Origin of the sequence: Burkholderia sp. D-99 (assembly GCF_011605345.1) — a bacterium.
Lineage (GTDB): Bacteria > Pseudomonadota > Gammaproteobacteria > Burkholderiales > Burkholderiaceae > Burkholderia.
In genome coordinates this window covers 57,672-112,110 of sequence record NZ_JAAOXM010000020.1, presented here as the reverse complement: position 1 = coordinate 112,110, position 54,439 = coordinate 57,672, and the positions used below count along the sequence as shown (strand labels likewise).

At 66.5% G+C, this 54,439-nt stretch carries 43 protein-coding genes and 1 riboswitch (1 of these 44 running past the window's edge); of the genes, 24 read left to right on the top strand and 19 right to left on the bottom strand.

From position 1 onward, the window contains the following. Positions 1-503: 503 nt before the first annotated feature. Entirely contained in the window at positions 504-1,928 is a 1,425-nt protein-coding gene (locus tag HAV18_RS38290) for a DHA2 family efflux MFS transporter permease subunit (protein ID WP_166966029.1), read from the top strand. Between the two features lie 488 nt (positions 1,929-2,416). On the opposite strand, the gene HAV18_RS38285 is transcribed toward HAV18_RS38290, so the two are convergent. From HAV18_RS38285 to HAV18_RS38275, 3 genes are all read right to left on the bottom strand, one after another. Further along, positions 2,417-3,160 (bottom strand): 2OG-Fe(II) oxygenase, encoded by a 744-nt coding sequence (locus HAV18_RS38285; protein WP_166966019.1) that lies wholly within the window; start codon positions 3,158-3,160, stop codon positions 2,417-2,419. 388 nt (positions 3,161-3,548) lie between these two features. After that, complete coding sequence (locus tag HAV18_RS38280) at positions 3,549-5,141, bottom strand: inorganic phosphate transporter (protein ID WP_166966017.1); 1,593 nt, start codon at positions 5,139-5,141, stop codon at positions 3,549-3,551. A 185-nt stretch (positions 5,142-5,326) separates the two neighbouring features. Then, complete coding sequence (locus HAV18_RS38275) at positions 5,327-5,914, bottom strand: histidine phosphatase family protein (protein WP_166966015.1); 588 nt, start codon at positions 5,912-5,914, stop codon at positions 5,327-5,329. Positions 5,915-5,960: 46 nt separating this feature from the next. Further along, a riboswitch (cobalamin riboswitch) is annotated at positions 5,961-6,104 on the top strand. A 32-nt stretch (positions 6,105-6,136) separates the two neighbouring features. Here HAV18_RS38275 and HAV18_RS38270 point away from each other — a divergent pair. Beyond that, positions 6,137-6,346 carry a CbtB-domain containing protein gene (locus tag HAV18_RS38270; RefSeq protein WP_006488502.1) on the top strand — a complete coding sequence of 70 codons (210 nt, stop codon included), beginning with the start codon at positions 6,137-6,139 and terminating at the stop codon, positions 6,344-6,346. 13 nt (positions 6,347-6,359) lie between these two features. After that, a complete protein-coding gene (locus HAV18_RS38265; protein WP_166966013.1) occupies positions 6,360-7,082 on the top strand; it encodes a CbtA family protein in 723 nt (240 codons plus the stop codon). 22 nt (positions 7,083-7,104) lie between these two features. Here HAV18_RS38265 and HAV18_RS38260 read toward each other — a convergent pair whose 3' ends face one another. Continuing rightward, complete coding sequence (locus HAV18_RS38260) at positions 7,105-8,013, bottom strand: LysR family transcriptional regulator (RefSeq protein WP_166966012.1); 909 nt, start codon at positions 8,011-8,013, stop codon at positions 7,105-7,107. Between the two features lie 125 nt (positions 8,014-8,138). Between HAV18_RS38260 and metE the strand changes: the two genes are divergently transcribed. Further along, positions 8,139-10,433 (top strand): 5-methyltetrahydropteroyltriglutamate--homocysteine S-methyltransferase, encoded by a 2,295-nt coding sequence (gene metE / locus HAV18_RS38255; RefSeq protein WP_166966010.1) that lies wholly within the window; start codon positions 8,139-8,141, stop codon positions 10,431-10,433. A 161-nt stretch (positions 10,434-10,594) separates the two neighbouring features. On the opposite strand, the gene HAV18_RS38250 is transcribed toward metE, so the two are convergent. Continuing rightward, positions 10,595-11,920, bottom strand: coding sequence for an MFS transporter (locus HAV18_RS38250; protein WP_166966008.1), 1,326 nt, complete (start codon positions 11,918-11,920; stop codon positions 10,595-10,597). Between the two features lie 53 nt (positions 11,921-11,973). After that, positions 11,974-12,930, bottom strand: coding sequence for an agmatinase (gene speB / locus HAV18_RS38245; RefSeq protein WP_011353980.1), 957 nt, complete (start codon positions 12,928-12,930; stop codon positions 11,974-11,976). A gap of 133 nt (positions 12,931-13,063) precedes the next feature. Between speB and HAV18_RS38240 the strand changes: the two genes are divergently transcribed. After that, on the top strand, positions 13,064-13,981 hold the full coding sequence (locus HAV18_RS38240; RefSeq protein WP_208102285.1) for a LysR family transcriptional regulator: 918 nt from the start codon (positions 13,064-13,066) through the stop codon (positions 13,979-13,981). 127 nt (positions 13,982-14,108) lie between these two features. Here HAV18_RS38240 and HAV18_RS38235 read toward each other — a convergent pair whose 3' ends face one another. Then, positions 14,109-14,573: an Lrp/AsnC family transcriptional regulator gene (locus tag HAV18_RS38235; protein ID WP_011353982.1), complete on the bottom strand. Its 465-nt coding sequence runs from the start codon at positions 14,571-14,573 to the stop codon at positions 14,109-14,111. Between the two features lie 134 nt (positions 14,574-14,707). Between HAV18_RS38235 and HAV18_RS38230 the strand changes: the two genes are divergently transcribed. The 3 genes from HAV18_RS38230 (at position 14,708) to HAV18_RS38220 (ending at position 18,940) form a co-directional block, all read left to right on the top strand. Beyond that, positions 14,708-15,334, top strand: coding sequence for a LysE family translocator (locus tag HAV18_RS38230; protein ID WP_166966006.1), 627 nt, complete (start codon positions 14,708-14,710; stop codon positions 15,332-15,334). A 249-nt stretch (positions 15,335-15,583) separates the two neighbouring features. After that, the gene (locus tag HAV18_RS38225; RefSeq protein ID WP_166966004.1) at positions 15,584-17,188 is read left to right on the top strand and encodes a protease pro-enzyme activation domain-containing protein; all 1,605 of its coding nucleotides are present in this window, start codon (positions 15,584-15,586) and stop codon (positions 17,186-17,188) included. A gap of 75 nt (positions 17,189-17,263) precedes the next feature. After that, positions 17,264-18,940, top strand: a complete 1,677-nt coding sequence (locus HAV18_RS38220; protein ID WP_166966002.1) for a S10 family peptidase — start codon at positions 17,264-17,266, stop codon at positions 18,938-18,940. A 122-nt stretch (positions 18,941-19,062) separates the two neighbouring features. On the opposite strand, the gene nadE is transcribed toward HAV18_RS38220, so the two are convergent. The 3 genes from nadE to HAV18_RS38205 form a co-directional block, all read right to left on the bottom strand. Beyond that, positions 19,063-19,911, bottom strand: coding sequence for an ammonia-dependent NAD(+) synthetase (nadE, locus tag HAV18_RS38215; protein WP_166966000.1), 849 nt, complete (start codon positions 19,909-19,911; stop codon positions 19,063-19,065). Positions 19,912-20,122: 211 nt separating this feature from the next. Next, a complete protein-coding gene (locus HAV18_RS38210) occupies positions 20,123-20,992 on the bottom strand; it encodes a DMT family transporter (RefSeq protein ID WP_166966025.1) in 870 nt (289 codons plus the stop codon). 286 nt (positions 20,993-21,278) lie between these two features. Beyond that, positions 21,279-21,464 (bottom strand): hypothetical protein, encoded by a 186-nt coding sequence (locus HAV18_RS38205; protein WP_006480515.1) that lies wholly within the window; start codon positions 21,462-21,464, stop codon positions 21,279-21,281. 208 nt (positions 21,465-21,672) lie between these two features. Here HAV18_RS38205 and HAV18_RS38200 point away from each other — a divergent pair, with 208 nt between their 5' ends. Beyond that, the gene (locus HAV18_RS38200; protein ID WP_039339705.1) at positions 21,673-22,431 is read left to right on the top strand and encodes a DeoR/GlpR family DNA-binding transcription regulator; all 759 of its coding nucleotides are present in this window, start codon (positions 21,673-21,675) and stop codon (positions 22,429-22,431) included. A 105-nt stretch (positions 22,432-22,536) separates the two neighbouring features. Continuing rightward, positions 22,537-24,336 (top strand): phospholipase D-like domain-containing protein, encoded by a 1,800-nt coding sequence (locus HAV18_RS38195; protein WP_166965998.1) that lies wholly within the window; start codon positions 22,537-22,539, stop codon positions 24,334-24,336. 72 nt (positions 24,337-24,408) lie between these two features. Here the strand turns inward: HAV18_RS38195 and HAV18_RS38190 are convergent, their stop codons facing one another. The 3 genes from HAV18_RS38190 to HAV18_RS38180 all read right to left on the bottom strand — a co-directional run bounded on the left by HAV18_RS38190 (position 24,409) and on the right by HAV18_RS38180 (position 28,203). Beyond that, positions 24,409-25,083: a TetR family transcriptional regulator gene (locus HAV18_RS38190; RefSeq protein WP_166965996.1), complete on the bottom strand. Its 675-nt coding sequence runs from the start codon at positions 25,081-25,083 to the stop codon at positions 24,409-24,411. Positions 25,084-25,199: 116 nt separating this feature from the next. Further along, a complete protein-coding gene (locus tag HAV18_RS38185; protein WP_166965994.1) occupies positions 25,200-26,468 on the bottom strand; it encodes an FAD-binding oxidoreductase in 1,269 nt (422 codons plus the stop codon). 154 nt (positions 26,469-26,622) lie between these two features. Then, the gene (locus tag HAV18_RS38180; protein ID WP_166965992.1) at positions 26,623-28,203 is read right to left on the bottom strand and encodes an amino acid permease; all 1,581 of its coding nucleotides are present in this window, start codon (positions 28,201-28,203) and stop codon (positions 26,623-26,625) included. Between the two features lie 634 nt (positions 28,204-28,837). Between HAV18_RS38180 and HAV18_RS38175 the strand changes: the two genes are divergently transcribed. From HAV18_RS38175 to HAV18_RS38165, 3 genes are all read left to right on the top strand, one after another. Then, complete coding sequence (locus HAV18_RS38175) at positions 28,838-30,349, top strand: aldehyde dehydrogenase family protein (RefSeq protein WP_166965990.1); 1,512 nt, start codon at positions 28,838-28,840, stop codon at positions 30,347-30,349. Between the two features lie 192 nt (positions 30,350-30,541). Continuing rightward, positions 30,542-30,964 (top strand): hypothetical protein, encoded by a 423-nt coding sequence (locus HAV18_RS38170; protein ID WP_208102284.1) that lies wholly within the window; start codon positions 30,542-30,544, stop codon positions 30,962-30,964. A gap of 180 nt (positions 30,965-31,144) precedes the next feature. Then, entirely contained in the window at positions 31,145-31,588 is a 444-nt protein-coding gene (locus tag HAV18_RS38165) for a hypothetical protein (RefSeq protein WP_166965988.1), read from the top strand. 6 nt (positions 31,589-31,594) lie between these two features. On the opposite strand, the gene HAV18_RS38160 is transcribed toward HAV18_RS38165, so the two are convergent. Continuing rightward, a complete protein-coding gene (locus tag HAV18_RS38160) occupies positions 31,595-34,042 on the bottom strand; it encodes a DUF3772 domain-containing protein (RefSeq protein WP_166965986.1) in 2,448 nt (815 codons plus the stop codon). 686 nt (positions 34,043-34,728) lie between these two features. On the opposite strand from HAV18_RS38160, the gene HAV18_RS38155 reads away from it, so the two are divergent. From HAV18_RS38155 to HAV18_RS38130, 6 genes are all read left to right on the top strand, one after another. Further along, positions 34,729-35,112, top strand: a complete 384-nt coding sequence (locus HAV18_RS38155; protein ID WP_166965984.1) for a DUF2750 domain-containing protein — start codon at positions 34,729-34,731, stop codon at positions 35,110-35,112. A 212-nt stretch (positions 35,113-35,324) separates the two neighbouring features. Further along, on the top strand, positions 35,325-35,900 hold the full coding sequence (locus tag HAV18_RS38150; RefSeq protein ID WP_166965982.1) for an imm11 family protein: 576 nt from the start codon (positions 35,325-35,327) through the stop codon (positions 35,898-35,900). Between the two features lie 403 nt (positions 35,901-36,303). After that, a complete protein-coding gene (locus HAV18_RS38145) occupies positions 36,304-37,731 on the top strand; it encodes an MFS transporter (protein WP_166965980.1) in 1,428 nt (475 codons plus the stop codon). 394 nt (positions 37,732-38,125) lie between these two features. Beyond that, positions 38,126-39,463 carry a hypothetical protein gene (locus tag HAV18_RS38140; RefSeq protein WP_166965979.1) on the top strand — a complete coding sequence of 446 codons (1,338 nt, stop codon included), beginning with the start codon at positions 38,126-38,128 and terminating at the stop codon, positions 39,461-39,463. Between the two features lie 161 nt (positions 39,464-39,624). Next, positions 39,625-40,737 carry a porin gene (locus tag HAV18_RS38135; RefSeq protein WP_166965977.1) on the top strand — a complete coding sequence of 371 codons (1,113 nt, stop codon included), beginning with the start codon at positions 39,625-39,627 and terminating at the stop codon, positions 40,735-40,737. Positions 40,738-40,747: 10 nt separating this feature from the next. Next, the gene (locus HAV18_RS38130; protein ID WP_166965975.1) at positions 40,748-41,800 is read left to right on the top strand and encodes a nucleoside hydrolase; all 1,053 of its coding nucleotides are present in this window, start codon (positions 40,748-40,750) and stop codon (positions 41,798-41,800) included. Between the two features lie 69 nt (positions 41,801-41,869). Here the strand turns inward: HAV18_RS38130 and HAV18_RS38125 are convergent, their stop codons facing one another. After that, positions 41,870-42,781 carry a LysR family transcriptional regulator gene (locus tag HAV18_RS38125; protein ID WP_166965973.1) on the bottom strand — a complete coding sequence of 304 codons (912 nt, stop codon included), beginning with the start codon at positions 42,779-42,781 and terminating at the stop codon, positions 41,870-41,872. Between the two features lie 94 nt (positions 42,782-42,875). Between HAV18_RS38125 and HAV18_RS38120 the strand changes: the two genes are divergently transcribed. Then, positions 42,876-44,225, top strand: coding sequence for an NCS2 family permease (locus HAV18_RS38120; RefSeq protein WP_166965971.1), 1,350 nt, complete (start codon positions 42,876-42,878; stop codon positions 44,223-44,225). Positions 44,226-44,271: 46 nt separating this feature from the next. Then, positions 44,272-45,372, top strand: a complete 1,101-nt coding sequence (gene add, locus HAV18_RS38115) for an adenosine deaminase (protein ID WP_166965969.1) — start codon at positions 44,272-44,274, stop codon at positions 45,370-45,372. Positions 45,373-45,402: 30 nt separating this feature from the next. On the opposite strand, the gene HAV18_RS38110 is transcribed toward add, so the two are convergent. Further along, a complete protein-coding gene (locus tag HAV18_RS38110; protein ID WP_166965967.1) occupies positions 45,403-45,855 on the bottom strand; it encodes a nuclear transport factor 2 family protein in 453 nt (150 codons plus the stop codon). Positions 45,856-46,133: 278 nt separating this feature from the next. On the opposite strand from HAV18_RS38110, the gene HAV18_RS40120 reads away from it, so the two are divergent. Beyond that, the gene (locus tag HAV18_RS40120; protein WP_243771845.1) at positions 46,134-47,396 is read left to right on the top strand and encodes a hypothetical protein; all 1,263 of its coding nucleotides are present in this window, start codon (positions 46,134-46,136) and stop codon (positions 47,394-47,396) included. Positions 47,397-47,456: 60 nt separating this feature from the next. Beyond that, on the top strand, positions 47,457-49,343 hold the full coding sequence (locus HAV18_RS38100; protein ID WP_166965965.1) for a WG repeat-containing protein: 1,887 nt from the start codon (positions 47,457-47,459) through the stop codon (positions 49,341-49,343). A 34-nt stretch (positions 49,344-49,377) separates the two neighbouring features. On the opposite strand, the gene HAV18_RS38095 is transcribed toward HAV18_RS38100, so the two are convergent. Together HAV18_RS38095 and HAV18_RS38090 are read right to left on the bottom strand one after the other, a co-directional pair. After that, positions 49,378-51,609, bottom strand: coding sequence for a penicillin-binding protein 1A (locus tag HAV18_RS38095; RefSeq protein ID WP_166965963.1), 2,232 nt, complete (start codon positions 51,607-51,609; stop codon positions 49,378-49,380). 466 nt (positions 51,610-52,075) lie between these two features. Further along, positions 52,076-52,927, bottom strand: a complete 852-nt coding sequence (locus HAV18_RS38090; RefSeq protein WP_166965961.1) for a DMT family transporter — start codon at positions 52,925-52,927, stop codon at positions 52,076-52,078. Positions 52,928-53,299: 372 nt separating this feature from the next. On the opposite strand from HAV18_RS38090, the gene HAV18_RS38085 reads away from it, so the two are divergent. Next, complete coding sequence (locus HAV18_RS38085; RefSeq protein WP_166965959.1) at positions 53,300-54,196, top strand: LysR family transcriptional regulator; 897 nt, start codon at positions 53,300-53,302, stop codon at positions 54,194-54,196. On the opposite strand, the gene HAV18_RS38080 is transcribed toward HAV18_RS38085, so the two are convergent. Next, positions 54,197-54,439, bottom strand: partial view of a PLP-dependent aminotransferase family protein gene (locus tag HAV18_RS38080; protein ID WP_166965956.1) — the final stretch only. 1,251 nt of this gene lie beyond the right edge of the window; only the last 243 of its 1,494 coding nucleotides appear in the window; its start codon lies beyond the right edge, outside the window; the stop codon is at positions 54,197-54,199.

Sequence of the window (54,439 nt, the reverse complement as noted above, 5' to 3'; positions counted from 1 at the left end):
CCATCTACTGGATGGCGCAAAAGGTGGTCGGCCCGATCGGCCTGGCCGCGCACCGCTAGCCGGCGTGGGCCGAGACCACCATTCAAACATCCAGCCACCCGCTGTCCACGACAATGGTGATCAGGTCAAGCGGCGGCCCCAGCACATACCTGACTCCTTCAGTTGGCGCCCAGCCAATATCGTTCTGTCTACAAGTGAAGTTGTAATGACGGACGATGCACGACGTTCGTCGAAAATGCGCAACGAATGGTGCGCATTGGCGAAGGGCTGCTTGAGCCATCCATCTTTCGACGCGCTGCGTCGACCCGATCGCAGGCGACACTCGGCGAGCACGGACTGAATTCCTCATGGAAATCTATGCGCATAAAGTCCATTCGCGCAACATGCCCGACAGAGCGGGGTGCAAGCCCTTCGGGGTAATATCGCCATTCGTCCCGATTCGCGGCGCTTGTCCACATCTGCCGGCGATCGGTGTCTTTCGCATTCCGTCTCCTGCATCGTTCATGACTGACAGCCCTGCCCAAGGTGGTCGGACGACCGACTTCTTGCCGTATCTCGTCGCCGCAACGTTCTTCATGGAGTACCTCGACACGACCGTGATCGCGACTGCGCTGCCGCAAATGGCGCGCTCGTTCGGCGTCGGGCCGAACGCGCTGAGCTTGGGGATGACGGCCTACATGCTGGCGCTGGCGGTGTTCATCCCGATCAGCGGCTGGATCGCGGACCGCTATGGATCGCGCACGGTATTCGCGAGTGCGATCGTCGTCTTTACCGGTGCGTCGGTGCTGTGCGGGCTGTCCGAGGGCGTCATGACGTTCACGGCTGCGCGCCTGCTGCAAGGCGTGGGCGGGGCAATGATGGTGCCGGTCGGACGGATGATCGTCGTGCGCAGCACCGAAAAGGCCAAGCTGATGCGAGCGATCGCGACGATCACGTGGCCGGGCATCGTCGCGCCTGTCGTCGGGCCGCCGATCGGCGGCTTCATCACAACTTATGCGTCATGGCGCTGGATCTTCCTGCTGAACGTCCCGTTCGGTATTGCCGCGCTCGTCTGTACCTGGCTGATCGTCCGGAACACGCGGGCCGACGAGCAACGGCCGCTCGACTGGGTTGGATTCGTGCTGGCCGGTGGCGCATTGACTTGTCTGTTGATCGGTACCGAAGCGGCCGGCCAGCAGGATGTCGACTTCACGCGCGCGGGCGTCCTGGTGGGTGCGAGCGTGCTGTTCGGCGCGGCAGCATGGTTGCATGCGCGACGCTGCGCGCATCCGCTGCTCGACTTCACCACGCTGAAGGTGCCGACCTTCTCGGTGACGGTGATCACCGGTTCGATCACGCGGATGGCGATCAACGCCGTGCCGTACCTGCTGCCGCTGTTGTTCCAGATCGGCTTCGGGCTGTCGCCGTTCCAGTCCGGCCTGTTGCTGCTCGCGAGCGCGCTCGGCAATCTGGGGATGAAGGCGGGAACGTCTTGGATTCTCGACCGATACGGCTTCCGGCGCGTTGCACTCGTCGACGTGACAATTGTCGGCATCTTCACGATTGCGTGCGGCTGGCTGACCGCGTCGACGCCGCTGACGATCACGCTGCTCGTCGTATTCGTCTACGGACTCACGCGGTCGATGCAGTTCACGACGCTCGCGACACTCGCCTATGCGGATATCCCTGCTCATCAGACGAGTGCAGCCAGCACGCTGTGGAGTGCCGCACAGCAAATGACGATCGGGATGGGGATCGCGTTCGGTGCGTTGTCGCTGCGGCTCGCGGCGTTGGTGCGCGGCGATGCGGCCGGCATGCACTACGTGCTTGACGACTTCCGCTGGGCGTTCGTCGCGGCGGGCGTGCTCGCGCTGCTGACGTTGCCGGGCTATGCACGGCTCGCCTCCGATGCGGGCGACAGATTGCGGGCTAATGTAGCGCGCGGATAGGCTGATTTTCTGCCGACTTTGTGCTGCGACAGGTGCGTGTTTGGGCTCCTTGTCGCTCACTTCCCGATTCGGGAGACAGACTGCAGGCTAATGTAGCGTGCGGATAGGCTGATTTTCCGCCGACTTTGTGCTGCGACAGGTGCGTGTTTGGGCTCCTTGTCGCTCACTTCCCGATTCGGGAGACAGACTGCGGGTTAATGTAGCGCGAGGATAGGCCGATTTTCCGCCGACTTTGTGCTGCGACAAGTGAGTGCCTGGGCTCACTGTCGCTCACTCGGAACGTCGATCTATCGTGTCGTGAAGGTATCGCGGGAAGCGAAAGCGGTCATCCACCACAGCGGATGAATGAGCTGATCGCGCGGTGATACCCGTTCGCTAAGAACCCTGATCGATCACGCGCGATTGGCATGTCAGATGCGCGGCATTTCCCGCGCGGATCCGCGCGTGTGATGGACGACATGGCAGCGTCGTGCTTATCCCGATCGCCGTCACTGCGCGTCATGAAAGATGATGCCGACCGTGTGACGGTGGCCGCTGCGGATCCGGCTCACGCCGTGGCGCAGGTTGACGCGATAGACGCCGCGCGTCCCCTGCACGGGTCTGCCGTGCACGGCGAAGATCACCGCGTCGCCTTGCATCAGCGGCACCACTTCCGCCCGTGATTGCATGCGTGGCCGCTGTTCCGTCAACATGAATTCCCCGCCCGTGAAATCGCGGCCGGGCGCCGACAGCAGGATCGCAACCTGCAGCGGAAACACGTGCTCGCCATAGAGATCCTGATGGAGGCAGTTGTAGTCGTCGGGACCGTATTGCAGGATCAGCGGTGTCGGTCGCGTCTGCCCCGACGCATGGCAGCGATCGAGGAATGTCGTGTGGTCTTTCGGATATCGGACGTCGATCCCGAGCGCCTGGTTCCAGCGATTCGCGATGGGTGCGAGATGCGGGTAGATCGTCGCGCGCAGCTCGGCAATGACCGCGGGCAGCGGGTACGCGAAATACTTGTATTCGCCGCGGCCGAATCCGTGCCGCGCCATCACGACGCGTGAACGATAGAGCGCATCGCGCGGATAGAGCGATGCGAGCGCTGCGCACTCGCTTGCCGAGATCAGGCTCGGCACGCGCGCGCATCCGTAGCGATCGAGATCGGCGTCGACGGTCGTCCAGTCGATCGCGTCGACGCGTTGCGCGATATCCGGCGATTCGACGGCAGGATGCAGGGCGGCAATGTTCACGGGCGTACCTCGGTTCGTCGGCAATGTGGCGCTGCGCGGAATGCTGTTGAAGCGTTGCGCACGGTTGAATCCACGATGAGCGTTGATGAGCCGAGTCTAGCGACGTCAGTGTGTCGGCGCGCTCCAGATCTTGCGCTTCAATTCGGGAAGTGAAGGGGAAAGCTTGCGACGGAGCACGGCCGCGCCTGACGCGGCGACGGACCGAAGCGGAGAAGCGGAGAAGCGGAGAAGCGGAGAAGCGGAGAAGCGGAGAAGCGGAGAAGCGGAGAAGCGGAGAAGCGGAGAAGCGGAGAAGCGGAGAAGCGGAGAAGCGGAGAAGCGGAGAAGCGAGCGGCGAATCTTCCACGACAGGCGGCCGGCTCACACCGGCCACCCGTCGCAACGCGAATCAGGCCACCGACCGGAACAGCCAATAGAGCCCGCCGGCAAGCACGATCGACGCCGGCAGCGTCAGCACCCACGCCAGCACGAGGCTGCGCACCGTGCTCCATTGCAGCCCGGAGCCGTTCGCCGCCATCGTGCCCGCGACGCCTGACGACAGCACGTGAGTCGTCGACACGGGCAATCCGTAAACGTCGGCCGCGCCGATCGTCAGCATCGCGACGAGTTCGGCCGACGCGCCCTGTCCGTACGTCAGATGCTGCTTGCCGATTTTCTCGCCGACGGTCACGACGATCCGCTTCCAGCCGACCATCGTGCCGAGGCCCAGTGCGATCGCGACCGCAACCTTCACCCACGTCGGAATGAATTTGGTCGCGTGGTCGAGCTGCTTGCGATAGTTGTCGATCGCGAGCTTGTCGTCGGCGGCGAACGCGGGCTGCCCCGACTTCTCGATCAGGCGGATTGCTTCGGACACCAGATACATCGTGTTGCGCACGTTGTCGATGTCGTGTTGCGGCACGGCCGCCATCGAGCCCGACGCGCCAACCGCGGTCGCGAGCGACGTGGACAACTGCTGAACGGCGGGGATCACGGCCGGCGTCAGTTCGCGATGCTGTACGTAAAGCTCGACGTCGGCGCGCGGGTTCGCAGACGGTGCGACGCCGTTCGTGTACTTCCCGAACGTCGCGGCTGCCTGGTTTGCAACCGCAACGAAGGTCTGCGTCTCGGCCGGCGTGACGGCCTTGTTCAGTGCATAGGCAGTCGGCACCGTGCCGATCAGGATCAGCATGATGAGGCCCATCCCTTTCTGCCCGTCGTTCGAACCGTGCGCGAACGACACGCCCGTGCAGGTCAGGATCAGCAGGCAGCGAATCCAGAACGGCGGCGGCTGATCCTTCGGCGGTTCCTTGTACAACTCCGGAACCCGCACGAGGGCTTTCAGCACGAGCAGCAACAGCGCGGCGCACAGGAAGCCGACGATCGGCGAGAACAGCAGCGACTTGCCGACGCCGAGCGCCTGGCCCCAGTCGACGCCGCTCGTGCCGGACGGCCCGTGCATCAGCTGGTTCATCAGCCCGACGCCGATGATCGACCCGATCAGCGTATGCGAGCTAGACGAAGGCAACCCGAAATACCAGGTCGCGAGGTTCCACACGATCGCGGCGATGAGCAACGCGAACACCATCGCGAAGCCCGCGCCGCTGCCGACCTGCAGGATCAGCTCGACCGGCAGCAACTGCAGGATGCCGAACGCGACGGCGCCGCTCGAGACCATCACGCCGAGGAAGTTCCACATGCCGGACCAGATCACCGCGACGTTCGGCGTGAGCGAGTGCGTATAGATCACGGTGGCCACCGCGTTTGCGGTGTCGTGGAAACCGTTGACGAATTCGAAGCCGAGCGCGATCAGCAGCGCGGCGCCGAGCATCAGGTACGGGAACAGCGACCCTTCACGCACCGGCGACAGATCGTCGATCAGGTGCGTGGCGATATAGATCGCGCCGATCGCGAGCACCAGCAGGAAGACGGCATAGCCGAGCTGTCTGGTGCGTTCGACGGAACCCGGCGAGTTCGGGGCAGACGAAGCAGGTTGATTCATGACGGTATCTCGTAAGGGAACCGCGACTGATCCTAGCTTCGGCTAGCAGTCAGTTTGATGACAGCAGGGATGGCGAACGGTATGTCTTACGGCGACGTAAGGTGATCGTCGCCATGCGATTGCGATACGACGCGGCACGTCGGCTTGCGTCGTGCGCGATATCGCGAACGCAACACGGCAGGAGGCTAGGTGGCAGTGTCGCGCCGATCGTCGTCGGCGATCAACCTCCATCCGTGTGGCGACGCAGCGAAGGTCGTGCACGACAGCGGCGCAACGTCGATTCGGGTCGCCGCGTCGGGATTCAACCGCAGCGCATGCGCGACGGCCGCACGAACGATCGGCGCATGCGTGATGGCGACGATGTCGCGGCCGTGTTGCAGCGCGTTCATCCATGCGCCGACGCGGCGCATGGCTGCGTCGAACGATTCGCCTCCGTGCGGCGACGCGGACGGATCGCCGATCCACGCGCTCAATTCGTCAGGCAGGTCGCGCGCGAGGTCGTGCAGCCGCTTGCCGCGCCAGTTCCGGTAGTCGACGTCGCGCAGTGCGTCGTCGATGTCGGCGCGCAGTCCGAGTGCATCGGCGGTCTGCACCGCACAGCGGGCCGGGCTGCACAGCACGAGCGAGCCGGCGACGTCCGTCCAGCGGTTGCGCAGTGCCGCGGCTTCGGCGAGCCCGTGCGCGTCGAGCGGATCGTCGTCGGGAAACGTGCCGGTGCGCATCGCCCGGGTCGATGCGTGTGCGATCAGGCGCAGCGAGGCATGCATGTTCATGTCGGTTTTCGAGGGCTCCGGGGCGGGACGCGATCGCCACCGTGCGATCACTTCAATACGCGAACGTTCGCGCGTACAATTCGCCCGATACGAAACGCGGAAGCCGGTGCAATTCCGGCGCGGTCGCGCCACTGTAACCGGGGAATCCATGATCCCGGAAGCCAGACCTGCCTTCGTACCCATTCAACATTTGCCGGGGCGCGATTCCCCTGAGGTGCATCCATGAGCGAAGCAGTGCTGAAGCCGGCAGTCGTGCCGGCACCCATCCCCGTCCGTGAACTGTTGCCGTGGGCCGTGTTCGTCGGCCTGATCCTGTTGCTCGCCCTTTATTTCGTGGGCGCGGAACAAGGTGCGACGTCACTCGTGCCGGGCATGTACGTCCACGAATTCGTCCACGACGGCCGCCATCTGCTCGGCTTCCCCTGCCACTGACGCGGAGTTCATGATGGTCGGAAAGCTGCTCATGCGCGGGATGCTCGCAGGCATCGCCGCAGGCCTTCTCACGTTCGGTTTCGCGAGAGTCGTCGGCGAACCGCAAGTCGATCAGGCAATCTCCTTTGAAGAAAAAGCCGACGCCGCCAAGGGCGACGCACCGGAGCCCGAGCTGGTCAGCCGCCACACGCAGGCCGGCCTCGGTCTGCTGACGGGCGTCGTGACCTACGGCGCGGCATTCGGCGGGCTGTTCTCGCTGGTCTTCGCGTATGCCTACGGGCGAGGCAGCCGCCTCCGGGCACGGCCGCTGGCCGCCTGGCTCGCACTGGCGTCATTCGTCGCGCTCGTGATCGTGCCGAACCTCAAGTACCCGGCCAATCCGCCGTCGGTCGGCGATCCCGACACGATCGGCTATCGCACGGGCCTGTTCTTCCTGATGATCGCGATCTCGGTCGCGACGATGGTGTTCTCGGTCAGCGTGCGCCGCCATTTGCTGGCGAAGCTCGGCCAGTGGAACGCGTCGATCGTCGCCGGGCTCGTGTTTGTCGCGATCATCGCGGCCGTGCAGATCGGGCTGCCGTCGATCAGCGAGTTACCGGCCGATTTCCCGGCGGCCTTGCTGTGGAAGTTCCGCGTTGCGGCGATCGGCATGCAGGTGATCATGTGGACGACGATCGGCCTGCTGTTCGGCGCATGGGTCGAGCGCGGCGAACGCACCGGCCTGCGCGCCGCCTGACGCGGATTGCAACGGGGCGCGCCTAGCGCAGCATGCGCGGCGCGCTCCCGGTCGATTCGCGCGCCAGCGCGACGAACGCGGCCAGATAGTCGATCGACGCATCCGCCTCGCGGATGCCGAGGAAGATCTGCTTCGCGATTCCCTTCTTGCCGAGCTTGACCGGCACGACCGGCATCCGGTCGGCGTATTCGTCGGCCAGCCATCTCGGCAGCGCGGCCACGCCGCGCTCGCTCGCCACCATCTGCAGCATGATGTCGGTGGTCTCGATTGACTTGTGCCGCCTCGGCACGATGCCGGCCGGCGTCAGGAACTGGTTGTAGATGTCGAGCCGGTCGGTCTCGACCGGGTAGGTGATCAGGATCTCGTCGGTCAGCTGTTCGGGCGTCACGTAGTCGGCGTTCGCGAACCGGTGTGAGTCGGCGACCACCAGCACCTGCTCGTAGTCGAACACCGGGTCGAAGCGCAGGCCCGGCTTGTTCAGCGGATCGGGCGTCACGAGCACGTCGATGTCATAGCCGAACAGGGCGCCGATGCCGCCGAACTGGAAGCGCTGCTTCACGTCCACGTCGACGTCGGGCCAGCGCGACAGGTACGGCGACACGACCTTCAGCAGCCACTGGTAGCACGGGTGGCACTCCATCCCGATGCGCAGCGTGCCGCGCTCGCCCTTCGCGTACTGCTTCATCCGCTCCTCGGCGAGCTCGAACTGCGGCAGCAGCCGGTTTGCCAGCTTCAGCAGATACTGCCCGCCCTGGGTAAGCCGCAGGCCGCGACCCTCCCGATCCCAGATCGGCGTGCCGAGCTGCTGCTCGATTTTCCGGACGGTATGGCTGAGTGCCGATTGCGTGAGGTGCAGCATATTGGCGGCCGCGGTCAGCGAGCCCTGACGCTCGACCTCACGAATGACGACGAGATGGAATCGTTCCAGCATGGATATCGCTCGCGTAACAGATGCATGAACAATTTTAATGGATGAATGAAATAATGCCATTTTATTTCATGGTTTGAAATCCCTATGATGGCTGCCGGATCTTCACTTCTTCTGGACGGCAGCTCATGGTCACGACACACAACCTCGGTTTCCCGCGCATCGGTGCGAAGCGCGAACTCAAGTTCGGTCTCGAACGCTACTGGAAGGGCGAATCGTCGCGCGACGAGCTGAAGGCGCTCGGCGCCGAGTTGCGGCAGCGTCACTGGAACGACCAGCGCGACCTGGACCTGGCCCCGATCGGTGACTTCGCGTTCTACGATCAGGTGCTCGACATGAGCTTCACGCTCGGTAACCTGCCGAAGCGCGTGCAGGATTTCCACGGCGATGCGCTCGACAACTATTTCCGCGTCGCGCGCGGCCGTTCGGCGCAGTCGGCGGAAGAGCATGCGGCGTGCTGCGGTGGCGTCGCGGCCGGCGAAATGACGAAGTGGTTCGATACGAACTACCACTACATCGTGCCGGAATTCCACGCGGACACGAACTTCTCGCTCGACCCGTCGCGCCTGTTGCAGCAACTGGCTGAAGCGAAGGCGCAGGGCGTGAACGCGAAGCCGGTGATCATCGGCCCCGTCACGTACCTGTGGCTCGGCAAAGCGAAGGACGATTCCGACCGCCTCGCGCTGCTGCCGAAGCTGCTGCCCGTGTACGGCGCGCTGCTCGACACGCTGACCGCACAGGGCGTCGAATGGGTGCAGATCGACGAGCCGATTCTCGTCACCGAACTCGACGCCGAGTGGCGTCAGGCATTGCGCACCGCCTATGAGGCGCTGGAAACGCGCCGCATCAAGCTGCTGCTCGCCACCTACTTCGGCCAGCTTCAGGACAACCTGACGCTCGCGGCTTCGCTGCCGGTCGACGGCCTGCATGTCGATGCCATCAACGCACGCGACGAGGTCGACGCGCTGGTGCGTGAACTGCCGGCCGGGCGCGTGCTGTCGGTTGGCGCGATCAATGGCCGCAACATCTGGAAGACGGACCTGAACGCGACGCTCGACTGGCTCGAACCGCTCGCGAAGCAGCTGGGCGAGCGCCTGTGGGTCGCACCGTCGTGCTCGCTGCTGCACGTGCCGGTCGATCTCGCGAGCGAGGAGAAGCTCGATGCGGAAATCCGCTCGTGGCTCGCGTTCGCGCTGCAGAAGCTCGACGAGCTGAAGGTGCTCGCGACCGCGCTGAACGAAGGCCGCGACAAGGTGGCCGATGCGCTGGCCGCGAACGCTGCCGCGATCCATTCGCGCCGCCACTCGCCGCGCGTGAACAACCCGGCGGTGAAGGCCGCGATCGCACGGATCGACGCGCAGCTCGGCAACCGCGTGAGCCCCTATACGCAGCGTGCGCCGAAGCAGTCGGCGCGACTGAACCTGCCGGCGTTCCCGACGACGACGATCGGCTCGTTCCCGCAGACCGGCGAAATCCGTCACGCGCGCAGCCAGTTCAAGGCCGGCGCGCTGGACGATGCGGGCTACCGGGCCGCGATGCAGGCTGAAATCGAACGCAGCGTGCGCGAGCAGGAAGCACTGGAACTCGACGTGCTGGTGCACGGCGAAGCCGAGCGCAACGACATGGTCGAATACTTCGGCGAACAGCTCGACGGCTACGCGTTCAGCCAGTTCGGCTGGGTGCAGTCGTACGGTTCGCGCTGCGTGAAGCCGCCGATCCTGTTCGGCGATATCAGCCGCCCGAAGGCGATGACGGTCGAATGGATCACGTATGCGCAGTCGCTGACGAACAAGCCGATGAAGGGCATGCTGACCGGCCCGGTGACGATCCTGAACTGGTCGTTCGTGCGCGACGACCAGCCGCGCTCGGTGTCGTGCTACCAGCTTGCGCTGGCGATCCGCGAGGAGGTGCTCGATCTCGAGAAGGCCGGTGTGCGCGTGATCCAGATCGACGAGGCCGCGCTGCGCGAAGGGCTGCCGCTGCGCCGCGCGCAATGGGGCGAGTACCTGCGCTGGGCGGTCGAATCGTTCCGCATCACCGCGAACGGTGTGCAGGACGATACGCAGATCCACACGCACATGTGCTATTCGGAGTTCAACGACATCATCGCGTCGATCGCCGACATGGACGCGGACGTGATCACGATCGAGACGTCGCGCTCGGACATGGAGCTGCTCGACGCGTTCGACAACTTCAAGTATCCGAACGAAATCGGGCCGGGCGTGTACGACATCCATTCGCCGAACATCCCGACGCAGGCGCACATCGTCGGCCTGATGAAGAAGGCGGCCGAACGGATTCCGGCGGAGCGCCTGTGGGTGAACCCGGATTGCGGCCTGAAGACGCGCCAGTGGGCGGAAGTGATCCCGGCGCTGACGAACATGGTCGCCGCCGCGAAGACGCTGCGCAGCCAGGTGCAATAACGCGGGCCTGTCGTATTGCGCGCTCGGCGGCACGCGCAACGCGATGCCTGCCTTGCACGCGGACTTCCGTACGGGCAAATGAAAAAGGGCAGCGCGGTGCGCTGCCCTTGCTTGCGATGACCGGGCAGGCGGGTGAAGCTGCCTGCGCCGGTGTGCGGGTCTTACACGGTGCGCGCGCCGCGCGGTAGCGCGTCGTCCTGCTTGCGGGGCGCACCGGCATCGTCGATGCTGACGCGGCGCGAGATCAGCCACACGCACAGCGACGACAGCACGGCGGCACTCGTGTACTGGATCGCGAGCGGCCACCATTGCGGCGCGGTGTTCTGCGCGATGATGGTCGCCACCAGCGGCGTGAGGCCGCCGGCGAGCGCGCCGCACACCTGGTACGCGATCGAGATCGCCGTGTAGCGGATGCGTGCGACGAAGATGCCGCTGACGAAGCCCGCGACCACCGAGTAATAGCCCGATTCCGCGAGTGTCGCGAGGCCGACGCCGACCGTGATCGACAGCGGCGTGCCCATGTGCACGAGCGGCAACATGACGAACGGGACGATCGCGGCCCAAGCGCCGGTGATCAGCAGCACGCGCGTGGTGCCGAAGCGCTGCGCGAGGAACGCGGCCGCGAGCTGTACGACGAACTGCAGCACGGCGACGATCGTCATGCAATGCAGCACCATCGACCGGTCGAGCGACAGGAATTGCGTCGCGTAGCTGATCATGAAGATGTTGCTGAAATACACGCCGGCGATGCCATACACGTTCGCGCCGATCGCGAGCAGCAGCAGCGGCCAGTACCTGAGCGCTTCACGCAGCGGCTTTTGCGCGATGTTGCCGCTCTTCTTGATTTCCTCGAACTCGGGCGACTCGGAAACGCTCGCGCGGATCACGAAGCCGACGATCAGCAGTACGGAACTCGCGAGGAACGGCACGCGCCAGCCCCAGCTCATCATGTCTTCCTTCGACAGCGTGCTGATCGCGCCGAACGCGAGCATCGACAGGATCAGTCCGCTCGCGCTGCCGAGCTGCGCGAACGATGCGAAGAAGGTGCGCTTGCCTTCCGGCGCATGCTCGCCGGCGAGCAGCACCGCGCCGCCCCATTCGCCACCGACCGCGATGCCTTGCAGCACCCGCATCAGCACGAGCAGGATCGGTGCGATCACGCCGGCTTGCGCATGGGTCGGCAGCAGGCCGATCGCGACCGTCGACACGGCCATCAGCATCAGCGTCGCGAGCAGCGAGCGCTTGCGGCCGAAGCGGTCGCCGAGATAGCCGAACATCACGCCGCCGAGCGGCCGCGCGAAGAAGCCGACCGCGAACGAGCCGAACGATGCGAGCAGGCTGATGAAGCGGTTTTCTCCGGGAAAGAACAGCGGCCCGAACACGATGGCGGCGGCGGTCGCATAGCTATAGAAGTCGTACCACTCGATCGTGGTGCCGACGAACGACGCGAGCGCCGCCCGCTTGGGTTGCTTGACGGAAGTCCCCATCTTTATGTGTGCTCCTCTGGAATCCTTTGATTTGGAATAGTGGTGGGCCGGGATCAGTCGCGGTACGCGACGCCCGGCAGCACGCACAGCAGCTCGTACGCGAGGTTCGCGCCGAGCAGCGCCGTGGTGCCGAACGGGTCGTACGGCGGCGCGACTTCGACGAGATCGCAGCCGACGATGTTCAACCCCTTCGCGCCGCGGATGATTTCGAGTGCCTGCGGCACCGTGAGGCCCGCGATTTCCGGCGTGCCGGTGCCCGGCGCGTAGGCCGGGTCGATGCCGTCGATGTCGAAGCTGATGTAGACGGGCGTGTCACCGACGCGTGCGCGCACTTCTTCCATCAGCGGCGCAAGCGACTTGTTCCAGCATTCCTCGGCCTGGACGACGCGGAAGCCCTGCTCGCGGCACCAGTCGAAATCCTCGGCGGCGTAACCCGTGCCGCGCAGGCCGATCTGCGTGACCTTGTCGCCGTGCAGCAGGCCTTCCTCGACCGCGCGGCGGAACGGCGTGCCGTGCGCGATCTTTTCACCCATCATCGTGTCGTTCACGTCGGCGTGTGCATCGACGTGGATCAATGCAACCTTGCCGTGCTTGCGGTGGATCGCGCGCAGGATCGGCAGCGCGATCGTATGGTCGCCGCCGAGCGTGATCGGCTTGCAGTCGTGTTCGAGGATCGCGTCGTACGCGGCTTCGATGCGCGCGATGGAATCGTGCAGGTTGTACGGATTGATCGCGACGTCGCCGATGTCGGCGATCTGCAGCGAATCGAATGGCGCGGCGCGCGTCGCCATGTTGTACGGGCGCAGCAGCACGGATTCGGTGCGGATCTGGCGCGGGCCGAAGCGCGCGCCGGTGCGGTTGGAGGTGCCGAGATCGAACGGCACGCCGACGAAACAGGCGTCGAGGCCTTCGGCGCTCGCCACGTGCGGCAGGCGCATCATCGTCGCGATGCCGCCGCAGCGCGGCATTTCATTGCCGCCGAGCGGCTGGAAATGGGTGTGGTCGTTCATGGGCTGTCTCTTCCGATGTGGGGTTGCCGTATCATCCGACGCGGCTTGGCGCACAGTTTTACGCGCTCAGCCGGGAAAGAAGAATGCGAAGATATCGACGTAAACATCGATTTTCATCGATGTATGGAAGGGGATGAACGTGCTGGGAAATCTGTCGACCCTCGATCTGCGGTTGATCCGCGTGTTTCTCGCGGTCACGGACGCGGGCGGCGTGTCGGCCGCGCAGGCCGTGCTGAACGTCGGGCAGTCGACGATCAGCGCGCAGCTTTCGTCGCTCGAAACGCGGCTCGGCTACCGGCTCTGCGAGCGCGGCCGCAGCGGTTTCCGGCTCACGCCGAAGGGCGAGCGGTTCCACGCGATGAGCCGCAAGCTGCTCGCGGCGCTCGACGAATTCGGGATGGCCGCGCGGCACATGGACCGCCAGCTGGTCGGCACGCTGCACATCGGCCTGATCGGTCATACGCCGGTGAGCCAGAACGCGCGGATCGCCGAGGCGATCGCCGCCTTCCGCACGCGCGACGAGGCCGTGCGTTTCTCGATCTCCGTGCGCGCGCCGGGCGATCTCGAAGAGAAACTGCTGAGCGACGAGATCCAGATCGCGGTCGGCTACTTCTGGCACCGGGTGCCGTCGCTGCACTACACGCCGCTGTTCATCGAGCGCCAGGTCGCTTACTGCGGGCGTGGCCATCCGCTGTTCGACGGCGCTGGCGCGCTGACGCCGGCCGACGTCGCGGGCTTCGAATGGGCGTGGCGCTCGTATCCGTTGCCCGAAGCGCAGATGTCGACGACGCCCGACCGCGTGACCGCGACGGCCGACAACATGGAGGCCGTCGCGCTGCTGATCCTGTCCGGCCACCACCTCGGCTATCTGCCGCAGCACTTCGCGGCGCCTTACGTCGCGCAGGGGCTGCTCACGCCGCTCAATCCGGAGCAACTGCGCTACGACGTCACGTTCCACATGGTCGTCGCGCGCAACGGGCGCGGCAATCCGCTCGTGGAAGCGTTTCTCGAGGATCTCGAACGCGCACACCAACCGTCCGACATCGCGTAGGCCCGCCGGCATCAACAATGTCAGCGAGTGTTGCAGCGGCGCGGCCCGATGCGGCCCACATCGATCGGCGTCGAAGTGACGAACCGGGCGCTAGGGTCGGCTCGCGTGTGCCGTCGACCCACCGGCATCACGGCACCGGCAGCCCCGCGTCGTGCTTGACCTCGCGCAGCGACAGTGCCGATTCGATCGACGTCACACCCGGCAGCATCCGCAGCGATTCGCGCAGGAACGTGCCGTAATCGTCGAGATCGCGCGCCACGACCTGCAGCAGATAGTCGGCGGTGCCCGCCACGTTGTGGCACGCCAGGATCCGCTCGATGCCGAGCACTTCCCGCTCGAAGCGATCGGCGGTCTTGCGGTCGTGCGTCGCGAACCGCACGAGCACGAATGCAACGACGCCGAAGCCGAGCGCCTGGCGCGACAACTGCGCGCGGTAGCGCTCGATGTAGCCGTCGTTTTCGAGGCGCTTCAGGCGGCGCGCGCAAGGGGTCTCGGAGAGGCCCACGGTGTCGGCGAGGCGGGCGATCGGCAGGCGGCCGTCGCGCTGCACCGCGGCAAGGATGGCGCGGTCGGTTTTGTCGAGTTCGGTCATGGTGGCGGATTCCTGGTGCGGATTCGACGATTGTGGCGGATTCCCCTACGAATCGCCAATCCTGAACCAAAGATGGCCAATAATCCCTCGCACTCTGGCGGCAACATATCGCCGTAAGAGGACAGGGGCAGACCATGATTTCCACGCATTTGCTGTTGATTTATCTCGCCGCGCTGGCGGCCATCTACGCGGTGCCGGGGCCGGACATGGCGCTCGTGCTGCAGACCAGCATCGGCCGCGGCGTGCGGCCGGGGATGGCGGCGGCCGCCGGCCTGTCGCTCGCCCGCACCGCGCACGTGACGCTGTCCGCCTGCGGCGTCGCGGCGCTGATCCGCAGCGCGCCGTGGCTGTACGAAGTGATCCGCTACGGCGGCGCGCTTTATCTCGCCTACGTCGCGATCCAGGTGTTCCGTTCGCCCGTGTTCGCGCTCGGCGACGGCGAAGCGGCGGCCACGGCGGGCGAGTTGCGCCAGTCGTTCGTGAAGGGCCTGCTCACCAACCTGCTGAACCCGAAGGCGCTGTTGTTCTGCTCGGTGCTGCTGCCGCAGTTCGTGCGCCCCGAGGCCGGGCCGGTCGTGTTGCAGATGTTCGAGCTGGGCGCGCTGCTGGTGGCCGCCGGCGTGTGCTTCGATCTCGCGTGCGTGTTCGGCGCGTCGCGGATCGCCGCGTGGATGCGTGCGCATCCGCTCGCGCAGACGGTGCAGCGCTGGACATTTTCTGCGGCGCTGATCGGCTTCGCGCTGCGCCTGTCGATGGACTGAGTGCCGCTGCGGCGTCGCGCCCGCGCAGGTCGCGCGGCGTGTCGCCGCAGCGGATGAGGGCCGCGCGCAACGCCGGCCCGCGCGTGCGCCCCGTCGCAGAAGGACGTGCGCGCAAATCGTCTGACTGTTCTAAACTCCCTGTTACTTCGCGCTGTCGCGAACCCGACCGACCGAACGGAACCGTCTCCCGCCGGCCCTGTCCGATTTCCTGGCTGTTCCGTGCAACGCGGTACCAAGGAGGGTCTGAACATGGCAAGGCATCTTCACGCCGACCGTGAACCCCGAATCGTCGCCGAGTCCAAGTGCCTCGGTCCGTGCGATCCGGCAGAACGCATCCACGTCACGATCATGTTGCGGCGGCAGGAAGAAGGGCAACTCGATACGCTGCTTCACCAGCTCGCCACCGGCGACGCGCAAGCGAAACCGGTGTCGCGCGAAACCTTCGCGCAACGTTTTTCCGCCAATCCCGACGACATTCGCAAGGCCGAGGACTTCGCGCGTCGCCACCAGCTGACGGTCGATCGCGTCGATCCGGTCGAAAGCGTCGTCGTGCTGTCCGGCACGATCCAGCAGTTCGAAGCCGCGTTCGGTGTCAAGCTCGAGCGCTTCGAGCATCAGTCGATCGGCCAGTATCGCGGCCGCTCCGGCCCGATCGCGCTGCCCGACGATCTCGGCGACGCCGTCACGGCCGTGCTCGGCCTCGACAGCCGTCCGCAGGCGCGGCCGCACTTCCGGCTGCGACCACCGTTCAAGCCTGCGCGCGGCGGCGCGGCGGGCGTCACGTTCACCCCGATCCAGCTGGCATCGCTGTACGGCTTTCCGGCCGGCGACGGCGCCGGGCAGTGCATCGCGATCATCGAGCTCGGCGGCGGTTACCGCGCGGCGGACATCCAGCAGTATTTCCGCGGGCTCGGCATCACGACGCCGCCGACGCTCGTCGACGTCAACGTCGGCACCGGCCGCAACACGCCGACCGGCGACCCGAGCGGCCCGGACGGTGAAGTCGCGCTCGACATCGAGATCGCCGGCGCAATCGCGCCGGCCGCGAAGATCGCCGTCTATTTCGCGGCGAACAGCGACGCGGGCTTCATCCAGGCCGTCAACGCGGCCGTCAGCGACACGACCAACAAGCCGTCGGTGATCTCGATCAGTTGGGGCGGCCCGGAGGCGATCTGGCAGACACAGTCCGCGCAGGCGTTCAACCGCGTGCTGCAGGCGGCGGCCGCGCAGGGCATCACGGTGTGCGCGGCATCCGGCGATAGCGGCTCGGGTGACGGGCTGCAGGACGGCGCCGATCATGTCGACTTCCCCGCATCGAGCCCGTACGTGCTCGGCTGCGGCGGCACGCAGCTCGACGCGCTGCCCGGGCAGGGCATCCGCAGCGAGGTCACGTGGAACGACGAGGCGGCCGGCGGCGGCGCGGGCGGGGGCGGCGTCAGCACGCTGTTCGACCTGCCGGCCTGGCAGCAGGGGCTGACCGTCACGCGCGCCGATGGCAGCAGCGCACCGCTCGCGAAGCGCGGCGTGCCGGACGTCGCAGGCGATGCGTCGCCGCAGACGGGCTACGAAGTGTCGATCGCGGGCACGGCCACGGTGATGGGCGGCACGAGTGCGGTCGCGCCGTTGTGGGCCGCGCTGATCGCGCGGATCAATGCGGCGGCGAGCGCGGCGGGCGGTGCGGCCGCCGGCTGGGTCAATCCGGTGCTGTACAAGAATCCGGGTGCGCTGCGCGACATCACGCAGGGCTCGAACGGTACGTACGCGGCCGCGCAGGGCTGGGATGCCTGCACGGGCCTCGGCAGCCCGAACGGCGCGCAGCTCGCCGCGATCCTTGTGCGCAAGCCGTCGAGCTGACGGCCGCGGTACACGGCTTTCCGTATGGCGCGGGCTGCCTGCCCGCGCCTTTTTCTCACCTCCAGGAGCAGCACGATGGGCATCGATTCCGCATCTTCCGGCGGCGTGTATCCGCTGCATCACGGCGACCACAATTCGCATGGCGTGTCGCCGACCGTCAATCCGGTCGCGTTGGCCCACGGCCGCGACCAGCCGTTCTTCGATCCGGTCGCGTACGGCAACGGCCCCGACGACTCGGTGACCGACACGACCGAGGCGGCCGCGATCACGCATCACACGATCCTGATCGACGGCAAGCGCATTGCCTACACGGCGACGGCCGGCCATCTCGTGACGGTCGACCCGAGCAGTTCGCAGCCGGCCGCGAAGCTCTTCTACGTCGCGTTCACGGCCGACGGCGCGAAGGAAGAAACGCGGCCCGTGACGTTCTTCTATAACGGCGGGCCCGGCTCGTCGTCGGTGTTCGTGCTGTTGGGCTCGTTCGCGCCGAAGCGCATCAAGACGTCGATGCCGGGGTTCACGCCGCCCGCGCCGTACCAGATGGAAGACAACCCGGACAGCATGATCGACCACAGCGACCTGGTGTTCATCAACCCGGTCGGCACCGGCTATTCGGCGGCCGTCGCGCCGAACAAGAACCGCAACTTCTGGGGCGTCGACCAGGATGCGGATTCGCTGAAGCAGTTCATCAAGCGCTACCTGACGAAGAACAACCGCTGGAATTCGCCGAAATACCTGTTCGGCGAATCGTACGGCACCGCGCGCAGCTGCGTGCTCGCGTACAAGCTGCACGAGGACGGTGTCGACCTGAACGGCGTCACGCTGCAATCGTCGATCCTCGACTACCGGCAGGCCGGCAACCCGGTCGGCGCGCTGCCGACTGCGGCCGCCGATGCGTGGTATCACAAGAAACTCGGCGTCACGCCGGCACCGACGGATCTCGGCGCGTTCGTCGAGGAAGTCGCGCAGTTCTCGCGCACCGACTACCTGAACGCGCTGCGCGCGGTCCCGCATGCGGACCCGGCCGCCGTGCAGAAACTGTCGCAATACACTGGCATCGATACCGCGACGCTGCAATCGTGGAGCCTCAATATCGCCGGCTACGACGCACGCGGCAATTCGCTGTTCCTGACGACGCTGCTGCATGCGCAGGGGCTCGCGCTCGGCTCGTACGACGGCCGCGTGACCGGGATCTCGTCGGGCATCGCCGGCAAGATCGACCCGAACTCGGGCGGCAACGATCCGACGATGACGGCCGTGACGGGCGTCTACACGGCGATGTGGAACAGCTACCTGAACGAGCAGCTGAAGTTCACGTCGAATTCCGCGTTCACGGACCTGAACGACCAGGCTTTCCAGAACTGGGATTTCAGCCACATCGACCCGACCGGCGCGCAGCAGGGCATCGATGCGCAGGGGAACGTGATCCTCTATACGGCCGGCGATCTCGCCGCGGTGATGGCGTTGAACGTCGACCTGAAGGTACTGTCGGCGAACGGCTTCTACGATTTCGTCACGCCGTTCTACCAGACCGTGATCGACCTGCAGCAGATGCCGCTCGAGGACCAGAAGGTGCGGCAGAACCTGTCCGCGCGTTTCTATCCGTCGGGGCACATGGTGTATCTCGACGGCGGCTCGCGTACCGCGCTCAAGCGCGATCTCGCGACGATGTACGACGCGACGGTCAGCGACACGGGTGCGCGGATGCGGATTCGCGCGCTGCAGGCGACGAAGACGGGCGGGCACGCGTAGCGGTGCCCTGCCGCGTGTGGCCGTCACGGCCGCGCGCGGCGGATGGGCCACGACGCCGCCGGCCGGTTGCCAGGCCGCAGCGCCGGATTGCGACGCTGCGGTCGTTCCGCCGCGCTAGCCGCTTAGGCGGTCGGCCAGTCGAACGGCGTGTACGGCAGCGCGCGCTTGTGGCGCGAACCTTCGTGGAAGCGCAGCACCGTCTCGTACACATGGTCGCTGACCGGCTTGCCTTCGAGGAAATCGTCGATCTCGTCGTAGCTCACGCCGTACGCGTGCTCGTCGGGGCGCAGCGGGCGCAGTTCCTCGAGGTCGGCCGTCGGCACCTTCATCACGATCAGTTCCTCGCCGCCGAGCGCACGGGCCACCGCGCGCACGCGACGCTTGTTCAGTCCCGCGAGCGGCAGGATGTCCGCGCCGCCGTCACCGAACTTCGTGAAGAAACCCATCAGCGACTCCGCCGCGTGATCGGTGCCGATCACGATGCCGCGTCGCGCACCAGCCACCGCGTACTGCGCGATCATGCGCTCGCGCGCCTTGATGTTGCCGTGCACGAAGTCCTGCTGCGCCGGCGTCTCGAAGGCATGGCCGGACGCGGCCAGTGCGCCGAGCATTGCATCGGCGGCCGGCTTCACGTTGACGGTCAGCTCCTCGTCCGCGCGGATGAACGCGAGTGCGCGCTGCGCATCGGCTTCGTCGTTCTGCACGCCGTTCGGCAAGCGCATGGCAATGAAGCGTGCATCGTAGCCGTCGGCGCGCAGGCGCTCGACCGACAGTTGCGCGAGCCGGCCGGCCGTCGACGAATCGACGCCGCCGCTGATGCCGAGTACGTAGGTCCGCAGGCCGGTCGAACGAAGATATTGCGCGAGGAATTCGACGCGGCGGGCGATCTCGGCCTCGGCGTCGAAGTGCGGGGCGACGTTCAGTTCGGCAATGATCGCGCGTTGGCGGCTGGCGTAATCGGCGGATGTCATGAAGGGAGTTCCGGAACGAAATGCAAGGCGCCCATCATAAGCGCAATCGTGGCGCGGCGCCGCGCCGGGCGTGCGTTCCGGCGGTTTCGCGTTGCTTCGGCGAGACGCGCTGCATCGCCGTGGTGCACGGTGCGCCGGGGGAGTGCAGGATGCCGCGCGATGGGCCTCCTTTCGCACGACTCCGATGCGGGTATCGGCCCGGCGGTGTGCGTCAGCGCCGCGCGAGCACGACGCCCACCAGCGCGAGCGCGAAGCCGGCGAGCTGGATGGCCGCGAGCGTTTCGCCGAACAGCCAGTAGCCCTGCAGCGCGGCAAGCGGCGGTGCGAGGAACAGCAGCGACGTCGCGCGCGCGGCGTTGCCGCGCCGCAGCATCCACATCAGCATCGTGACCGCGCCGCCGGACAGGAACACGACACCCCATACGAGCGAGACCCACAGCGCCGGCGCGCCGATCCAGCGCGTCTCGTGCAGCAGCGCGACGAAGACGGCCGCGACGATTGCCGCACCGAAGTTCTGGACGGCAACCGCCGTGCGCAGGTCGCTTTTCGCGAGCTTGCCTTTCTGGTACAGCGAGCCGGCGGTGATCGACCCGACCGCAAGCACCGAGACGGCGACGACGAGCCAGGCAGGCGCGGCGCCCGGCGGCGTCGCGACACCGCCCGTGACCTTCGGCGCCAGCACGAGCGCGACGCCGGTGAGCCCGAGCGCCATCCCGAACCAGCCGCGCGCGGGCAGGCGCTCGTTGAACAGCGGAACGGCGAGCACGGCGGTGGCGAGCGGCTGCAGCGCGCCGAGCAGCGCCATGACGCCCGCGTTCAGCCCTTGCGCGACGGCCCAGTAGCTCGCGCCGAGATAGACGCCCTGCAGCAGCGCGCCCGCGATCAGGTGACGCGGCCATTCGCGCCGGGCCGGCCACGGCGCGCGCGCGACGAGCGCCACCACGCCGAACAGCGCGGCCGTGCCCGCAAAACGCGCGAGCAGGAACAGGTTGGGATCGGCGTAGGGCTTGATTGCCCGCGCAACGATGAAGCCGGTGGACCAGAGTGCGACGAAAGCGGCGGCGACGATCGAGGTAAGCATGCGTGACGGGCCGCGATGCGGCCGGACAGAATCGTGAAGTCGGCCAGTATCGGGGGAAGCGATGCTGGCGTCTTGTCGGATCCTGCACTCATGCTGCGTGCCGAACGTGCCGAACGTGCCGAACGTGCCGAACGTGCCGAACGTGCCGAATGTGCCGAATGTGCCGAACGCGTCGAACGCGTCGAATGTGTCGCACATGCGGCCGTCGGTGTGGGCCGGGCGATGCCGCGGGAAGGAGAGGGGCGCCGCCCGGCATGCGGAGCGGGCGAGCGTGAAGCAGCGAAGATCAGTCGATCGAGAACGTGTCGAGCGGCTGGTTGGCGCGTGCGTCGGTCGCGAAGCGCGCGGCGAGCTGTTCGTAGAGCCGGCGGGCCTCGTCGAGCGTCAGGTCGATCCAGTACGGATCGCCGGCCGCATCGTTGAGACGTTCGGGCGGAAACTGGATTTCGATCACACTGCCTTTGCGATACATGGCGCGAGCCCCTTTGCTTGGTCTGTCATTCGGCGAAGCGCAAAGTGTAGCAACCGGCGCCGCGCCGATTCGCGCGCGTCAGGCAATACAGAATTTCGGTTTCGGGAAACGCGGCCTGCCCGGTTTCCCGCCGCAGTCAAATGCCGGTCAAACGGCCGTAATACAATGGTCGGCTTACCCATTACCAGTCGCCTCGGGCGCACACGCGATGCTGGCGGAACAACGTCATCAATTCATCCTGTCGGAGCTCGGACGGTCGGGCGCATTGTCGGTCGCGGAACTCGTCCGCTCGCTCGACGTGTCGCGCGAGACCGTGCGGCGCGACCTGAACGCACTGGCCGCACGCGGCCTGCTCGTGATGACGCACGGCGGTGCGCTGGCCGCGGATCGCCGCGAGCCGAGCCTGTCGGAGCGCGAAGCCGCGAACGCGGAAGCGAAGCGCACGATCGGGCGGCGCGCGGCCGAATTCGTGCCCGACGATGCATCGGTGCTGATCGATTCGGGCAGCACGCCGCATGCGGTTGCGCTCGCGCTTGCCGACCGGCACCGGCTGTCGATCTACACGAACGACTGGCGCACCGCGTTCGTGCTCGCGCGGCGCAACGGCAATCGCGTGACGCTGCTCGGCGGCGAGCTGTCCGACGACGAGGACGCCACCTTCGGGCTCGACACGATCCAGCAGCTTGCGCAGTACCACGTCGATTTCGCGTTCGTCGGCGCCGGCGGCATCACGCCCGACGGCGAATGCACCGACTACTCGCGGCTCGCGGCCGAGGTGCGCAGCCGGATGATCGCGGCGGCCGGCACCGCGATGATCGTCGCCGACCATTCGAAATTCGGCCGCGTGACGCCGGTGCGGATCAACGGCACGGCCGCTGCCCGCTATCTCGTGACCGAACGCGCGCCCGACAAGGCCGTGCGCCGCGCGCTGACCGCGCGCGGGATCGAACTGCTCGTGTGCGACTGACGCGCGTCCGACATACAAGGTTCATCGAACCGTCATTGCGCGGGAAGAACCGCCGTCAAGACTGACCCATTCATCTCGACCGGCCGCAAGGCCAGGGAGCAACGAATGACCGTCAGTGTGCGCAGCTATCTTTCCCCCACCCTGGTCCTGCTGGCCTTCGACTGGCCCGATGCGGCGTCGCGTGCCGATTTCCTCGGCTTCGCGATCCGGCGCACGCCGGGCTTCTGGTCGGCCGACGGCAAGACGCGCGCGCCGGACAGCTGGCTGCCGAACCGCCTGACGTTCGACGGCCCGGCCGCGCACACGCAGGGCGACGCGCCGACCGACCAGGCGCCGATCCAGAAATTCATGTGGTGGGACGCGCGCATCGATCCGCAGGATCGCGGTGCGTCGTTCCGCTACGACGTCTATCCGGTCGTCGGCACGCCGGCGAACCTGCAGGTACTCGACGCGCAAGCCGGCGTGTGCAACGTCGTGCTGCCCGCGCATGTCGAGGACGGCATCGGCACGTGGTTCAACCGCGCGGTGGTCAGCTCGCAGGCATTCGCGAAGCAGGTGGCGGCGCTGGGCCTCGCGCCGAATGCGGCACCGAGCGACGCGCAGGCGCTGAAGCTGCGCACGTGGCTCGCGAACGACATGGAGCAGGTGTTCGCGGAGATGCTCGACCCCGCGTCGCGCGCGGCGTCGGCCGTCTATCACCTGACCGACACGCTGTGGGCGCTGCCCGCATTCGAAGCATTCGGGCGCCAGCACGGCGAAGCGTCGCTCGCGATCGTCTACGACGCGCACACGACGGCGCGCAAGGGCAAGCCGCCGCTGCCGTCGCCGAACCAGCCGGCCGTCGACGCGCTGCAGGGGCTCGCGACGCTCGCGCCGCGCGACAAGACGCACATCATGCACGACAAGTTCATCGTGACCGATGCGGCGTCGAACGCGGTGCCCTCACGCGTGCTGACCGGCTCCGCGAACTTCACGACCGAGGGGCTCACGGAACAGGCGAACGTGCTGCACGCGTTCGATTCGCCCGCGCTTGCCGCGCTGTACAACGATCGCGCGCAGGCGCTGGCCGGGAATCCGTCGATCGCGGAGACGGCGAAGCTGTCGCCGGGCTGGTCGGAGCCGATGACGATCGGCAGTGCACAGGTGCGGCTCGCGTTTTCGCCGGAGCCGGCGGGGCAGCGCACCGAGATCGACACGATCGTCGCCGCGATCGCGGCCGCGAAGCATTCGGTCTCGTTCTGCCTGTTCATGCCGACCGACGCGGCGCTGCGCGATGCGTGCTTCGCGGCCGGCGACCGCGGGCTGATGATGTTCGGCCTGGTGAACAAGATCAACGCAGGCAGCGCGACGAAGGCGGATGCCGAGCAGCAGGCCGGGCAGACGCTCGATGCAGCCACGCTCGCGAACCTCGAGCTGTATCACCGCAGCCGCGACAACCACGACGTGATCGATGCCGCGTATTTCTCGCCGGCCACCGTGCCGGAGGGTTTCGAGCCCGAGCTGCGCCTCTTCCCGGGTGAACCGGCACCGGCCTTTCCGCCCGTCGTGATCCATCACAAGTTCATCGTGATCGATGCCGAAGGCGCAAACCCGGTCGTCTATACGGGCTCGGCGAACATGAGCCGCAATTCCGAGCAGTACAACGACGAGAACCTGCTCGAGATCCGCGACTCGCGGATCTCGGCGATCTATCTCGCGGAATTCCTGCGGCTTTACGAGCACTATCGCGCGCGGGCGCTGGCGATCAATGCGAAGCAGCACGGCACGGGCACGGATACGAGCACGGGTACGCATGCGCGGCTCGCGCTTGCGCCCGATTCGAGCTGGGCGAAGAAGTATTACGTGGCGGGAAGCCCGGAAGAAAAGGCGCGGATCGCACTGGCGTCGACCGCGCCGACGGACTGAGGTACGGCAGAGCGACGGGCGCGGATGTCGCGCGCCCGACGTGAGGCTGGCCGGGAAACCGGCTGCCGCCGCTTATGCGGCGACGTAGCGCAGCACGGCGTCGGCGATCGTGTCGCGATGCCGTGCGCGCAGGCGCGGCGCCGACGGGTCGCGGCCGAACGCGGCGCCGAACGTGTAGCGGTTGGACACGCGGTGGAAGCAGAACGAGCTGATCAGCAGGTGCAGGTCGAACGCGTCGATGTCCTGGCGGAACGCGCCGCTCGCCGCGCCGCGCTCGACCAGTTCCTCGAGCGTCTTGATGATGCTGACGTTGCGGTTCTTGAACGACTTGAGCTGTTCGAGATACTTCGCGCCGTGGATGTTCTCGATCGACACGAGGCGGACGAAGTCGCGATGCTTGTCGTGATAGTCGAACGTGAATTCGACGAGGCGGCGCATGCCTTCACGCGGCTCCATGTCGCCGACGTGCAGTTCCTGCTCGAGTGCGCGGATGTCGCCGTACACCTTCTCCAGCACGGCCTCGTACAGGCCTTCCTTGCTTTCGAAGTAGTAGTAGAGCATCCGCTTCGTCGTGTTGGTACGCTCGGCGATCGCATCGACGCGCGCGCCGGCGAGCCCCATCGCGGAGAATTCCTGCGTGGCGACGTCGAGGATGTTGCGCTTGGTTTGCTCGGGATCGTATTTGCGCCGCGTATCGGACGGAAGCGCGCGGGTGTCGGACGTGGCGGCCTTGCTTCCTGCTTTCATGTGAATTTATTGTGGCTTCGGCGGCTTGGAAAAGCCATTCTAGCATGTGGGAAATCCCCGCCCGGCCGACCTTCCGCTCTAATCGGCAGGGCGGTTTCGGCCGCCGTGGCCGCCGCTCAGCGACGGCAGGATGCGAGCGCGTCGCGCGCCTGGTACGCCGTGTACGTGAGCTGCGCGGCGGCGAGGCCCGCGAGCCCGAACGTGCGCGTGAGCCCGAACGCGTTGAAGCCTTCCGGCACCGGCCGGCCTTCGGCCAGCGCGGCCGCGAGCGCTTCGCCGGCGACCGTGGTCGGCGCCATCCCGTGGCCGCCGAACGCGATCGCGTGCCATACGCCGTCCGCGTCGCGGCCGATCTGCGGCATCTTGTGCCGCGCATAGCTCATCAGCCCGCCCCACGCGTAGTCGACCTTCACGCCTTCCAGTTGCGGATACACGCGCAGCAGGTCGCGCCGCAGCAGGCGGGCGATCGCGTCGGGGCCGCGGTCGAGCACGGAGATCCGGCCGCCCCACAGGATGCGCGTGTCCTTCAGCGGGCGGTAATAGTCGAACGCGAAACGCGTGTCGTAGATCGCGTACGGTGCGTCGATCGCGTCCGGCAGGCGCGCGCCGAGCGGTTCGGTCGCGATCACGTAGGTCGCGATCGGCAGCACCGCGCGCTCGATGCGCGGCGACACGCCGCGCGCATAACCGCCACCGGCGAACACGACGTCCTTCGCGCGCACCGTGCCCTGCGCCGTGCGCACGACGTACCCGGCACCTTCGCGCGCGATGCCGAGCGCGGCCGAGCGTTCGTACACGCGCGCGCCGCCGCGCGATGCGGCCGCCGCGACGCCGAGCACGTACTTGAGCGGATGGAAGTGGAAGGCGTTCGGCTCGAACAGGCCGCCGTAATAGCGCTGCGTCTTCAGCCGCTTGCGCAATGCGTCCGTCGAAACGGGTTCCCAGTCGACGCCGAGTTCGTCCTTCATCAGCGTGCGCACGCTGTCGAGCCGCGAAGGATCGTCGAACCAGTTCGTGAGCATCACGCCCTGGTCGACGATGTCGCAGTCGATGTCGTAGCGTGCGATCCGCGCGCGGATCAGTTCGACCGCATCGACGGTGAGCCGGTACAGCCGGCGCCCTTCGTCGCGGCCGAGCGTGCGCAGCAGGTCGGCGTTGTCGAGACTGTAGCCGCCGAAGACGAAGCCGCCATTGCGGCCCGATGCGCCGAAGCCGACCCGTTCGCTGTCGAGCACAACGACGTCATGCACGCCGCGCTCGACGAGGCCGAGCGCCGTGCACAGGCCGGCGAGGCCGCCGCCGACGATGCAGACCTGCGTGTCGATCGTGCCGGTCAGTTGCGGGTAGGGCTGGCGGGTAACGGTGGCTTCGTAGAAGTTCTGCATGCGATTTCGTTGACTCGTAACGGCGGAAAAACAGGCGGCGCGCGTCGATCTTGCCTGAACGCGCGCGCCGCGTCGAATGGGGGGGCAGCGCACCGGCTGCCGCGCGTGGGCGGCGGCCGGTGCGAAGTCGGCCGATGCGGGCCGCTTCGGACGCTCAGGCGCCCTGCGTCGGGTTGGCCGGACGGGCGACGTAGCCCGCGTAGCCGGTTTCGGCCTGCGGTGTGGTTTCAGGCGTCGCGTTGCGTTCGATCCACGGCGCGATCTCCATGTCTTCGTAGCGCACGAGGCGGCATTTGCGCACGAGCGCGTAGCCGAGCCAGATCGCGAGGAAGAACGGCAGGCCGATGTAGGTCGCGGCGATACCCACCCAGTCGATCTTGTCGGAGAGGAACGCCTGGTAATCCTGGCCGAGCGCGACGACCGCGCACAACGCGAACGCGAACAGCGGGCCGAACGGGAACCACTTCGACCGGTACGGCAGCTGGTCGAGCCGGTAGCCCTGCTTCAGGAACCCCTTGCGGAACCGGTAGTGACTGACCGCGATGCCGAGCCATGTGATGAAGCCGGCCATGCCCGATGTGTTCAGCAGCCACAGGTACACGGTCTTGTCGCCGTACAGCGACGTGAGGAAACACAGCGCGCCGACGGCCGTCGTCGCATACAGCGCGTTGCGCGGCACGCCGCCGCGCGACAGCTTCGCGAAGATCTTCGGCGCGCGGCCTTCGACCGCGAGGTTGTAGAGCATCCGCGTCGACGCGTACATGCCGGAGTTGCCGGCCGACAGCACAGCCGTGAGGATCACCGCGTTCATCACGCCGGCCGCGAATGCGAGGCCCGCGTGGCGGAACACGAGCGTGAACGGGCTCACGCCGATGTCGGTCACGTCGCTTTTCAGCAGGCTCGGGTCGGTGTAGGGAATCAGCACGCCGATCACGAAGATCGCGAACACGTAGAACAGCAGGATCCGCCAGAAGATCTGGCTCACCGCGCGCGGGATCGTCGTGCGCGGGTTTTCCGATTCGCCGGCCGCGACGCCGATCATTTCGGTGCCCTGGAACGAGAAGCCCGCGATCATCGCGACGCCGAGCATCGTCGCCCAGCCGCCGGCGAACGGCGCGTCACCGATCGTGAAGTTGCCCCAGCCCGCGCTCGGGCCGCCCTGCATGATCCCGAAGATCATCAGCAGGCCGACGCCGACGAACGCGAGCACCGTCAGCACCTTGATCAGCGCGAACCAGTATTCGGCTTCGCCGAAGCCGCGCACCGACAACGCATTGAGCGCGAAGATCAAGGTGAGGAACAGCGCGCTCCACCACATGCCCGGTACGTGCGGAAACCAGTAGTTCATCACGAGTTGCGCGGCGACGAGCTCCACCGCGAGCGTCACGGCCCAGCTGTACCAGTAGTTCCAGCCGAGCGCGAAACCGAAGCCTTCGTCGACGAACTTCGCGCCGTAGGTCGCGAACGAGCCCGACACCGGCATGAACGCGGCCATTTCACCGAGGCTCGTCATCAGGAAATAGACCATCAGCCCGATCACCATGTACGCGAGCATCGCGCCGCCGGGGCCGGCCTGCGAGATCGACGCGCCGGACGCGACGAACAGGCCCGTGCCGATCGAGCCGCCGATCGCGATCATTCGCAGATGGCGTGCCTGCAGCGCACGGTGGAGGGACGGCTTCGCGGGCGGCGAGCCGGACGGACGGGGTGAATCGGGGCGGGCATCTGAATGCATGGCGGGCGCTGGGCGCTGTCTCCGGGATTGTTTTTTGGTGACGAAGCGCGACGCGTTGCCGGCCTTGGGCCGGGCAGCGGTGATGCGGTGCGGAAGCGGGCCTGATGAGCCGGATCGCGATGCGTGTCGCCTTCGTCTGGCGTCCGGCTGCAGTCGTGGCGGCCGGCGGCGCGCGGGGTGCGTTGCACCTCGACGTCGCAACGATTGTGTGTGCCCGATGCACGGCCGGCAAACGATATTTCCGCACAGGGTGATGCAGGTTTGTCATCAACTTGCATCGTGTCGCGATGCGTCCGACGGCCCGGCTACGGGCTTTGGAAACGTCCTATATCGGCGCAGAAGCGCGTGGGGTCGGCCTATCGAGTTGTTGCGTTTTCGGAATGAAGTCGTGAGTTAATATCAATAGCGGCCCGACTTGTGGCCACCGACAATGTGTTTCATGGATCGTGCCCTGCGAGGCGGGAGCGCGCCGTCCGGCCGGGCTTCCGGCGGCGGCGCAGCGCGATGCGCCATACGGCGCACCGGGCCCGCCGCGCTGCGCATCCGCTTGCACCGGGCGCGCGAACGCGCTCCAATCGAATCACGCGGGCGGCGCTGCCGCCGCACCGATCAATCTGTCCCTGAAGAGGAAGTGATGCAATTCAACGACATTCTTGCCGCGCTCGATATCGATCTCGCCCAGTGGAAAGGCAATGCGCTGACCGCGCGTTCGCCGCTCGACGGCGCGACGCTCGCGACGCTGGCCGTCGACACGCCCGCCGACGCCGAGCGCAAGATCGACGCCGCGCACGACGCATTCCTCAAGTGGCGCACGGTGCCGGCGCCGGTGCGCGGTGAGTTCGTGCGCGTGTTCGGCAACGTGCTTCGTGAGCACAAGGCCGAACTGGGCCGCCTCGTCACGCTCGAAGCCGGCAAGATCACGTCGGAAGGGCTCGGCGAAGTGCAGGAAATGATCGACATCTGCGATTTCGCGGTCGGCCTGTCGCGCCAGCTCTACGGCCTGACGATCGCGTCGGAGCGCCCGGGTCACCGGATGATGGAAACGTGGCACCCGATCGGCGTGTGCGGCGTGATTTCGGCGTTCAACTTCCCGGTTGCGGTGTGGGCCTGGAATGCGGCGCTCGCGTTCGTGTGCGGCGATTCGGTCGTGTGGAAGCCGTCCGAGAAGACGCCGCTCACCGCGATCGCGTGCCACGTGCTGCTCGAGAAGGCGCTGCGCGAGTTCGAGAAGACGCATCCGGGCGTCGCGCCGAAGGGCCTGAGCCAGCTGGTGCTCGGCATGCGCGACGTCGGCGAGGTGCTGACGGCGTCGAAGAAGGTGCCGGTCGTCAGTGCGACGGGCAGCGTGCGGATGGGCCAGGAAGTCGCGAAGGTGCTGAGCCAGCGTCTCGCGCGCGGCATCCTCGAACTCGGCGGCAACAACGGGATGATCGTCGCGCCGAGCGCGGATCTCGACCTCGTGGTGCGCGCGGTCACGTTCGCGGCGGTCGGCACGGCCGGCCAGCGCTGTACGACGCTGCGCCGCCTGATCGTGCATCGCAGCCTGGTCGAGCAACTGCTGCCGCGCATCGAGAAGGCCTACGTGTCGGTGAAGGTCGGCAACCCGCTCGAAGAAGGCACGCTGGTCGGCCCGCTGGTCGATCGCGCGTCGTTCGATGCGATGCAGAAGGCGCTGGGCGATGCACGTGAGCAGGGCGGCGAGGTGAAGGGCGGCGAGCGCGTCGACGTCGGTCACGCGGATGCGTACTACGTGCGTCCGGCCATCGTGCGGATGCCGAAGCAATCGGCCGTGGTCGAGCGCGAGACGTTCGCACCGATCCTGTACGTGATGGTCTACGACAACTTCGACGACGCGATCGAACTGCATAACGCAGTGCCGCAAGGCCTGTCGTCGGCGATCTTCACGAACGACATGCGCGAGGCCGAGCAGTTCATGTCGGCAGCGGGCAGCGACTGCGGGATCGTCAACGTGAACATCGGCACGAGCGGCGCGGAGATCGGCGGCGCGTTCGGCGGCGAGAAGGAAACGGGCGGCGGCCGCGAGTCGGGTTCGGATGCGTGGAAGGCGTATATGCGCCGCGCGACGAATACGATCAACTACAGCCGGCAGCTGCCGCTGGCGCAGGGTGTGAAGTTCGACGTGTGATGTCGCGCGGTGCGTGTTGCACCGCCTGACGATGAAACGGGCCGGTTGCCGCGATGCGGTGCCGGCCCGTTGTGTTTGGCGCGGCGCAATGCGGTATCGTGCGCGTTGGCGTCGTTTGGCGCCGGTGCTTTTTCGATGACATGCCGGGAGCGGCGCGCGTGCGTGCCGGCCCGGGTTGACGGTGCCGAGATCGTGAACGGAAATGAATGTCTTGCGAGCCTGGCGGGGTTGTCGCTCGTCGGCATGCAGGTTTATGCGTCTTCCTGTTTGCGTCGCTATTGCGACGCGAAAGGAGTGTCGCACGCGGCCATCGATGCGCTCCTGGCTCATCTCGACGCCGTCGCGGGTGCTCGAAGCCTGCCGGAGTGGGAGCGGAAAGGTGCATTGCTCGAACTGAACGGCAGAGGCGATCCCGTTCCGGCAGCCATCGAATCGGCGCTGCCGGATGGCGAGTCGCAGAGATTCGCGGCGCTGGTCGAAGCCGTCGTCGAGGTTGGAATCGTCGATCTGTACGGCGCGAACACCGATCTTCCGCTGGCGTTTCTTCGCAAGGCGATCGCCGTTCTGGAACAGAGTGGGATTCCGCTGCCGCTACCGCCGCGTGCGTGCGTGTGATGCGGCGGACGGTTCGACGTGGTGGCACGGATGATTGCCGGCTAAGCGGCGCATCTGCGCGATCCGAGCGACAACCTGATCACGATTACCTGTCACGAAGACGACGAGGCGAGCGACGAGATCGTCTACGGCTGGGAAGAGACGGTCACGGTCGATTGACCGATCGGGACGGGGACACGAATGGACACGCTCGCGGATCTGATACGAAGCGAATCGCTTTTCTACGCGGACTGCATCGCGTTGAGCCGCACGCGCGTGATCGGCTACACGATTGCTGGTGCGCGACTGGCGCTGGATGATTTGATCGGTATCGACGAATCGGATGTCACCGATGCATTCGAACGATTCTCGATCGAGATCGACGGCGCGATCTATGCAGGCGGCGAGGGCGCGTCGCACGGGTCATACGGATTCTTCTACAAGCGCACGGGAAGCCATGTCGACTGGGTCGTGATGTCGACGACGTCGGACCCGTTCGTCGCCGCCCGGCGTACGGACGGCGCCATCGCATTCGTGACGCAGGCCGGCGATGCATGGGTGGTATCCGCAGACGATGTCGTGAACCTGCGCATCGACCGCGGACGGCCGACCCGACCGTTCAGCGCGACGCCACCCGGCGCGTAGCCTGCATCACTTCTCCGCCGCCGCCGGCATGTTCTGCACGACCAGCATCTGCGGGCTCGACAGCGTGATCCCCGCCGCGCGCAACTGCTTCAGGATCTCGAACAGCAGATCGCTCTTCGTCGAACTCGCGATCCGCGGGCTTGCCACATAACCCGTCACGCTCAGCGTGATTCCGTCCGGCGTGAGCTGGCTGAACGTCACCGACGGCGCCGGCTTCTCGAGGATCGCCTGGTGCTCGCGATATGCATCGAGCAGCAGGTCGCGCACCTGCTCGGGATCGGTGTTCAGCGGGAATGTCAGCACCAGCGTCGCGACGCCCTGCGTGCTGTTGCCCATCGTCACGTTGCGCACGTTCTGCGAGATCAGCTGCGAGTTCGGCACGATCACGGTCGAGCGGTCGCTGAGCTGGATCTCGGTCGCGCGCACGTTGATGCGGCGGATGTCGCCTTCGACGCCCGCGATGCTGACCATGTCGCCCACCTTCACCGGACGCTCGGTCAGCAGGATCAGCCCCGACACGAAGTTCTTCACGATCTCCTGCAGGCCGAAGCCGATACCCACCGACAACGCGCTGACGATCCACGCGAGGTTGTTCCACCGCACGCCGAGCAGCCCGAGCGTCATCAGCACGAGCAGTACGTAGCCGACGTTGGTGAACAGCGTGATCAGCGATACACGCATCCCGGTATCCATGCCGAGCGCGGGCATGAACTCGCTGTCGAGCCAGCGCCGCAGCGAGCGCAACAGGTAGAAGCCGATCGCGAACCCGATGACGGCGTTCAGGATCCGGTCGGGCATGATGTTCAGGCTCTGCAGCCGCTGGCTGCCGATCATCGCGACCGCGCTGTCGAGCAGGTCGCTCGGCGTCGTGCCGAAGCCGCCCGTCAGCAGCGCGATGGCCGCGATCAGCATCAGCAGGCTCGTGCCGAAACCGGACAGCACCGTGCGCGCCTGGTCGAGGTGGCGATCCTCGAGCGCGAACAGGTGCTTGATCTGCTGACCCGTCGCCAGGCTCGACGAGAACAGGCTTTCGCTCGCGTCGCGCGTCAGCTGGATCAGGATGTAGGTCGTGCACAGCACGATCTCGAACCACACGAGCTCGTACGTGATGAAGCGCGCGACCGTGATGTAACCGATCAGGAGTGCGATCAGCGATGCGACGATCGCCAGCGTGACGCCGGCGTGGATCAGCCCCGCGAGCGTTGAGCGCTGCTCGGGTGCCTCGCCCGCCGCCGCGAGCACGCTGCGCGCGCGGTTGGCACGCAACAGCGACGCGCCGACCGTCAGCGTGACGACGAGCGACACGATGCCGCGACCGAACAGCGTGACCGACAGGCTGGTGTCGACGATCCGGTTGATCGATTCGAGCGTGCCGGACACGAGCAGCAGCGCGGCCAGGATGCCGGGGAACGGCTTCATCGCGAGCGCGACGGGATCGGCGAGCGCGGGCAGGCGCCACGACGGATGCTTCGTGCAGAGCAGTGCGCGGCCGAGCCCGGCGATCAGTGCGCAGGTCGCGGCGAGCTTCGCGAACTGGTCCCACAGATCGGTCAGCCCCGACGTGAGGTCGTAACGGCGCGCGACGGCGAGATAAAGGATCTGAACGGCAATGGCGGTCGCCAGCAGGGTCGACAGCGCGATGGATAACGCCAGTGCGCTGCGGCGCAAGCGGGTGGCCGGCAGGCGGTTGACGCAGAGCCAGGCGAGCCCGCGCTCGATGAGCCGGCGGCCGCCCATCCATGCCGCGAACGCGGCGATCAGCAGCAGCACGGTGATCGCCTTTTGTCCGGGCACCCACGACGAGCGCAGCATGTCGTGTATTTCTTCGTCGAAATCTCCGAGCCGCTGGGTGTCGTCCGGCGAAAGATGGAACAGCGGCAGCCAGAACTGCGCGCTGAAAATGCCGCCCGAACGGAATGCGAGCTGGTTCTTCAGCAGGCCGCGATGGAGCTTTGCGAATTGTTCGGCCAGGTTCGTCAGGCCGGTTTTCTGGTCGGCGGCCTGCTTCAGCGCCGCATCGAGCTGCGTCTTGCGCGCGTTCAGCGTGGCCCGTTGCTTCGCGACGGCTGCCGTTTCCGGCGCAGCGCCCTCGGCGGGCGGCGGTCCGAGCACGTCGAGTTGTGCCTGAATCTGGGCGCGTTGCGGCGTGAGATCGCTTTGTAGTTTCACGACGTCGGTGCTCAGCTCCTGCGCCGAGTCGTCGAGCCCGTCCAGCTCCTTGCTGCTCGACGCGGTCGAGGTCTGCTGCTTGATGCGGTCGAGCTCGACCTGCATCTGCTTGAGCTGCGCGACGGCGTCGTTCAGCGAGATGGCCGGCACGGGCGCGCCGACGCCGCTTGCGCCCGGGGCGGAAGCAGCCTCCGGAAACGCCGACGCGGTCGCGATCGCCGCGAACTGCAGCAGCGCGATCAGCGCGATCCGGCGGGCGTACGTGGATAGTCGTTGTATGAACATGAATGCTTACGATTTGCCGACAGTGCCGGGTGCCGAAAGGCAGCCGGAAGCCGGTGATTGGCCCGGTAGCATGTTACCGGGGTGTGGGGCGAACCATTTCCGAATCTGCATCTGTGGCGTCTCCGGGGTAGGCATGCGCGACGGACTACGGGAAATCCCGGTCGCCTTGTTTTACCGGGGGTCTGTCGGCGCGAGTCGCGGCGGAAAGGGCGTGTTTTCTGCAGTCGGTCGGGGCAAGCGGCGGGACAGACGGTTACGACATTTACATAAAGTCGGCGCGCCGATGAGCCGGATAAACGGGGCATGATCTCCGTGAGGGGCCCCGGGGCGGACCGGCGACCGGACATTTTCCGGCTGCGTGGCCGTCGTACAATGCCGCGAGCCGCCGGCAGGTCGTCCGCGGCACGAGACGCGGAAGCCGTCGCCGGGCATCCGAACACGAACAACGACAGGCATCCTGAGAGCGTGGCAGATCAAACACTTCCGGTGGGCACGGCGGACGAACGGGCTGCGCCGTGGCCGACCGATGCCGGTTCGGACGGCATCGAGCCGTTCGGTGACAGTGGCACGCGGCGTATCGGCCGTGCGAACGTCGGACGGCCGGCGCCGGCGGCCGACGCGATGTCGATCCCGAGCAAGCCCGCCGCCGCTTTCCGCCAGGCTCGACATCGACGCGGAGGCGTTTGATGGCGGCTCACCCGCGAAAGATCGAAAGCGTTCTGCGACTCGACACTCACGCCCGATCCGATTATTTCATTCGCAAGATTGCCGACTCTGAAGTCGTCTGGGGTCTGTTCGATACGGGTTGGGCGACCGCGGCCGCGGAGGGGTGCATCGTGATTCCATTCTGGCCCGAGCAGGACTTCGCGGCGATCTGTGCCGGTGACGAATGGGCGGGCTTTCATGCGCAGGCGATTCCTCTCGACGCGTTTCTGTCGCGTTGGTTGCCCGGGATGGGAAGGGATCAAAGGGTATGTGCCGTTTTTCCGACGCCGGAAGACAGCGGGTCGCTTGTATTGCCGCTCGATCTGCTGGCGTCGATCCGCGCGGAGTTGACGCAGTATGAGTAAATTCATGCGCGCCCGTTACCGGTCACGAATCGGGTCGAGAGGGTGGTGCACGGGGTATTCCGTCAATCAATGCGAAGTCATTCACTCGGCGCCCCGGCCGGCCAATGCATTGGATCGTTCTGCATGAACCGGGGCCGGTGGAACATCGCACCGAGGTTCGGGGGCAATGATGGGGTGAGCGCGACGGTCACGTCCGAACCGGATGAGGAAACATGACGAAAATCTGGACCACGGAAGCGGACTATCCGGCAAGCCGAATGGCCCGCTACGACGAGGCCGTGAGCAGGATGGATCGGTTCGAGCTGCAGGCGGCAACGCGCGTCGCTACACCCGTGCCCCTGTCGTTCGAACTGCCGCGAAACGGGCGGTCGAGGATTCGGGATTACGGCGTCATCTGGTCGGACATCCTGGTTCCGCTCGTCAACGAAGCGGTACGTATGGCGATCGAAGCGCGGGTGGATAACGATGATGTGCAGTTCGTCCCGGCAGTGATCAGATCGGGCGGCGAGGCGATTGAAGGCTCGTATTTCCTGCTCAACCCGACGACGACAGTCGACGTGGTCGATCGCGACGCGTCCGAGCCGATCGTGGTGAAAATCCCGGGGTTCCCCGACGCCACGGTCGGTTTCAGAAGGCTGGTCTTGCGCGCCGACTTTCCGGCCAACGGCATGGGCCGACAATGCGACTCCGCGTCATACATCGTCGTCGGCGATCAACTGGCCGATGCGGTACTGCGCGCCGCGAACAAGGGTGTCAGGTTCACCACCGGCATCCCGCCGGTCGGTTGACGCCGGACCGGGCGGCAGTGTCAGGAAGGTTCCGTGTGAGCCATCGAACCGATGCGGGGCGAACAGTACACGTCCCGCTTCGGAATCGCCGTCCGTTGTCGATGATCGGCGATCGTCGGGCTTGTCAGGTGAGGAGCAGCCTATCGTGAGGTATTACGTCCTGTCTCAACGTGCGGCACCGGGATGCCCGGTCGGCATGCTGAATGGCGCGCTGTATGACCGGTACTATCAGGATGCCGCGAGTGTCGGTGTCGGATATTTCCAGTGGTAGGAAAACCTGTCGCGCGGGCCGTGCTTCAGCCGATTGATGTGCTCACGCGCGCCTCGCTAAAATGCGCGAAGCCGCTCGCCAGTTCCCCTCTGCCAGCGCCAAAGACAATCAAGAATCCGGAGACTTGCCACCATGGCATCCACCCAGCCCGACTCGCTCACCGCAGCAGGCGCCGCCCACCCTGCGGCGATCGACCCCGGCTCCATCTCGGCCCGCCTCGACCGCCTGCCGCCCACACGTACCGTCTGGAAGCTCGTCGTCCTGCTCAGCCTCGGCTTCTTCTTTGAGCTCTACGACCTGCTTTATAGCGGCTACGTCGCGCCCGGCCTCGTGAAAAGCGGGATCCTCTCGGCGACGACGCACGGCCTGTTCGGCACCACGGGCGTCGCGAGCTTCATCGCCGCGCTGTTCTCCGGGCTCTTCATCGGCACGATCGCATGCGGCTTTCTCGCCGACCGCTTCGGCCGCCGCGCGATCTTCACGTGGTCGCTGCTGTGGTACACCGCCGCGAACGTCGTAATGGCGTTCCAGGACACCGCCGCCGGGCTGAACTTCTGGCGTTTCGTCGTCGGTCTCGGCCTGGGCGTCGAGATGGTGACGATCGGCACGTACATCTCCGAGCTGGTACCGAAGCAGATCCGCGGCCGCGCATTCGCGTGCGAGCAGGCGGTCGGTTTCGTCGCGGTGCCGGTGGTCGCGTTCCTCGCCTACCTGCTCGTGCCGCATGCACCGTTCGGCCTCGACGGCTGGCGCTGGGTCGTGCTGATCGGTGCGCACGGCGCGCTGTTCGTGTGGTGGATCCGCCGTGAACTGCCGGAAAGCCCGCGCTGGCTCGCGCAGCAGGGCCGGGTCGACGAAGCCGACCGCATCATGCGCGCGCTCGAGGCGAAGGTCGAAGCCGAGTACGGCCGGCCGCTGCCGCCGCCCGCGCCCGCCGAGCCCGTGCCGCCGCGCGGCAGGTTCCGCGACATGTGGGTGCAGCCGTATCGCAGCCGCACGATCATGATGACGATCTTCAACGTGTTCCAGACAGTCGGCTTCTACGGCTTCGCGAACTGGGTGCCGACGCTGCTGATCAAGCAGGGCATCACGATCACGTCGAGCCTGATGTATTCGAGCGTGATCGCACTCGCCGCGCCGATCGGCCCGCTGATCGGCCTCGTGATCGCCGACCGCTTCGAGCGCAAGTCGGTGATCGTCGCGATGGCGGCGGCGATCGTCGTCTGCGGGCTGCTGTTCAGCCAGACGACGGTGGGCGCATTCCTGATCGTGCTCGGCATCGGCCTCACGCTTGCCAGCAACATCATGTCGTACAGCTTCCACGCGTATCAGGCCGAGCTGTTCCCGACGTCGATCCGTGCACGGGCCGTCGGCTTCGTTTATTCGTGGAGCCGCTTCTCGGCGATCTTCTCGTCGTTCGTGATCGCGGCCGTGCTGAAGGGCTTCGGCACCTTCGGCGTGTTCGCGTTCATCGCGGGCGCGATGGTGGTCGTGATGGCCGCGATCGGGCTCATGGGGCCGCGCACGAAGGGCATCGCGCTCGAAACCATCTCGAAGTAGTCAAGGGATGTGCACGCATGTCGCATGGTTAGTGCGGCATGCGTGCAGTGTGATTGCACTGAACAAGCCGCATCTAAAATGATTTGGCATGCGAATCGATGTGGAGAAGACATCGCATCGTAGCGAAAAATACAAGCCTACGGCTCGCATCCCGGTACACGCCAAAACGCCCAAAAAACAAGCTTGCCACGCAACGACAAAGCGAGCGGAAACGAGTTGAAACAAAGCGTGACGAAGCGCAAATCCGCCGTGAAACCGCAGCTTTCGTCGCTGCCGATTCTTGCGCAGACGAGTAGAATGAAACGTCTGACGACTCATTAGCCGCCATCGGACCGTACGCGTTGCATCAGCGATCGGCTCCGCCGCGAAGAGGCGTCGGCGCCGGGCGCACACGATGCGCCGGACGTGTCGATGGCTCGCGCGGAAGATGCGCCGCTCGCAACAGCAGCATGCGGCGGCCGGATCGGCCGATGGCTTCGAACGTATGATGCTTTCCAATCTGACGCGGCGATTTGCGAAGCCGCGTTGCCTTACCCGCGCAGTCGCCACGTATGCATGGCTCGCTGTCGCACTGCCGATTTCCGTTCTTGCCGAGCGGCCTGCCCTTGCCGCGTCCGACGTACCGTCGTCCGCTGCTACGTCATCCTCAGCAGTTGCGTCGCCCGCGTCTTCGGCTTCCCGTGTCCATCCGGCGTCGCCAGCGCATGTATCGTCGGGCGCATCGGCCGTGCAGCCCGCGCCCGCGGCATCGCATGCGCATCATGCGGAACCTGCCAGCGCGGCGTCGGGCGCATCGGCGGCTTCTGCCGCGTCCACTGCAGCGCCTTCGTCGGCGGCTTCCGCCGCGTCGGCTGCCACCCCTGCGTCGGCTGCATCCGCCGTACCGGCCAGCGAGGCAGAGACGCCCGCGCCAACCCCGCCGCGCCAGCATCCGCCGCTATCGGCCGAGGAAGCGAAAAATGCGACGGCGCGCGCGATCGACATGCGCAAGCGCTTCACGCAGGAAGTCACGCGGCGCCTGAACGTGCCGGCAAGCGAGCAGCGTGCCTACGGCCAGCGGCTCCAGGCGGCGCTCACCGACGCGGATCTCGGCGACCTCGCCGGCGAATACGTCGCGGTGGTCGACCGCGCGCCGAACGTGCAGGCGCTTTTCATCTACTTCCGTGCAACGCCGGCCAACGCATGGCTGATGATCGGCGCTTCGCCGGTCGGCACCGGGCTGCCGGGCAAGTATGACCATTTCCTGACGCCGCTCGGCGTGTTCCATCACTCGCCGGACAACATGGATTTCCGCGCGGAAGGCACGACGAACGAGAACGGCATTCGCGGCTACGGCCGCCGCGACATGCGCATCTATGACTTCGGCTGGGTGGACGGCGAACGCGGCTGGGGCAAGGGCGGCGTGTCGCCGATGCGCTTCCAGATGCATGCGACGGATCCCGACCGGCTCGAATCGCTGCTCGGCATCCGGCATTCGAAGGGCTGCGTGCGGATTCCCGCCTCGCTGAACACGTTCTTCGATCGCCACGGTCTGCTCGACGACGACTACCAGGCGCGTGTCGAGGCCGGCAAGTCGCTGTGGGTGCTGCGGCGCGACCGCGACATCACGCCGATCGCGGGCCGCTACCTGGTCGTGATCGACAGCGCGCGCAAGGCCCGCCCGGCCTGGTCGCCGATGCCGGGGCACAAGGCGTGGTCGAAGGTGCCGAAGGGCGGCGACACGGCGGATTGACCGCCGGCCCGCCGGGGGCGGGCGATGCCAGGATGAGAATAAATCCGTTTTATTGATACATAAGAAAAGCAAACTTTTATTATCCGATCCGGGTTCGTATAGTCGAGGCCAGTTTCGCGGAACCCTGCCGCGCCTGGACCACCACCGATCACACGACCCGCATGAAAACTCTCTACAAGCTCGCTCCGCTCGCGATGCTCGGCGCCTTCGCGACGCATGCCTGTGCGCAAAGCAGCATCACACTGTACGGTCTCATCTCGGCCGGTGTCGGGTTCGCGACCAACCAGGGCGGCAAGAACGCCTGGCAGGCACTGTCCGGCACGAACCAGAACCCGCGCTGGGGGCTGAAGGGCAAGGAGGATCTCGGGCAGGGGTTGTCCGCGATCTTCCAGCTGGAGAACGGCTTCAACGTGATGACGGGCACGGCCGCGCAGAACGGTCGCGAATTCGGACGGATGGCCTACGTCGGCCTTGCCGACCGCACCTACGGCTCGCTCACGTTCGGCCGCCAGTACGACGCGATCCACGACTACATCGGGCCGGTGATCATCGCGAGCAACGGCGTGAACATCGGCGACAACGACAACGGCTACAACGACATCCGCGTGCAGAACTCGGTGAAGTACGTGAGCCCGGTCTACTACGGCCTGAAATTCACCGCGCTGTACGGCTTCAGCAACGCGACGGGCTTCGCGAACAACAGCGCTTACAGCTTCGGGCTCGGCTACGAGCAGGGCCCGCTGCGCTGGAGCGCGGTCTACGCGCAGTACAACCATCCTTACAGCGCGACGAACCAGGACGGTGCGATCGCGAACGACTATGCATCGCCGCTGCTGATCTTCAGCAAGAGCGCGATGTCGCCCGCGGCTTACGCAAGCCGGCAGCGGATCGCGGGCACGGGCGGCTTCTACACGATCGGCCGCGCACAGTTTGCCGCGATGTTTACGGACGTGCGCTACGATTACCTCGACAATTCGCACCTGCACCTGCAGAACCTCGGCGTGAACGTCGTCTACACGATGACGCCGCAGCTCTTTCTCGGCGCCGCGTATGCGTTCACGAACGGCAAGTACGACGTGATCGACAAGCGGCCGAAATGGCACCAGGTGAACCTGCAGGCCGATTACTACCTGTCGAAACGCACCGACGTCGCGCTGACGGTGATCGCGCAGCAGGCGGCCGGCGACGCGGACCATGCGCAGATCTTCGCGTATGCGCGCTCGACCGGCACGCGCCAGATGATGGCGACGCTCGGCGTCCGGCACGTTTTCTGAGCGCCCGACCATGACCCATCCGATCGCATCCCGCCGCACCTTCCTGAAACTGTCCGCCGCGCTGGCCGGTACCGCGCTGCTGCCCGAAACGGGCGCGTTCGCCGCCGGCGGCGATGCCGCGCGCCGCACGGTGATCATCGATACCGATCCGGGGCAGGACGACGCCATCGCGATCCTGTTCGCACTGGGCGCGCAGGACTGCCTCGACGTGCGTGCGCTGACCGCCGTCGCGGGCAACGTGCCGCTCGACCTGACCGAACGCAATGCGCGGATCATCCGCGACTGGGCCGGCCGCACGAAGACGCTGCCGGTCTACGCGGGCTGCCCGCGGCCGCTCGTGCGCGACCTCGTGACGGCCGCGAACGTGCACGGCAAGACGGGGCTCGAAGGCGTCGAGCTGCACGCGCCGCGCGCGCCGCTGGCCGCCGGCCACGCGGTGTCGTATCTCGTCGATACGCTGAGCCGCGCGGCGCCGAACAGCGTGACGCTGTGCGCGCTCGGGCCGCTGACGAACCTCGCGACCGCGCTGGTCGAAGCGCCGCAGATTCGCGGTGCGCTGCGCGAGATCGTGCTGATGGGCGGCGCGTTCTTCGAGCGCGGCAACATCACGCCGGCCGCCGAGTTCAACATCTACGTCGATCCGCAGGCGGCCGAAGTCGTGTTCGGCAGCGGCGTGCCGATCGTCGTGCTGCCGCGCGACGTCGCGGTGAAGGCGCCGATCACGCCGGCACGCGTCGCGCCGTTCCGCGCGCTCGGCAACCGCTGCGGCGCGATCGTCGCGGACATCATGGATGCCGAGCTTGCGTACAACAAGAAGCGGCGCGGCGTCGAAGACGCGCCGATGTACGACCCGACCGCGGTCGGCTACCTCGTCGATCCGACGCTGTTCGGCGGGCGCAAGGTGAACGTGATGGTCGAGACGACCGGGCAGTGGACGCTCGGCGAAACCGTTGTCGACTGGAACGGGCGCAGCGGCCGCGCGGCGAACGCGACGTGGATCAACGAGGTCGACGCGGACCGCTTCTACGCGACGCTCGTCGAGCGTATCGCGAAGCTGCCCTGAGCCTTGGCGGTCACGCGGCGAACGGCGAACGGCGAACGGCGAACGGCGAACGGCGAACGGTCAACGCAATCAGATGTGCTTCGCAATCCACTCGCGGCATGCGCGCACGTGCGGGCCGCGATCGTCGCCGGCGAGCGAGATCAGCGAGATCGCGCGTGTGACGCGCGGCTTGTCGACGCGCAGCGCGACGAGTTCGGGATCGTGCAGATGCATCGTGTAGAGGCTCGGCAGCACGGCGGTCGCGAGGCCGTTGCGCGCGAGCGCGTAGAGCGGCTCGGTGTATTCCATCCGGTACGTGACGTTCAGGCGCAGCTTCTCGGCGCCGCCGGTGCGATGCAGCGATTCGCTGACGCTGCCGCGCACGAACACCGCGAGCTCGCGATCGACGAGCTTCGCCCACGTGACGCTCTTCGCGCGGGCGAGCGGATCGTCGTGCCGCACGACGATCACGATCTCGTCCTCGAACAGCTGCCGGTAGCGCAGCGTGCCGTCGTCGCTGTCGGGCTCGCGCACGCCGATGCCGAGATCCGCGACGCTGTCGCGCACGGCTTCGACGAGCGCGCTGTTCGGCAGGTCGGTGAGCGTGAAGCGCAGCGTCGGGTGGGCGTCGCGCAGTGCGTTGAGCGCGGGCAGCAGGCGGCCCGCGACCGACGGGATGAACGCGATGCGCACGGTCTGGATGCGTTCGCCGATGAGCCGCGTCATGTCGTCGAAGGTGCCGCGCGCCTGGTTGAGCAGGCGTTCGGCGAGCGGCAGCACGGCCTCGCCCGCGGTGGTGAGCGTGAGCCGGTGCGCGGAGCGCGCGAACAGGCGCCCGCCGAGCAGGAACTCGATCTGTCGGATCGACGCGGTGAGCGCGGGCTGCGTGAGCGACAGCGCCTGCGCGGCCTGCGTGAAGCTGCGTGCGTGCGCGAGCACGACGAAGTGCTGGACCTGCCGCAGCGTGAGCGCGGGCAGCAGCGACGAGCGGTCGGACGACATCGGGCAATAACGGTCGGGATGCGGTACGCGGCAGTATAAGACCGCGCTGCGTGAATCGACACAGGACAATATTCGGAATCACAGGAGAACCACCATGTCAGCGACTGACACGATCCCGGCGCGAGCGCCGGCCAACTGGCTCGAACGCCGCTTCGCGCTCGCCGCGCGCGGCACGAGCGTGCGCACCGAGACGATCGCGGGCGTCACGTCGTTTCTCGCGGCCGCGTACCTGCTCGTCGTGATCCCGTCGCTGCTCGCGACGGGCGGCATGGAGCGCGGCGCGGCGACGACCGCGACGATCATCGTGTTCGTGCTGTTCACGACGCTGATGGGGCTCTACGCGAACCTGCCGTTCCTCGTCGGCCCCGGCATCGGCGGCTCGGTGATCATCGGCGTGACGCTCGCGACGACGGAGCATGTGGGCTGGCAGACGGGCCTCGGCATCGCCTGCGTGTCGGGCATCCTGTTCTTCCTGCTGACGATCCTCGGCGCGCGCGGCGTCGTGATGAAGCTGATACCGGTGCAGATCAAGCTCGGGCTCGGCGCGTCGATCGGCCTGTTCGTCACGATGCTCGGGCTGCGCAATGCGGGGATGGTCGTCGCGAACGCGAAGACCAACGCGTTCGCGCTCGGCGATTTCTCGCGGCCGGGTGCGCTCGTCGCGCTGATCGGCCTCGCGATCGCGATCGTGTTGCAGGCACGCAAGGTACCCGGCGCGATCCTGATCGCGATCCTCGTCGCGGCAGCGGCCGGCGTGCCGCTCGGCGTCACGCATTTGCCCGCGTCGTTCGTGTCGCTGCCGCACAGCATCGCGCCGATCGCGTTCAAGCTCGACATCGGCAGCGCGCTGAGCCTCGCGGCCGCGCCGTACCTGTTCGCGTTCTTCGCGGCGGAATTCTTCTCGACGCTCGGCACCGCGCTCGCGGTCGGCGCGAAGGCGAACCTGCTCGACGAACAGGGCAACCTGCCGAACATCAACCGGCCGTTCCTCGTCGATTCGCTCGCGGCGACGATCGGGCCCGTGTTCGGCATTCCCGCGCTGACCGCGCTGATCGAATCGGCGGCAGGCGTCGAGGCCGGCGGCCGCAGCGGGCTGTCGTCGCTGGCGGCCGCCGTGCTGTTCGCCGCGATGCTGCTGTTCGTGCCGGTCGCGCTCGCGATCCCGAAAGAGGCGACCGCGCCCGCGCTGATCCTGATCGGGCTGTCGATGTTCGCGACGATCCGTCATACGCATTTCGACGACTTCACCGATGCGCTGCCCGTGATGTCGATGGTGCTGCTCACGCTGATGTCGAACAGCTTCGGCACCGGCATCGCGGGCGGGCTGCTGTGCTACGTGCTCGTCAAGCTGCTGGCCGGCCGCTGGCGCGACGTGTCGTGGGGGCTCGTCGTGCTCGCGCTGCCGCTCGGCTATTACTTCTGGACCGTCGTGAAGCCGCATTGAGAGACGGCATTCGCGATGCAATGGCACTACCGCAAAAGAGACTGAAATGAAGGGAACACCAGGCAACGTCCCGGCCGCGCGCACGGGCATCGACATCACGCCGGCCCATCGGGCCTTCTTCCACGCGCTGCCGAAGGTCGAGCTGCATTGCCACCTGCTCGGCGCGGTGCGGCACGACACGTTCGTCGCGCTCGCCGAGCGCAGCGGCGCGCCGATCGAGCGCGCGGAGATCGACGCGTTCTATGCGCGCGGCGAGAAGCCGGTCGGCGTGCTGCACGTGCTGCGCGCGCTCGACAAGTATCTGCTCACGCAGCCCGACGACCTGCGGCGCATCGCCTACGAGTATCTGGAGGATGCGGCCGCGCACAACGTTCGGCATGCGGAATTTTTCTGGAATCCGACGGGCACGGTGCGTGTGTCGGGCATCGCGTATGCGGACGCGCAGGCCGCGATCGTGACGGCGATCCGCGACGCCGCCCGCGACTTCGGGATCGGCGCGCGCCTGATCCCGAGCATCGACCGCGAGCAGGATCCCGACGAGGCGGTGGCGATCGTCGAATGGATGAAGGCGCATCGCGCGGATGAAGTGGCGGGGCTCGGGATCGACTATCGCGAGAACGACCGGCCGCCGGAACTGTTCTGGAAGGCTTACCGCAACGCGCGCGCGGCCGGTTTTCGCACGACCGCGCATGCGGGCGAGTTCGGGATGCCGTGGCGCAACGTCGAGACGGCCGTCGATCTGCTGCAGGTCGATCGTGTCGATCACGGTTATACGATCGTCGATAACCCCGAGCTGTGCGCACGCTACGCGGAACGCGGGATCGTCTTCACCGTCGTGCCGACGAACTCGTATTACCTGCGTACGTTGCCGCCGGAGCAGTGGGCGGAACTGCACCCGATGCGCAAGATGCCGGGCCTCGGGTTGAAGATCCATCCGAACACCGACGATCCGACGCTGCACAAGGTGAACCCGTCTGAGGCATGGGAGCTGATGTTCAGCCATTTCGGCTTTACCGTCGCCGAGCTGAAGCAGTTCATGCTGAACGGGATCGACGGCGCGTGGGCGGATGATGCGACGAAGGCCGCGTGGCGCGCGGCATGGGCGCCGGAGTTCGATGCGCTGGCCGCCACGCTCGCGGCGGGCTGAGCGCGACCGTGTTGGCTGCCGGCCGGTGCGTCAACCGGCCGGCGGTTCGTTCAGGTTCAGGTGGAAACGCAGGTCGCCCGCGAAATCGAACAGCGTGTAGTCGCGAAATGAAAAACGCCACACGCCGTCGACGCGCTCGAATGCGTCGTGATAGCGGCCTGCCGCGACCGGTTGAAGCGGGAATCCCGAGACGGCCTGCAGCACCGTGTAGTACGAGCGCACCGTCGCGCGATGCGCGGTTTCGTCGATCTCGATGACCGGATTCGTGATCACGTGCTTCGTGCGCGGTGTGCCGCACGAGTAGCGTTTCACGCTCGCGCTGAACAGCGCGAGCAATTCATCCGCGCCGATCGTCGGCGCCCCTTCCTTCGTCTTGATGCGAGCGTGCCGGAACAGCTCGGCGACGCCCGGCAGGTCGCCGCCATCGAGCAATTCCGCGTAGCGGTACAGCAGGTTCGCGATTTCGACAGCGCTTGCGGTCATGCGGCCTCCGGCATCGATGGACGATGACGGCGATGGTGCGCGGTGCGTGGCCGGGCCGCTTCGTCCAGGTGGACTAAGGTGGCGCATCGTTCAGGCACGATGCCGCGCACGCGTTGCGTCATCGCTGCGCGCCGCGTTGCGCGACATGCCGCCTTGCGGGCTGGCATACATCGGTCGCGTTCGCTATATTGGCGTCCGGCGGCGCCCGGTCGTGTCGCTGCCGCCGTGCGCGTCCGCGCCGGCATTCCGACAACAATTCGAATCCTGAGAGGCCCGCCGTGCGCATTCCTGTTTTCTGTCTGATGATGTTCGTCTCGTTGTCCGCGCGAGCCGGCAGTGCCTGCGACGGGCTGCTCGGCGATTACGCGCCGGCCGCCGGCAAACCCGCGACGCTGCGCGTCGAGAAAGTGGGCGGCGAGATCGTGCTGCGCGGGCGCGACGCCGGCCGGTGGAGTGTCGAAACGGCACCGACGCACGAGGCCGAGCTGGAAACCGACGGCCCTGACAAGGCGCCGCCGGGCGCCTGTGTGCTCGACGTGCCGGGTGGGGAGCTGATCAAGATGCCGATCGGCGCGCCGTATCAGGTCACGTCGATCACGGGCAGCAACTTCACGACGAAACATTCGACCACGGGCGTCCTGCTGCGCATGGAGCAGGGCTTCCAGGTCGACGGTATCGAGCTGTATCCGGTCGCACGAAGCGGCGATTCGCCGCCGGCCGCGGTGAAGGCGGTGCGGGGCCGCGAGGTCGCCAGCGCGGGGCCGTGCCCCGGCTACCATGCGCCCGACATGAGCCAGGCCGACTTCGATGGACTGTCGGGCCGCGTGCACACTTACTTCGCCGGTCTCGACCCGGTGCAGCAGCGCGCGTTCGTGTGCGGGCAGACGCTCGACGAAATCGTCGGCGACGGGGTGTCGTCGAACGACGCGAAGACGGTCGATGCGATGTGGCGCTGGCTCGACGTGATGCTGCGTGCACACCAGGTGCCACGCGACGAGCATGGCAGCGACGATCGCTGGCGCGTGGCCGGCCAGTTGCTGCGCCACAACCGTTCGGACGACGGTGCCAAGGCGTCGCCGGACCGCGCACGCCGGCAGGCGCTCGTGCTGGACCTGCTGGTGCCGAACCTGCCGCCGCCCGACACGTTGCGCGACGGCCGCGAGGAGCAGGCGAGCGACCTCGTCACCGAGCTCGTGAAGCTGCCGGAAGCGGACGCGCTTGCCGCGCTCGGCAAGCTGCACGCGAGCGGCGCACTGGGCTGGCAGATCCACGACAACAATCCGTACCATCTCGCCGACGCCGCGTTGTCCGACGCGTTGAATCCGCCCGTGTCGGCGGCGGTGTTCGCGCTGCTCGTGAAGGATACGAACCCGGTGGTGCTGCAGAGCGACACGCTGCTTCGCGGCGAGGTGATCGAGCATCATGTCGAGGGCGTGCGACGGCTGTTGGGTGTCGGCGTGAAGCCGACCGCGAAGGTGTTGGCCGATGCGGGCGACGATCCGGAGATCCTGCGGCTGCTGAAGGCGGCTGCGGCGCGCTGATGGCGCCCGACCCGGCGTACCGCGACGCACGACGACACAACGACGAGGGCGACCCTTCCGATGGGCAATCGAGCATGGCTCTATCTCCAGTCCGGTGACGGCGACGACGCGCGAACGATCGAGTTCGCGGAATCCAACAATCACTTTCCGCTGCTGTGGCGCGTGCTGCTCGCCGACGGTGGCGCGGGCGACGCGATTACGGATCAGCGCGTGTTCGGCGACGCCGGCACGCCGAATCTCGCCAGCGACGCACGCGCGGCGCATGCGCGAATCAGCCGGCTCGCGTCGTTCGTCGTCGCGCATCCGCTGCCCGGCGACGATCCGGCGCTCGCACGGCAGTTCGACGCGCTCGTGCGTCACCTCGGCGAGTCGATCGACGTGCTCGGTGATGTGCACGATGCGCCGCGTTTTTCCGCGAACCTCGACGAGCTGTCGTGGCTCGACGGCGGCGATCCGGCCGACTTCATCGAGCGGGAGCGTGCCAACTGCACGCGCCTGTGGTGGCAGGTCGCGAACTGCATGGACTTCCGCGACGTGCGCGGCGTGCGCGCTGCGCTGGAGATCGGCACGCCCGCCGCCTGGCCCGATTGGGCGTGGGGCTTCGGGTTCGGCGGTGTGTCGCATCACTATTTCGACCAGCAGGAGCCGCCGCGCGGCGTGACGTTCGCCGAGATGTTCGACGCCGGCGAAGTGCATGGAAACTGGCTCGACTACAACACGTTCAGCTTTCGCGGACGCAACGGCCTGTGGGGCGTGCGGCGTGAAACCGACGATGCGTGGGACGTGATCGTGCCGCCCGAGTGGACGAACCTGTGGCGCAGCGGCGCACACGACGACCGGCTGCTATGGGTGGCGCGCGACGGCAAGGTCGGCCTGCTGCTCGCCGATGAAGCCGGCGCGCGCGTCGTGCGTGAGCCGGCGTTCGACGCCGTGTGGGACTTCAGCGAGGACATCGCATGCGTGCGCGTCGGCGAGCGGTTCGGGCTCGTGCGCACGGACGGCACGTGGGTGCTCGAACCGTCGCTCGACGATTTCGGCGAATTCTCCGACGGGCTCGCGTCCGCGAGCGTGGACGACCGCTGGGGCTTCGTCGACACGAACGGCGCATGGGTGATTCCGCCGCGTTTCGACGACGTGCAGGAATTCGTGAACGGCACCGCCGTCGCGGTGTGCGAAGGCGAGCGCTGGGGGCTGGTCGGTCGCGATGGGCAATGGCTGGCGCGGCCCGAATGGGCGTCGCTCGAATGGTCGTTCGAGCACGGCGCGTTTCTCGCGCAGCGTGACGATCACGTCGGCCTCGTCGACCTGAAGGGCCGCGTGGTCGTCGAGCCGCGTTACGCGGAAATCGCCCGGCTGATCGATGGCGAACGGACCGAGACAGTGGCCGAACTCGGCGCGATTCGCCATATCGTGCGGCGCGACGACGGGCGCTGCGCGATCGTCGACGCGCTCGGCCGCGTGCTGACGCCGTTCGATTTCGTGAACATGGGCGCGCTGTCGTGGTTGCCCGACGATGGCACCGTGCCGCACACGCTGCTCAGGCGTCATGCGATCGGCATCCTGCCGGACGAGCCGATACGGGTCGCGATCTGCGATCTGGATGCGGGCACAACGATCGCGTTGGGACGCTGTGACGAGGTGTCCGGGCTGTACTGGGGCACTGGTCACGGCTGGCTGGCCGGGGTGGAGGACGAAGCGGGCGACGACGTGCGGGTGGCCGTGTTTCGCGCGGACGGCACCGAGCTGCACCCCGCGCGTTACACGCGCATCGGCGACGATGCGCTGTTCGACGGCAACGCGGTGCGTACGACGCTGATGCCGTGGTTCGTGCGTCGCGTCGCGATCGCGCGGAACTGGAGCAGCGGCGAACCGGTTGCGGCGTTACGCGACGACGACGTGCCCGTCTGGCTGTACGCGGACGGTCACGTGTCGACGTCGCGTCGATGACACGTGCGGCCGGCGTGATCCGCCGGCCGCACGTTCAGCGGAAAATTCTCAGCCAGTCGAACAGGCCGGGATGCGGACGCCGCCTCGGCGTCGGCGCCGGTGCGCTGCGCGGCCGGAAGTCGGGCGAGAACTGCTCATGCGGATCGATTGCGCGCGCACGCAGTGCGGCGTCGTAGAACGACCCGACGATCGGCAAGGCGCTGTGCGCGCCCGCCCCCCAGTAGTCGCTGCGCAGCGTCACGCTGCCGTCGTCGAAGCCGACCCATGCGCCGGCCACCAGTTGCGGATGCATCAGGATGAACCAGCCGTCCGTGTTGTCCTGCGTCGTGCCGGTCTTGCCCGCGACGTCGGCGCGGATCCCGTAGCGTGACCGGATGTCCGCGCCGGTCCCGTAATCGACGACACCGCGCATCACGTCGACCAGCGTCTGCGCCGCGACCACCGGCAACGCGCGCTCGGGCGGCGCGCTGTTGAATGCGGCGAGCACCTTGCCGTCGCGATCCTCGATGCGCGTGATCATCTGCGGCGCGACGTACACGCCACGGTTCGCGATCGTCCCGTATGCGGACACCATTTCCTTCAGCGTGACGGGGCTCGTGCCGAGCGCGAGCGACGGTACCGCGTCGAGCGGGCTCTCGCGCACGCCCATTGCGCGCGCAAGCTGCGCGACCCTGGCCGCGCCTTCGCGCTGCATCACCTGCGCGGTGATGCGGTTGCGCGACAGCGCGAGCGCGTCGCGCAGCGTCATCGGCGCGTCGGTCGGCGGCTCGGCATCGGTCGGACGCCACACTGCGTGTGCGCCGATCGGGATCGCGACGGGGCGATCGACGAACGTATCGCCCGGGCGCATGCCGTCGGCAAAGGCGGCGCCATAGACGAACGGCTTGAACGTGGAGCCGGGCTGACGCCGCGCCTGCACGACGTGATCGAACGGCTCGCTGCCGAAATCGGGGCTGCCGACCCACGCGCGGATCGCGCCGTTGCGCGGATCGATCGCGACGAAGCCGGCCTGCACCTGCGTCTTGCGCTCGCACAGCGCGCGCATGAACGTCCGGTTGGCGCCGAGCTGCTTCAGCGCGGCGACATCGGTGAGCCCCGTGTCGCGAGCCTGCCGATAGTCGGGCGTCTGGCGGATGAAGCCGCGGAACAGGTCGTTGCGCAGCCCGCAGCCGGACGGGCCGCGCCACGCACTGTCGGCGACCACCTGCAGGCGGTCGGTTTGCTGCGTCAGCGCTTGCGTCGCCATGTCCTGCAGTTGCGCATCGAGCGTCGTGCGCACGACGAGGCCGTCCGAATAGAGGTCGTAGTTGTTGCGGTCGGCCCAGGCGATCAGCCACTTGCGCAACTGCACCGCGAAGTGCGGCGCCGGGCCCGGTTGCGCGGTCTGCGGCTCGAAGTCGACGCGTAGCGGCCGGCGCTGCAATTGCGCGAGCTGCCGCGGCGACAGCATGCCCATCGCCGCCATCCGGCCGAGCACGATGTTGCGTCGCTGGACCGCGCGCTCCGGATTCAGCACCGGGTTGTAGTAGCTGTTGCCCTTCAGCATCCCGACGAGCGTCGCGCTTTCGACGATGTCGAGCTGGTCGGCCGATTTGCCGAAGTAGGTACGCGCGGCCATCTCGACGCCGTACGCGTTGTAGAGGAACGGCACGGTGTTCAGGTAAGTCTCGAGAATCTCGTCCTTGCTGTACACCGACTCGATCTTGAACGCGGTGATCAGTTCCTTCACCTTGCGTGTGAGCGTCAGCGAACGGCCGACTTCGTCCGGATACAGGTTGCGCGCGAGCTGCTGCGTGATCGTCGAGCCGCCCTGGCGGCTGCCCGAGAACGTATGCAGCCCGGCCGCGAGCGTGCGGCGCCAGTCGATGCCGTGATGCGAGTAGAAGCGGTGGTCCTCGGTCGCGATCAGCGCGTCGACCATGTGCGGCGAGATCTGCTTGAGCGGCACCCATTCGCGGTTGACGGGCCGGAACTCGGCGATGACCTGACCGTCGGCCGACAGCACGCGCGCGGGGCGGTCGATGCGCGCCTTGCGGATGTCGCCGATGCTCGGCGTGAACGGCACGAACGCGAGCAGCACCAGCAGGCCCAGCACCGGGATCGCGGCGAGCGTCAGCGCGACGCCGCGGCGCGTCGGATGACGCAGGCGGTGCAGCGCGCCGGCGCACAGCGCGCGGAGGCGCGCGCCGCGGGCGGCGGCGAACGGGGCGACGCGGGCGCGGCAACGGAGCCACGCGTCTCGAAGAATCGGCACGAAGCGGTTCAAGGCGGCAGGAGCGCGGATGGAAGAGGCGCGATCCTAGCAAACGACACACGTGCGACGCGGGCCAAAACGGCCGTTTGCTTGCAGGATTTACAGACGATTACGTTTGTTGCCTGCCGACAACCTTTTGCGGCGCGCGCGGCCGCGATTCCGCAGACGAAACCACGTCCGCGAGCCGCTGCGCGGCGGCCTCCATCAGTGCGCTGCTCCGCTGACCGGTCTCAAAAGCGCATGGGTAGCCGCTGGCGTCGGTACGCTGCCGGTGCTGGCCGTCTACGTCTACTTCACATTTTCCTGGTGGACAGGTGTATTCGTCGGCTTACGGTTCCGGTGTAAACGAGAACGGGCTGGTTTGGATGAACGCACGCGCGCCGGCAGCCCTCGCGATACTCGGGAGGCCGGACGCAAAGCGGTGGTCGGAGCCGATGTGCAAGGGTCCCGACAGATCCGGACAGGCCATCACGACGATTCAGGTTTTGAGTCGAGACAAATTGATGCAGGCAACGATGATCAGGATGCCGCCGGCGATCGATCCCGTGTCCATCGATTCATGCCAGAAGATCCAGCCCCATGACGCATTGAACACGATGCCGATGTAGCGTGTTACAGCGACGACGGATGCTTTTTCGTGCGTAAATGCTTTTGTGAGAAACAATTGCCCGAACAGCGAAACGCCTCCGAGTGCCAGCAAGAGGCCGTATTGGCGCGGCGTATCCGGCCAGACAAAATCTTTCCACATCAGCGGAATCGAAACGAGCGCCGCAATGGCAAGAAAGTAGAAAACAATCTCGTACGCGTGATGCCTGGTGCTGAGCTGGCGAATGGCGACGTGTGCGCCCCCCGCAAACACCGCGCTCAACAGTCCGAGCCCTGCATAGATCGAGTAGCTCGAGTATTGGTAGGGTTTGATGATCAGAAAGGCGCCGGCAAGGATGACCGGGAGCAGCAACCACACTGGCCTGGGAATATGCTCCTTCAGAAAGACGGCCGAGAGCAGGATGATGAAAACCGGGGAAAGGTGCGCGAGGATGCTCGCATCGGCGAGCGGAATATGCGCGATTGCATAGAAGTAACAGACGAGATAGAACGCGCCGAGCAACCCGCGCACGATCAGCATCGACAGGTCGCTGCGGGAAAATGACACGTTGCCGCGTCGCATCAACAGGTACACGAGTACCGCACCAATCGTGCCGCGAAAGAAACCGATTTCGGCCGGTGGCAGTGTCGCGCTGATTTCCTTTACCAGCGCATTCATGATGCTGAAGGTGAAGGAGGCCAGGACCGCTAGCAGGACTCCGCTTTTCCAAAGGTCGTTGACCATTGACGGTAGATCGTTGCCGCCTGTGCCTGTGTGGTCTCTTGAAGGATGGTCGGATGACAATTGCCCACTCCTTTTTCGCTGATGAAGCGCTGTATGGCGGTTTCGTAGTTGGATAGCAGGTCGTGCGCGTGCGGCATCTGCAGGTTCGAGTTGCCGAAGCATTTCCGTTTCGTCGATACATACGCTCATGGGGCCAGTCCTCGGGGAATCTGCATTGCCTGTCGATTCGAAAAGCGCTCTCGGTCATGTCGACCTTGTTGGCCGATCTATATCGATAGTGGATACCTGACGCGTAGATAATGCGTGATCAGATACTTCGTTCCCAATGCGGTTTTGACTTGCAGGTAGTCGCCATTGATATGGGTGATGTCGATGAATCCACGCCAACTCGAAGCTTTCCGGGCTGTCATGACGACCGGCACGACGACCCGCGCATCGGATCTGATGCACACGTCGCAATCGGCGATCAGCCGACTCGTCAGCCAATTGGAAGCGACGTTGCGCCTCAAGTTGTTTGACAGGGATGGCGCCCGGCTGCGCCCGACGCCGGAGGCCAAGGCGCTCTTGATCGAAGTCGATCGCATGTTCGCCGGGATGGATGTGATCCGGGAGCGGGCAACGAGTCTGCGGGAAGGGCGGAGCGGAATCCTGACGATTGCGAGTCTGCCCGCGCTGGGATACGGGCCGTTGCCTGCCTTGATCACGCAATTGCGATGCGACATGCCGGATCTGCTTGTCCGCTATGAAATTTACTCGTCCCAGGAAGTACGCGAGCGTGTTTCGAGCGGGCAATGCGACGTAGGATTTGCCGCCGAATTGATCGATACGCATGGGTTGGTTGCCCGATCGATCGCAAGGCGGCGAGCAGTCCTTGCAGTGCCAGCGGATCATGTCCTTGCACAACAATCCAGGGTGTCGCTGTTCGATCTGGTGGACTACCCGTTCATTGCGCTTTCGTCGAGGGATACGTCACGCCGTCAACTCGATGCATTGCTGGCGAATCGGGGCGAGAAACTCAATGTCGTCATCGAGGTCGCCTACGCGCTGACCGTTGCATCCATGGTGTGTCATGGTGCAGGCATAGGGGTGGTCGATCCGCTTTCCGTCGAGATGTTCGACTGGCACGGAGTGAAGTTCGTCGAGGTCGACGAACCCATATGGTTCAACACCCTTGCAATTCACAACATGTCGACACCGCTTTCGGCACCTGCCAGCAAACTTCTGGCCTTGGCCGATGCGGCCTGGAATGGCGGCGGACATGAGCGCTGATCAAGGTTCCGCTGACGACACCACCGCCGCGAGCCGCTGCGCGGCCGCTTCCATCTGCGCGCGGCCGAACCCGCCGAAGCCCAGCACGAGCCCCGGGCGGGCCGTGCCCGGCGCGAACATCGGCGACACCGCGCGCACCGCGACGCCGGCTTGCGCGGCGCGCTCGACCACGTCGAGATCGTCGATCCCTTCCGCGAGCCACAGCACGACGTGCATGCCCTGATCGCCCGGCTGTACCCACGC

What these genes read in the sequence shown, in the direction of transcription:
- HAV18_RS38290 (WP_166966029.1), top strand. Translation starts at nt 504, where the DNA reads ATGACTGACAGCCCTGCCCAAGGTGGTCGGACGACCGACTTCTTGCCG.
- HAV18_RS38280 (WP_166966017.1), bottom strand. Translation starts at nt 5,141, where the DNA reads ATGAATCAACCTGCTTCGTCTGCCCCGAACTCGCCGGGTTCCGTCGAA.
- HAV18_RS38275 (WP_166966015.1), bottom strand. Translation starts at nt 5,914, where the DNA reads ATGAACATGCATGCCTCGCTGCGCCTGATCGCACACGCATCGACCCGG.
- HAV18_RS38270 (WP_006488502.1), top strand. Translation starts at nt 6,137, where the DNA reads ATGAGCGAAGCAGTGCTGAAGCCGGCAGTCGTGCCGGCACCCATCCCC.
- HAV18_RS38265 (WP_166966013.1), top strand. Translation starts at nt 6,360, where the DNA reads ATGGTCGGAAAGCTGCTCATGCGCGGGATGCTCGCAGGCATCGCCGCA.
- HAV18_RS38260 (WP_166966012.1), bottom strand. Translation starts at nt 8,013, where the DNA reads ATGCTGGAACGATTCCATCTCGTCGTCATTCGTGAGGTCGAGCGTCAG.
- metE (WP_166966010.1), top strand. Translation starts at nt 8,139, where the DNA reads ATGGTCACGACACACAACCTCGGTTTCCCGCGCATCGGTGCGAAGCGC.
- HAV18_RS38250 (WP_166966008.1), bottom strand. Translation starts at nt 11,920, where the DNA reads ATGGGGACTTCCGTCAAGCAACCCAAGCGGGCGGCGCTCGCGTCGTTC.
- speB (WP_011353980.1), bottom strand. Translation starts at nt 12,930, where the DNA reads ATGAACGACCACACCCATTTCCAGCCGCTCGGCGGCAATGAAATGCCG.
- HAV18_RS38240 (WP_208102285.1), top strand. Translation starts at nt 13,064, where the DNA reads ATGAACGTGCTGGGAAATCTGTCGACCCTCGATCTGCGGTTGATCCGC.
- HAV18_RS38235 (WP_011353982.1), bottom strand. Translation starts at nt 14,573, where the DNA reads ATGACCGAACTCGACAAAACCGACCGCGCCATCCTTGCCGCGGTGCAG.
- HAV18_RS38230 (WP_166966006.1), top strand. Translation starts at nt 14,708, where the DNA reads ATGATTTCCACGCATTTGCTGTTGATTTATCTCGCCGCGCTGGCGGCC.
- HAV18_RS38225 (WP_166966004.1), top strand. Translation starts at nt 15,584, where the DNA reads ATGGCAAGGCATCTTCACGCCGACCGTGAACCCCGAATCGTCGCCGAG.
- HAV18_RS38220 (WP_166966002.1), top strand. Translation starts at nt 17,264, where the DNA reads ATGGGCATCGATTCCGCATCTTCCGGCGGCGTGTATCCGCTGCATCAC.
- nadE (WP_166966000.1), bottom strand. Translation starts at nt 19,911, where the DNA reads ATGACATCCGCCGATTACGCCAGCCGCCAACGCGCGATCATTGCCGAA.
- HAV18_RS38210 (WP_166966025.1), bottom strand. Translation starts at nt 20,992, where the DNA reads ATGCTTACCTCGATCGTCGCCGCCGCTTTCGTCGCACTCTGGTCCACC.
- HAV18_RS38205 (WP_006480515.1), bottom strand. Translation starts at nt 21,464, where the DNA reads ATGTATCGCAAAGGCAGTGTGATCGAAATCCAGTTTCCGCCCGAACGT.
- HAV18_RS38200 (WP_039339705.1), top strand. Translation starts at nt 21,673, where the DNA reads ATGCTGGCGGAACAACGTCATCAATTCATCCTGTCGGAGCTCGGACGG.
- HAV18_RS38195 (WP_166965998.1), top strand. Translation starts at nt 22,537, where the DNA reads ATGACCGTCAGTGTGCGCAGCTATCTTTCCCCCACCCTGGTCCTGCTG.
- HAV18_RS38190 (WP_166965996.1), bottom strand. Translation starts at nt 25,083, where the DNA reads ATGAAAGCAGGAAGCAAGGCCGCCACGTCCGACACCCGCGCGCTTCCG.
- HAV18_RS38185 (WP_166965994.1), bottom strand. Translation starts at nt 26,468, where the DNA reads ATGCAGAACTTCTACGAAGCCACCGTTACCCGCCAGCCCTACCCGCAA.
- HAV18_RS38180 (WP_166965992.1), bottom strand. Translation starts at nt 28,203, where the DNA reads ATGCATTCAGATGCCCGCCCCGATTCACCCCGTCCGTCCGGCTCGCCG.
- HAV18_RS38175 (WP_166965990.1), top strand. Translation starts at nt 28,838, where the DNA reads ATGCAATTCAACGACATTCTTGCCGCGCTCGATATCGATCTCGCCCAG.
- HAV18_RS38165 (WP_166965988.1), top strand. Translation starts at nt 31,145, where the DNA reads ATGGACACGCTCGCGGATCTGATACGAAGCGAATCGCTTTTCTACGCG.
- HAV18_RS38160 (WP_166965986.1), bottom strand. Translation starts at nt 34,042, where the DNA reads ATGTTCATACAACGACTATCCACGTACGCCCGCCGGATCGCGCTGATC.
- HAV18_RS38155 (WP_166965984.1), top strand. Translation starts at nt 34,729, where the DNA reads ATGGCGGCTCACCCGCGAAAGATCGAAAGCGTTCTGCGACTCGACACT.
- HAV18_RS38150 (WP_166965982.1), top strand. Translation starts at nt 35,325, where the DNA reads ATGACGAAAATCTGGACCACGGAAGCGGACTATCCGGCAAGCCGAATG.
- HAV18_RS38145 (WP_166965980.1), top strand. Translation starts at nt 36,304, where the DNA reads ATGGCATCCACCCAGCCCGACTCGCTCACCGCAGCAGGCGCCGCCCAC.
- HAV18_RS38140 (WP_166965979.1), top strand. Translation starts at nt 38,126, where the DNA reads ATGCGCCGGACGTGTCGATGGCTCGCGCGGAAGATGCGCCGCTCGCAA.
- HAV18_RS38135 (WP_166965977.1), top strand. Translation starts at nt 39,625, where the DNA reads ATGAAAACTCTCTACAAGCTCGCTCCGCTCGCGATGCTCGGCGCCTTC.
- HAV18_RS38130 (WP_166965975.1), top strand. Translation starts at nt 40,748, where the DNA reads ATGACCCATCCGATCGCATCCCGCCGCACCTTCCTGAAACTGTCCGCC.
- HAV18_RS38125 (WP_166965973.1), bottom strand. Translation starts at nt 42,781, where the DNA reads ATGTCGTCCGACCGCTCGTCGCTGCTGCCCGCGCTCACGCTGCGGCAG.
- HAV18_RS38120 (WP_166965971.1), top strand. Translation starts at nt 42,876, where the DNA reads ATGTCAGCGACTGACACGATCCCGGCGCGAGCGCCGGCCAACTGGCTC.
- add (WP_166965969.1), top strand. Translation starts at nt 44,272, where the DNA reads ATGAAGGGAACACCAGGCAACGTCCCGGCCGCGCGCACGGGCATCGAC.
- HAV18_RS38110 (WP_166965967.1), bottom strand. Translation starts at nt 45,855, where the DNA reads ATGACCGCAAGCGCTGTCGAAATCGCGAACCTGCTGTACCGCTACGCG.
- HAV18_RS38100 (WP_166965965.1), top strand. Translation starts at nt 47,457, where the DNA reads ATGGGCAATCGAGCATGGCTCTATCTCCAGTCCGGTGACGGCGACGAC.
- HAV18_RS38090 (WP_166965961.1), bottom strand. Translation starts at nt 52,927, where the DNA reads ATGGTCAACGACCTTTGGAAAAGCGGAGTCCTGCTAGCGGTCCTGGCC.
- HAV18_RS38085 (WP_166965959.1), top strand. Translation starts at nt 53,300, where the DNA reads ATGAATCCACGCCAACTCGAAGCTTTCCGGGCTGTCATGACGACCGGC.